The sequence below is a fragment of the Paraburkholderia sediminicola genome, from assembly GCF_046027355.1.
Classification (GTDB): domain Bacteria; phylum Pseudomonadota; class Gammaproteobacteria; order Burkholderiales; family Burkholderiaceae; genus Paraburkholderia; species Paraburkholderia sediminicola_B.
Genome location: NZ_JAQQEK010000029.1, coordinates 1 through 56,444, shown reverse-complemented (window position 1 = coordinate 56,444; position 56,444 = coordinate 1). Strand labels below are relative to the sequence as shown.

The following is a 56,444-nucleotide window of genomic DNA, read 5'->3' as shown; positions in this document are numbered from 1 at the left end:
CATCCGCGCCGCGGCAAAGACGGTGTGCCTGTCCCAGCCTGCATTGACGAAGGCGATCCGCGAACTCGAACAGGAATTGGGCGTGCCGCTCGTGACGCGCAGCGCGCGTGGCGCACAACTCACGCAGTACGGCCAGGCCGTTTGCGCTCGGGCGAAACTCATCCTCGCCGAGATGCAGCATGCGAAAGACGATGTGGTGCTGCTCTCGGGCCAGGAGGGCGGCACGGTCTCGTGCGCGGTCACGCCACTGGTGTCGTTGAAGTTCCTGTCGCGCGCGATCCATACCTTCCGGCAGCGCATGCCGAAGACCCGGCTCTCGGTTCAGGAAGGTTTTCTCACAGCCGCTCTCGCGCGTCTGCGCGACGGTTCGCTCGACTTCGTCATTGCAATCGTCGATGAAAAGAAGCTCGCGCCGGAGTTCGTGTTCCGCTCGTTGCTCGACGGTGAGTTGATTATCTCGGCGCGCAAGGGGCATCCGTTGGCGAATGCGCAGTCGATCGCGGAACTGGAAGGCGCGGACTGGATGCTGAACACGACACCCGAAAGCATCGGCCAGTCGCTGCAGGATTTTTTCGTGCGGCACGGGGCGAGTGCGCCGCACGTGGTGGTGGAGTGCAGCTCGTTCAGTGCGAGCTTTTCGCTGTCGGTCAACAGCAATCTGCTGTCGTGCTGCCCGAAGAGTTTTCTCGAGACCGACTGGATTCGCGAGCGCATCGTCTCGGTGCCGGTGCGCGAAGCGTTGCCGCGCGTGTCGGTGGGAATCATTTCGCGGCGCGACGCATTGAATACGTCAGCCTGCGATTATCTGATCGACTGTTTCGTCGAAGCCGTCGCGTCAGCGCCGCTTTTTCAATTCGACGCCGATCGCGCGGACGTGGCCTGAGCCACTTACGCGCCGTGGTCATGCATCAATGCGACGCCGCGCGTTTGATGCGATGGAAGTTGCGATCGAAGTAGATCAGCCCGTCACCATCGCTTCGCACGCTGATGCGTGTGGTCTTCACGAACATCACCGAGTGCGAGCCGACTTCCTTCAGGTCGACGATCTCGCCTTGCAGACTCGCCAGCGCGTCGCGCAAGACCGGCACGCCGTGCGTGCCTTCATCCCAGATCGGCCAGCCGAAGCGTTCTTCCATCGGCACCTGGGTCATGCCCGCGAAGTGGCGCGCGAGCAATTCGTGCTCGCCGGGGAGCACGTTGACGCAAACATGCCGGTTGCTCTGGAAGGTCGCGTGCATCGCGCTCGACCGGTTCAGACAGACGAGCAGCGTGGGCGGCGTATCGGTAGCGGAGCACACGGCGCTTGCGGTCACGCCGCAGCGTCCATGCGGGCCGGCTGTCGTGATGACGTTCACGGCGGCACTGAGGTGCGCCATGGCCTGACGGAATTGTTGTTTGACGTCGATGTGAGCTTCGGCGTCGGGAGTCGCGTGTGAGGTCGGCGTCATCGTTTGGGTTCCTCGGGCAGGTGTCGAGTGATTGGATTCAAGCGTACTCAATCGCCGTTCGGAAAAAAATCCGCGCGAGCGGCAGGCGGGCAGGCGTGTTTCCCAGTGCATCTAAAGCTTTCCCCAATGTGTGGTTGAGCGCTGGACGCATGGACCATGATTAACGAGTCCTTCAGGGTAACTATCGCTTTGCATCGCTTTTCCCGCTGGTTATGATGGACTGGGTTTCACGCTTCGAATCGCATCTAAGACGACCACCATGTCCCAGCCTTTGCAATCCACCACGCCCCTTGCACCGATCGTCTACATCGTCGACGACGACAGCGGCATGCGCACGTCGCTCGCGTGGCTGCTCGAATCGGTTGGCGTGAAGTCGGCGGGCTTCGCGAATGCCGGCGAGTTTCTCGGCGCGTTCGATCCGGACGTGCCTGCCTGTCTCGTGCTCGACGTGCGTATGCCGGAACACAGCGGCTTCGATGTGCAAGCGGAATTGAACCGTCGCGGCGCCACGTTGCCGATCATTTTCGTCAGCGGTCACGGCGACATTCCGATGTCGGTGCGTGCGTTGCAAAACGGCGCGATCGATTTCGTCGAGAAACCGTATAACTCGCAGCAGATGCTAGACCGCGTGCAAAGCGCGCTGAAGCTCGCAGCGCAGCGTCATGTGGCCGGCCAGAAGCAGCGTGAGCTGCGCAAGCGGATCGAGTCGCTGACCGCGCGTGAAAAGGAGGTGCTGCGCGGCGTGATCGACGGCAAGGGCAGCAAGCGCATTGCCAGCGATCTGTCGATCAGCGTGAAGACCGTCGACGTGCATCGCGCGAGCATCAAGGACAAGCTCGGCGCGGCCTCCATCGCGATGCTGGTGCGCGAGGTGATGGCGGTGTGGGATCAGGATGCGGCCACGGGCGGCATGCAGCGTTGATGCGTGCCGCTGTGGTGGACCCGCGCATCCGCATCAGCGCATGAACAGTCCGCCGTTCACATCCCAGCACGCGCCGTTCGCGAAGTAGGCGTTTTCCGCGGCGAGCATCACGGCTACATCGGCGACATAATCCGCTGAGCCTAGACGTCCCGCTGGAATGTTCGCGATCACTGCCTTCAGTTTGTCGGGCGCGACACTTTCATGCACGATCGGCAGATCCATCGGTCCAGGCGAAATGGCGTTGACGGTCACGCCCGCCGGGCCGAGATCGCGCGCGAAGACCTTGGTGAGCGTGATCACACCGCCTTTCGCGGCAGCATAGTGCGCGCCGGTTGCCGAGCCGCCGTTCTGTCCCGCGAGCGACGCGATGTTGACGATACGGCCCGCGCCCGCGTCGGCGAAATGCTGGCCGAACACCTGGCAGCCGAACAGCACGCTGCGCAAGTTCACGTTGATGACCTGATCGAATTGCTCGGCGGTAATGTCCATCACGCTTACGACTTTGGACGCGCCCGCGTTGTTGACCAACGCATCGATATGCCCCCAGCGCTGCAGGATGGCGTCGCGTGCCGCGGTGAAAGCGGCTTTCGCGGTGACATCGAGATTCAGCGCGAACGCGGTGGAACCGTCGGCGCTCAGATCGCGCGCGAGGGCTTGTGCGGCATCGAACGCGATATCGCCGATGGCGACCGCGTAACCCGCCGCATGAAAGCGCGTGGCGATCGCGGCGCCCAGACCGCGCGCGGCGCCGGTGACAAGAACGACTCTTTTCTGCATTGCATCCACTCCACTTCGCTCCACTTCAAAAAAACGGCCGCTATTCGTGCGGCCCGAGGCATGGCTCAAGCGAATCAAGCGGCGAGGGCAGCTTCGAAACGCGCCGCGATCGCGCACACCTGCTCATCCTGACCCTTGCGTCCGACGATCTGCAAGCCGGCCTTGAGCGGCGAGCCGTCGATCGGCAACGGCAAACTCAGCGCGGGATGGCCGCTCAGATTGAACGGCCGGATCAGCGACGACATCGCAATCACCGACGTGCCGCCGCGTGCTTCGTCGAGTGTGATCGGCAAGGCGGGCAGCGTGGGGAGAATCAGCACGTCGACGTTGTTGAGCGCGTGATCGACTGCCGCGGTGAAGCCGCGGCGCACCTGTTCGGCCGCGTCGAGTTGCGCGGCGGTCGCGTTGGCCGCGGCGCGCAGGCGCGCGTCGAGATCCGCGCCGAGTTTGCCGCTTGCCACCAGATGACCGAACGCACGCGATGTCTCGGCGTTGATGACGGCGAGGCCCGCGTCGAAGGCGGCGGCGAGGCCGGTGAGCGGCAACGTGTGCGCGGCGCAACCGGCTTGATCGGCCGCGCGTGTCACGGCTTCGAGGATCTCGGCCGTGGCCTCGGCCTGCACGATGCCGACTTTGCACGCGCCTTGCCATGCGTGCGCGGCGTTCGCATCGAAGTTAGCGGTGATGGCCTGCATCGCGGCAACGAGCATGCGCATGTCACGTGCAAACGGTCCGACACAATCGAGCGTGGACTCTCGCGGCGCCACGCCGAGCCGCGACACGCGCCCGAAGGTCGGCTTCAATCCAATCACGCCGCAACAGGCGGCCGGGCCGCGGATCGAGCCGCCGGTGTCGGTGCCGAGCGCGGCGTCGGCGAGTTTCAGTCCGACTGCCGCCGCCGATCCGCTCGACGATCCGCCCGGAATGCGCGCAGCGTCTTGCGGATTCTGCGGCGTGCCGGTGTAGTCGTTGATGCCGGTCATGCCGAACGCCAGTTCATGCATGTTCGCCTTGCCGACGATGTGCCAGCCGGCCGCGAGCAATCGTTCGACCACTTCCGCATGCTTTTGCGCGGGCGGAGCATCCGCCAGCGCGCGGCTGGCGGCGGTGGTGGCGTAACCGGCGATGTCGATCGTGTCCTTGATCGCGATGCTCGGACCGGTGCCGCCTAACGACAGCGTCTGGATAAACTCGTTCATGGGTGCGGTTTCCTTGCATTGACTTGCCACGGCGCGTCGAACAGGCGCTCCGTGCGAAAGTGCATGATGAGCCAGTCATGGCCGTTGCCGGCAGGCGCGAAATCCACTTCGAGGCGCGCCGAGATCAATTCGGCTGGCGCATCGACATAGCCCGAGGCCTGCAGCATGATCCAGCGGCCTTTCGCGCTCGCGCCCTGCACGTCGATGGATTCCGACGTGAGGAAGTGCACGTTCACCGAGAAATGCGGCGAGGGCGGCAGATAGCGCGTGAGCATCGCGAGAATTTCAGCGTGGCCCGTCAGGCGGCCGAACTTGCTCGTGTACTGTGGGCCGATGCCTTCCCAGATCGCGTCGGCGGCGAAGAGTGCCGCGAGCGTCTCGCCTTCGAGCGCGCCGGACGGCACGTCGCATAGCGCCATATAGCGGGCCATCGTGCGGCGCACGGCTGATTCGGCTTCGAGCGCGGCGAGGCGTTCGGTCAATATGGCAAGCGTATCCTGGTTCGCGTTCATTGCGGCACGCTCAAGCGGCGTTGGCATGTTGCGGCGGCACTTGCAGCGCACGCCCGACACGCGCTTCGATCTTGCCGTAGCGCCACAGGTTGTACTGGCCCACCGGCGTGGTGCGATACAGATTGCAAACCGCCACGGTGGTGTCGAAATCGCGCACGTCGGCCATGATGTAGAAGGTCCACGGCGAGTTGTCGGCATGGCCTACCGTGAGGCGGTCGTCGTCCATGATGCCGAGCACCTTGACGCCTTCCATCGACTCGATGGCAGCCAGCATCTTGCCGTACGCCTGCCAGACTTCGCCGATTTGTTCGCGCGGCAAGTCGAAGAAATTCTGTGTGACGCCGCAGCAGAACAGAACACGCAGCGGCGGCGTTGAAGTGTCGGACATGAGGTGTTGCTCCTTGCAATCGTAGCTACGTGGATGGTGATCGATCGGAAAGCGGCTTACAGGTAGCCCGGAATCGGCGGTACGCCTACGAACACCGCGCCGGCGCCGTCGTAGTTGCCTTCGCCAAGAAACGCGTGCTGGGTCACGACCATCGAGTCGCGCATCAACCGCTGCAATGGATGCGAGCGATAAATCGCCATCGTGCCGCCGAGCCGGTAGGCGCGCTGCACGACCTCGGCGCCTTCGCGGGCGATCTGCGTCGCTGAGAGACGCAGCAGGCTCACCTGATCCGCAGTGACCGGATTGCCGGCGAGAATCGATTGCCAGACTTCATTGGTCGTGTCGTAGAAAAATGCACGAGCCGAGCGCAGTTGCGCCTCCGCTTTCGCGAGTTCGATGCGGTAGTACGCGCGGTCGGCGAGTTGCGGGGCGCCCGTGGTTGTTTTGCGACCGCCGGCCATGTGGTTTGCGACGTCGAGCGCGGCGCGCGCGAGGCCGAGGTTGACCACGGCAAGCACTTGCGCGGCGTAGGCGATAGTTGGGTAGCGATACAGCGGTTCGTCCACGCACGGTTCGCCGCCGCGCACGAAGGTCCAGTCGTCGGCGACGAACTGGTCGCAGACGCGCAGATCGTGGCTGCCGGTGCCCTGCATGCCGACCACGTCCCAGTTCTCGACGATCTCCACCTGATGCGGACGGAACACGGCCGTGCGCGGTTTGCCTCCGGTGCCTGGGGCGCCCACGCCGATCCCCACGCCGAGCCAGTCCGCGCCTTTGCATCCGCTCGCGAATTTCCACGTGCCGTTCACGCGCCAGCCGCCTTCAGCGGGCTGTGCCGGTTGTACCGGGAAGAGGCCGCCCGCGAACACCTGATCGGGGCCGTCGGCGTAGATTTCCGCCTGGGTGTGCAACGGCAGCGCCGCGAGGTAGACATTGGCCGAGCCGAAGCTCGCGACCCACGCCGCCGAACCATCCGCCACCGCGATGCGCTCGATCATGTCGAGAAACGCGGCTGGCGCGAGCGCGTCGCCGCCGAAACGCCGCGGCGTGGCAGCGCGATAGACGCCCGCACGCTTGAGCTTGGCGATCACGTCGCGCGGCACATGCGAGAGACGGTCGAACTCGTCGCGGCGCGCGGCGATCTCGGCGATCACTTCATCGAGCGTCAGACGGGCGGCGCTCGACGTGCTCGATTGGTCGGCAGCAACGGCGGTGGCGGTGTCGGACATGATGGGATTTCTCCTTGATTCGTTATTGGCTGAAACTCGCGGCACGTTGGGCACGAAATGACGAGCCGTGCGGGTTCAGAGCAGTCTAGAAATGCAAAAAGAACGCTTCAATTGGGACGCGGGGTGCTTGTTTAGGTAACGCTCCGGGGTCATCTAAAGAAATCTTCAGGCGCGCAACACGCGCGCTGGTGTTATGTTTCTGCCCATACGTGATCGAACCTGTGTGCCGTACTGCCCGATGAATTTCCCCGCCGAAGAAGACTTCCACCGCCTGCTCGACGCGCTCACGCTGTGCGTGCTGCTGCACGACGCCGACACCAAGGCAATCGTATGGGCCAATCGCGCGGCCTGCGAGGCGCTCGGCTTTACGCTCGCCGAATTGCTGCCGCTCAAGGCGAAGGACATGACGCGTCCGGTGCCGAAGTACCGTCGCGAGATCGGCGTGGGCGCGATGGACCGTTCGATCACCGAAGGCCCGCAGGTGTACGAGTGGTGTTACCGCTCGCGCACCGGTGCCGACATGTTGTCCGAGGCGATCGCCACTTACGTGCCGCTGCGCGAACGCGCGGTGGTGATGGTGCAGTTCCGCGACATCAGCGCGGAAGACACGCTCAAGCAAACGCTGCGCCGTTACGAATCGCGGCTGCGCGAATTCATGCAGGATCTCGGCGAAGGCGTCGCGGTGCTGACGCCCACGGGCGAAGTGGAGTTCGTCAGCGAGTCCGGCCGGCGCGTGCTCGGTCTGGATGAGGGCGCGCCGATGGGGGACGTGCTCGACTATTGCAGCGAGCCGGACCGCAAGCGTCTGCTGGAACAGCTTGCCAACGCGCCGCGGATTCAACCGTCGGCGCCGCAGCGTTACCGCATCACGCGCCGCGACGGCACGCCAGGCTGGTTGCGCATCACGTGCCGGCGTATCGAGATCGAAAACGACCTGAATGGCCGGCTGCTGCACTTTCGTGACGTGACGGACGAGGTTGCCGTCGAAGAAGCGCGACGCAACGAAGCGCGTTTGCTCGAATATGCAGGGCGTTACAACGCGATGGGAGAAATGGCCACCGCCATTGCCCATGAACTGAGCCAGCCGCTTGCCGCCGTGCGCAACTTCATCGAAGGCGCGATCCGGCGGCTCGCGCAACCCGCTTCGATCGACGATGCCGTGTGGGGCCTGCGCAACGCCGATCGTCAGGCTGAACATGCGGCGTTGATCATCAAGAGCGTGCGCGATTACATCGTCAAGCGCGAGCCGAGCGAGACGCATGCGGATCTGCGCGAGGTGCTCGCGGACGTGGCGTACTTCATCGAATTGCGTGCGCGCGAGGCGGGCGTGATGCTTACGATCGAGCAGGCGACCGAGCCGCTGCCTGTTTATGTCGAGCGAGTTTTGATCGGGCAGGTGGTGTTGAATCTGGCCTTCAATGCGATAGAAGCGCTTGGAGAAGGGACAAACGAAGGCGCGACCTTGGAGCGCCGTGAGCTTCGCCTCGTCACGCATCTGCGTGGCAAACACGCTATCACGCAGGTGATCGACAACGGTCCAGGTGTTCCCGCCGATGCACACGGCCGTCTCTTCGACGGCTTCTCCTCGTCGAAAGCGGGCGGCAATGGCATCGGACTCTCGCTGTGCAAGAACATCGTCACGCGGCACGGCGGCGAGATCTGGGCAAAACCGACGCAGCACGGCGGGCTCGAGTGCAGCTTCTCGCTGCCGCTCGTCGCCGCGCCGGCCGGCTGATCGCAGTTCAATCATGCGTCGTGCTGGTGTTGCGGGGAATCGTCACGAGCGTGAGCGCGGTGATCACGCCGAAGCCGATCAGCATCAACGCGACCGGCCACGGTGCGCGCACTTTCGCGTACAGCGCGGTCGCGACAAGCGGTGCGAGTCCGCCGGAAAAGACTGAGGCGATTTCGTGACCCAGCGCCATGCCCGAGTAACGCACTTCCGTGGGGAACAGTTCGCCCATCAATGCGGGTTGCGTGCCGATCATCGCTGCGTGGCAGAACGGCAGGCCGAGCACGAGCGACAGGAACACGAGCATCGGCTGATGCGTGTCAATCAGCCAGAACGCGGGAAACGCGATCACCACCAAGCCGAGCGCGCCGATCATATACACCGGCCGCCGCCCGATCACGTCCGACAGACGCCCCCACAACACGATCGTCACGAGTTCGAGCAGCATGGCCGCCATCACGCCGCCGAGCATCACCGAAACGGGCACGCCGATCGTCTTGCCGTACACCAGCACGAACGAAAGAAAGATATACGTTCCGCCGTTTTCAGCGACGCGCAGCCCCATCGCCTGCAAGACCTGCTTCGGATGATTGCGCAGCACGGTCAGCACGGGCATGTGTTTCGGTTTGGCGGCCGTGAAGTCGCGGCTCTCCGGCAAGCGCCGGCGAATGTACACGCCGACGCCGAAGATCAGCACGCTGGCAAGAAACGGCACGCGCCAGCCCCACGACATGAAGCTTTCGACGGGCAAGCGCTGCACCAGATAGAACGCGGCCGCCGACAACACGAAGCCACCCGCCACGCCCAACTGACTGAACGCCGCATAGTAGCCGCGACGATTGGCCGGCGCGCTCTCGCTGATCAACAGCACGCCGCCGCCCCATTCGCCGCCTGACGCAATACCTTGCACGACCCGCAGGCACACGAGCGCGGCAGGCGCGAGAAAGCCGACTTGCGAGAACGTCGGCAACAGGCCGATGCCGAAGGTCGCCACGCCCATCATCATCAGCGTGATGACGAGCGCGCGTTTGCGGCCGTGCCGGTCGCCGATATGGCCGAACACGATGCCGCCCAGCGGCCGCGCCAGAAAACCGATTGCAAAGCCCGCGAAAGCGGCGAGCGTGCCCAGCAGCGGGTCGCCATGCAGCGGGAAGAACAACGGTCCGAAGATCAGTGCGGCGGCCGTGCCGTACAGAAAAAAGTCGTACCACTCGAGCGCATTGCCGAGGACCGAGGCGACGATGATCCGCCGCAATGTGCGCGAGGTGGCCGGCGCCGCGGATGCTGGAGGCGCTCCGGCCGTGGGAGAAAACGTGTCGTTTTGCATCGTCGTGCCCGCTGGTTCGCAATAATTGGTAAGGGGGAAGGCGCTAACGCCCGAGTGATTTCGCGGTCTGCCCGCCGATGCCGAAATCGGTGTTCGGAATGTCCTTGATCATCACGCGGGCGACGGCAAGTGGTGTTTCGAGTACGTCCGCGCCGGTTTTGCTGAGCGCGGCGACCAGGGCTTCCTTTTGCGCGGGCGTGCGGCCCGCGATCAGGATCGCCACGATGGTGAGAAGCGGCGCGCGGGCGCTTGCGGTGCTCACTCCGCCCAAACCGAAATCGTGCGGTGGCAATTCACTCAGCAGAATCCGCACCGATTCGGCAGGCGCGCCGATTGCCGCCACGGTGGCCTGCGTAAGGCCCGCGATCAATTGCGCCTTACGCGCTGGCGCATGGCCTTCCGGCAAATATACTTCTAGTGTGGGCATCGCTACGCTCGCGGTCTCAGGGATCGGAAGGATCAGAGCAGAAAGCCGATCGCGCTCAACGCTTCGGTCGAATCGATCAGGCGGATCACCTTCTGCACGATGCGCGGCTCGCCGCTCGCGAAACTGATGCGATGCGTGAGGTCCGCGGCGAACAGCGTCGACTTGCCGCGTTTGTAGGCGACGATGACTTGCGCCGAATTCACCGTGACTTCATCGCTGGCGTCGCTCGTGAGTGTGAAACGCGAAACCGTGCGCACCGTGCGGGCGGCGTCGCTCGCGGAGGCCGAATAGCCGGACGTCATGCGTTGCACGCGTTTTTCGCGCATGTCCTGATCGTCGTATGCGTAGTTCAGCGTGGCGGCAAAGTCGGTGGTGTCGTGATCGATCGGCACGACGTAGAAGCCCGTCGGGTCCCACAGCGTGAGCCACTCGCGATAGTCCTTGCGATCCAGCAGTTCGGCTTCGCGCCAGATGAGTTCGATCGCACCGGCAAATGTCTTCTGTGAAAACAGCGTGTTTCTGTCGTCCATCATGCTTGCTCCATCATCGTGCGCCATTGCGCGTACGCTTCGCGCATGCCGGTTTCGTCGGTGGCGTGGGCGGTCTTTTCGCCGTTCGGCGCGGTGCTCTCGCGATTCAATCCACGGTTCACGAGGATCGGCAGATCGGGGCCGGCCTGCGAGCCGCGCTGCACGCGCTCCCACGCTTCGGCGTCGTCCGGGCTGCCGAAACCGAACGGGCCCTGGAAGTGTTCGTGAATGCGCAGGCGCACGCGGTTCGCTTCCTCGGGTCCGCCGTCCATGGCGAGGGCGACGTGGCGGATCTCGGTCTCGTTTGCCGAAATGGGCCGCAGCACGCGGAAAAACGCCATCGACAGCGCGAGGTTCGGAAACAGATTCAGGTTGAAGCCGACGCCCATCAGCGAGCGCACGATGCGGCGCACTTCTTCCGGTGTGTGGTCCTTCGCGAGCGAGGCGGCGAGTTCTTCGAAGCGCTCCGGAATCGGCGCGCCGTCGTCCTTGTCGAGGTCGACGATTTCCGGCACCAGCACGGCGAGGCTATGGCCGTTGCCGAGCGAGCGGCAGAAGGCTTCGTCGCTCGTCATGAAACTCGTGATCGCGGCGGCGGTTTCGTCGTCGATCGATTTCATCCAGGACTTGTGGACCACGGGGAAGTGATACAGGTCGGTGGTGTTCTCGAGCTGGATCTTCCAGTTGCCGTTAAAGCGGAAGCGATGTTCGCCGTTAGCCTTGATCGGATAGCCCGCGCCTTGCTTCATGAACAGATCGATCCACGGCTTCGCGCCGCCGAGGAAATCTTCGAGCGGCTCGATTTCCTGATTGAAGCTCGCGAAGATCAGGCCTTGATAGATGCCCACACGCAAGCTGGCGAGCGGCAGTTCGGTTTTGTCGATCACGCCTTCATAGCCGTCGCCGTATGGCAGCGCGCGCAATGCGCCGTCGAGTCCGTAGGTCCAGCTGTGATACGGGCACGTGAAGCCTTTCGCGTTGCCCTTGTGCTGTTCGCACACGGTTGCGCCGCGGTGACGGCAGCGGTTCTGCAGGACGTTGACCGCGCCGCTCTTGTCGCGCACCACGATTACCGGCTGGCGGCCGATCGTGGTGGTGCGGAAGTCGCCCGGATTCGGCAGCTCGCTTTCGTGCGCGACCCAGATCCACGTCTTGTAGAAAATGCGTTCGAGTTCCGCTTCGAAGACAGCCGGGTCGTAGTACAGCGACGGGGCCACGCGATCGGACTGCGCGCGCTGATACAACGCGCTCGTGTCGACGGTCTGGTAGGAGGATTCGCTCATGGCTCGTATAGGTGGGGTGGTCGATGAAGCGAAGTTTCGTCGACTCGTTGATATGCGTCAAATTGATCTAAAATGAAATGTAAGATCAACCGCATGGATATCTCGATGAACTCGCTGGACCACGTCGACCTCAATTTGCTGCGCGTCTTTCAGGCGATCGTCGAAGAGCGCAGCCTCACTCGGGCTGGCGAGCGGCTCGCGCTATCGCAGCCCGCCATCAGCTATTCGCTGGGGCGCTTGCGCACGCTGTTCGACGACCCGCTGTTCATCCGCACGCGTGCCGGCATGCAGCCCACGCCGATCGCGCTGGAGTTGTCGACTATCGTGTCGCGCGCGCTGGATACGGTGCGCGAAGCGCTGCGTTACGCGGAGCATTTCGACCCGGCGGTGAGCACGCGCACGTTCCGGCTATCGCTCTCGGATGCGGGCGAGCTGGCCTATCTGCCGCCGATTTGCGAGGCTTTGCACCGGCAGGCGCCGCGTGTGAGATTGCGCATCGAGCCGTTGCCGGTCGAGGAAATGGAAGACGCATTGCGCGCGAGCCGGCTCGATTTCGCCATCGGCAATCTGCCCACGCTGACCGCGCGCACGCGGCATCAGGCGCTATTTGAAGAGACGTACGTGTGTATGACGAGGAAGCGGCGCGGCTTGCCGCGCACGAAGGACTTGAGTCTGAAGGCGTTTCTGGATGCGTCGCACGTGCAGATCAGCTCGGTCGAGCACAGCCACCATGCGCTCGACGACGAATTCCGCACGCAAGGCGTCGGGCGTCATATCGCGCTGGAACTACCGCATTTCGTGGCGTTGCCGAGCGTGCTGGCTGTCACTGATCTGTTTGCCACGCTGCCGCGGCGCCTCGCGCACATTTTCAATCGCGACGGCGGCTTCCAGATCTATGAGTTGCCCGTGACCTTGCCGATTGCTGCGGTCACGATGCACTGGCACGAGCATTTCGATCAGGACGAGGGCAACGTGTGGCTGCGCAACCTGATGGGGGATATCGTGCGGCGCTTCGACGAGAAGTGATTGCCGGGCCGCGTCAGGTCCGTTTGAACAGGTCCCGTGCGATCGAACAGAGCAGCGTGGTGGTCGGCGACTCATCCTGCAGACGCCGGCTCATGATGATCGGCGAAGCGACGTTGGCCGCCGGAATGGGCCGATACACCACGCCGTGCGCGCGCAGACCTTCCACGCTTTCCGGCACCAGACACACGCCCACTTGTGCCGCCACCAGACCCAACGCGGTCTGCAATTCCCGCACTTCGTGGATCGCCTTCGGCTCCAACGCGTGGTCGTGCATGGCCGACAACTGCTGGTCGGCATAGCTTGGGCGCGGTGTGCTCGGGTAGACGATCAGGGTTTCCTGCGCGAGGGCCGCCAAAGTTATCGGCTTCTTTTGTCGGGCGAGTGGATGGTCTTGCGGCAGCGCGGCAATCATCCTTTCCTCGACGAGGACCTCGCGCGCGAGTTGCACGTCGTCGAAACGCAGGCGGCCAAAGCCCACGTCGATCCGGCCGCCCTTGAGCGCCGCGAGCTGCTCGATCGTGAACATTTCGATCAGCGACAGTTCGATATGCGGCGCGGCCTCGCGAAACGCGCGGATCACGGCGGGCAGCGCGCCGTACAGCGTGGACGGCACGAAGCCGATCACGACGCGCTCGGCCAGTTGCGCGAGGCGCCGCGTGAGCGGGGCGAGTTCGTCCGCTTCGTCGACGAGGCGCTTGGCCTGCGTATAGAAAATCCGGCCGGCTTCGGTCAGACGCAGCGGCCGCGAGCCGCGCTCGAACAGCGCCAGGCCGACGCTTTCCTCGATCTGCTGGATCTGGCGACTGAGCGGCGGCTGCGTCATGTGCAGGCGATTAGCCGCCCGCGTGATGTTCATTTCTTCCGCGACCGCGATGAAGTAGCGGAGTTGGCGAAGTTCCATGCATACCCCTACGGTATGGAAGTAGTCGGAATCGGTGTTGGACTGCTTCGCGGGTTGTTTCTACTATTGGGGCTCCCGGTTCAGGCAGTTCAGGAGGGCAACGAATGATAGCAACACCCGTGAAGATCGAGAGCGTGGAGACGATTCTCGTCGACGTACCGACGATCCGTCCGCACCGTCTCTCGGTCGCAACGATGAATTGCCAGACGCTGGTGCTGGTGCGCATCCGTTGCGCCGACGGGCTGGTCGGCGTGGGCGAGGGCACCACGATCGGTGGCCTCGCTTATGGCGAGGAAAGCCCGGAAAGTATCAAGGTCAACATCGACACCTATTTCGCGCCGTTGCTCAAAGGGTTGGACGCAACGCGTCCGGGCGCCGCAATGGCGAAACTGCGTGGGCTGTTTCAGGGCAACCGCTTTGCGAAATCCGCGCTGGAAACGGCACTGTTCGATGCGCAGGCACAGCGCCTCGGCGTGCCGCTGTCGGAGTTGTTCGGCGGCCGCGTGCGCGATTCCGTGGACGTGGCGTGGACGCTCGCCAGCGGCGATACGCAGCGCGATATCGACGAAGCCGAGCAGGTGTATGAGACGAGGCGCCATCGCGTGTTCAAGCTGAAGATCGGCACGCGCGCTGTCGCCGAGGACGTGGCGCATGTCGTCGCGATCCAGAAAGCTGTGGAAGGACGCGGCGAAGTGCGCGTCGATGTGAACCAGGCTTGGAGCGAATCCGAGGCGATCTGGGCCGCCCGGCGTTTTGCCGATGCGGGCGTGACGCTGATCGAGCAGCCCATCGCGGCGGAGAATCGTGCGGGCCTCAAGCGTCTGACCGACCTCGCGCAGGTGCCGATCATGGCCGACGAAGCGCTGCATGGCCCGGCCGACGCATTCGCCGTCGCCAGCGCGCGCGCCGCCGATGTGTTCGCCGTGAAGATCGCGCAATCGGGCGGCCTCGTGGGCGCCGCGCAGGTGGCGGCCATCGCGTCGGCCGCGAATATCGACCTGTATGGCGGCACGATGCTCGAAGGCGCGGTCGGCACGATCGCCTCGGCGCAGCTCTTCAGCACCTTCGGCGAGTTGAAGTGGGGCACGGAACTGTTCGGCCCCTTGCTGCTGACCGAAGAGATTCTCACCGAACCGCTGCGCTACGAGAATTTCGCGCTGCATCTGCCTCAAGGTCCGGGTCTTGGCATCACGCTCGACTGGGACAAGATCGACCGTCTGCGGCGCGATACGCGCAAAGGCGCCAGCGTCACTACCAACTGAAGCACTGAAGGCTCATCCGTTAGCCATCCAGAACATCAAACGAAGGAGATACCCCATGAACAAGCAAGCTATCGACGCGCTGCTCAATAAAATCAACGACAGCGCCACCAGCGACGGCAATCCGCGCACCAAGCAGATCGTCAACCGGATCGTGCAGGATCTGTTCTATACGATCGAAGACCTCGACGTGCAGCCCGCCGAATTCTGGACCGCGCTGAACTACCTCGGCGACGCCGGCAAGAGCGGTGAACTCGGTCTGCTGGCCGCGGGTCTGGGTTTCGAACATTTTCTCGACCTGCGTCTGGATGAAGCGGAGGCGAAGGCCGGTATCGAAGGCGGCACGCCGCGCACGATCGAAGGCCCGTTGTATGTGGCCGGCGCGCCGCTCTCAGACGGGCATGCGCGTCTCGACGACGGCACCGATCCGGGCCAGACGCTGATCATGCGCGGCCGCGTGCTCGGCGAAGATGGCAAGCCGCTCGCTCATGCGCTCGTCGAAGTGTGGCACGCGAACCATCTCGGCAACTACTCGTACTTCGACAAATCGCAGCCGGCCTTCAATCTGCGCCGTTCGATCCGTACCGATGCCGAAGGCAAGTACAGCTTCCGCAGCGTCGTGCCGGTCGGCTATAGCGTGCCGCCGCAAGGCCAGACGCAACTGTTGCTCGATCAACTCGGCCGGCATGGACATCGTCCGGCGCATATTCACTTCTTCGTTTCCGCGCCGGGTTTCCGCAAGCTGACTACGCAGATCAACATCGACGGCGATCCGTATCTGTGGGACGACTTTGCCTTCGCCACGCGCGACGGCCTCGTGCCGGCGGTTAAACAGGCTGAAGGCGCCGAAGGCAAACCGTATGGCGTGGACGGCAATTTCGCGCTGATCGATTTCGACTTCACGCTGTTCAAGCACCGCGACAATCTGCCGGACGCCGAAGTGGAGCGTCTGCGCGCCGAAGCCTGATGCCGCTTGCGCAGGGCTGAAGCCGGGCGTCTGAAAGAAAACGCCCGGACGTATCGCACGAATCTGTCGGCCCTGGTTGCGCGGCGCGATTGGCCGGGCCGCCAGGGCTTTTTTGTTACCGATCAGAGAGGAGAGCAAGCATGCTGTTTCACGTTGAGATGACCGTCCGCCTGCCGGCCGATATGGATGCCGAACGCGCCGCGCGCCTGAAGGCCGATGAGAAGGCGATGTCGCAAAAGCTGCAACAGGAGGGCGTGTGGCGGCATCTGTGGCGCATTGCCGGCCGCTACGCGAATATCAGCGTGTTCGATGTGGAGAGCCCCGCGCATCTGCACGACGTGCTGAGCCAGTTGCCGCTGTTTCCGTATATGGATGTCGAAGTGCGCGCGCTGTGCCGGCATGCGTCGTCGATTCGCGACGACGACCGGTAAGACGAAGCGTTTGGGAAAGGTGCCGCGAATGCGACACCTTGTTCAGGCTTTAGAGATCCAACACCAAGACCGGCGACGCGGCGCGTGAAATGCAGCAGCAGATCACCTTGCCGCTCGCGCGTTCCGCTTTGCTCAGGCAATGGTCCCGATGCTCGGGCGTGCCGCTCACCACGTCGACCATGCACGTGCCGCATACACCTTCGCCGCACGACGTATCCACTTCGATGCCGATCGACGCCAGCGCCGCGACGATGGTCGTGTCCTTGTCCACGCGCACGGTCGCGCCGCTGCTCGCGATCCGCACGTCGAAGGTATCGAGCGTTGCCGATTCTGCGCCCGTGGTTGACGCCGGCTCAGCGGCGAAGCGTTCGAGATGAATCGCTTCAGGCGCGACACGCGTTTCGCCGATCGCCACCACACGTTCCATGAAAGGCGCCGGCCCGCAGGTATAGACGTGCGTGCCTTCGCGTGCATTCACAAAGCAATGGCCGAGCACCGCATCGAGTTGCTCGCGCGCGACGCCAAAGTGGAGCTTCACATAATCACTGAACGGCGCGCGTGACAGCAGCGGCAAAAACGCCGCGTGCTCCGCGCTACGCGCGAAATAGTGCAGCACGAAGCGCTGTTGCTGCTTGAGCAGACGGTACGCCATGCTCAGGAGCGGTGTCACACCGATACCCGCGGCAATCAGAATATGTTCATCGGCGCCCGGCGCGAGCTGGAACAGATTGCGCGGCGCGCCGATGGTCAATTCGCTGCCGACCGTGACGTCCTCATGCAGCGAACGCGAGCCGCCGCGTGACGTGTCTTCGCGCTTCACGGCGAACAGATGCGCGTTCCGCTGATCCGGGTCGCCGCACAACGAATATTGCCGCGTGACGCCGGATGGACCGGTGACGTCGATGTGCGCGCCGGGTTCGTAGTGGTCGAACGGTTGCCCGTCCAGACGCGAGACGCTGAACGAGCGCACGCCATGCGCTTCGTCGCGGACGCTATCGACGCGCACGTTGAAGGTGGTTCTTTCCATGATCCTGCCGGCAAAAAAGGAGCGGACGGCGCATGCAGCGAGGCGCATGCGGTTGTGCGTCAAGGATAAGAAACCGCGCTAAATCAGGCAAATCGATTAAAAATAGTTAGTTAGATAAATTGGACTGATAATAGTGCGGCGCAGGCATTCCAAACGGAACATTCAAATCCCCGCCAGATGCCGCACCAGCGCCTTTTCGGGTCGCGGCATCGCGTTCAGGTCGCGCATGCAGATCAGCAACTGGCGCGCGGCCCAGCTATCGGTCAGCTCGATCGTGCGGATGCCGGGCGTGCCGCGATAGCGCTTCGCCGCCGTGGCCGGCACGATACCGAGGCCGGCGCCTTGTTCGACCATGCAGCAGATGGCGTCGAACGTCCGCACGTGGGTGCGGAAGCTGAGCGGCTGGCCGGCTAGCAGCGCGCGCTCGCCGAGGTAGGCCTGCAACGCGCTATCCGCGCTCAGTCCGATGAATTCCCTGTCCGCCACTTCCGCCAGCGTGGTGCGGCGGCGGGTGGCGAGCGCGTCGTCGCGGCTCGTGATCAGCACCAGTTTGTCGATGGCGAAGGGGAAGGTCTGCAGCGTACCGTGTTCGACCGCATCGGAAATGATGCCGATTTCAGCCGCGCCGGTCAGTACCGCCTTGACCGTTTCACTGCTTTGGCGCTCCTTCAGGTCGATCTGCACGTTGGGGTGATCGCGCAGAAAGAGGCCGATCGCGGAGGGCAGGAACTCGGTGATGGCCGCCGTGTTGGTCCACAACCGTATGCAGGCTTTGCGGCCTTCCTGATGCTCGCCCAGTTCGCCCTGCATTCTTTCGATCTGCCCGAGGACGAGCCGCGCGTGATGCGCGAGCGTGTCGCCGGTGGGCGTGGATTCGACGCCGCGTCGGCCGCGTTCGAGCAGCGGCATGCCGAGCGCGTCTTCCATGCCGCGCAGCCGCGCGCTCGCCGACGGCAGCGACATGTTCGCGCGCGCGGCGCCGTGGGTGATGCTGCCGGTTTCGAGGATATGCAAAAACAGACGTAGATCGATGAGGTCGAAGCGCATGGAGGAAGAGTTGATGTGCGGTTGCCGGTGAGGTTCAGCCTGTGGTCACAGCCTTAGCCCCAGCCTAAGTCAGAGTAAGTATCTTACGCATTGTGGCCGGCCTTGCGGCGATTGAAAATTGCCGACATCACTTCAATAACAACATTCCGATGATCTCTTCGTTTGCAATGCGTGCGGGCGTGGTCGCCGCGACTTTCGTGGTCGCCGGCTTCGTCAAGGGAGTGACCGGCATGGGACTGCCGACCGTCGCCATGGGTGTGCTCGGCACGCTGATGCTGCCGGCGCAGGCTGCCGCGATGCTGCTGTTGCCGTCGTTCGTGACGAACGTCTGGCAATTGTTCGGGGGGCCGAGCGTGCGGGCGCTCCTCAGACGCTTGTGGCCGATGATGCTGGGCATCGTCGCCGGCACGGTCGCGGCCGCGTCGTTCATTGCGGGCGGGGGCGGCGAGTGGGCCGTGGTCGGACTCGGCGCCGCGTTGACGCTGTACGCCGTGGCCGGTTTGCTGGCGTGGCGCTTTTCAGTGCCGGCGCGCCACGAGCGCTGGCTGTCGCCGGCGATCGGCGCGGTGACGGGCGTCGTCACCGGCGGCACTGGCGTGTTTGTCGTGCCAGCAGTACCGTATCTGCAAGGGCTGGCGTTGAAGAAAGAGGATCTGGTGCAGGCGCTCGGTTTGTCGTTCACGGTGTCGACCATCGCGCTGGCGATCGGACTCACCAGAGAGCACGCGTTTGCCGCCGGCGATCTGGGCGAATCGCTCTTCGCCGTGGTCCCGGCGCTGCTCGGCATGTGGATCGGACAGCGCGTGCGTGGACGTATCAGCGCGCAGACTTTCAGGCGCTGGTTCTTTGTCTGTCTGCTCGGACTGGGTATTCAATTGATGGCGCGCGCATTCGTTTAATCAGGCAGTGGTGAAAGCGAATGTGCAAGGAGCAAATCGTGTGGCCCGTTATTCTGGATACGCTCGGCGCGCTGGCGGTACTGGCCAGCGTGGCCGCGCAGATCATGTTGCTGCGTAAGTGCTGAATTCATTGCGCCGTAAGCCGTGTCAGTGCCGTTGATGGAGCCGTTCTCACCAGAACGGCTCCGCTGTCGCGTCAGAACGGTTTGGTCGGCAAATACTTGCCGTCCAGCGTGATGACGGCGCGGTGACCGCCTTCCGGATCGTCGACCTTCTTGATGTCGAGCTTGAAGTTGATCGCGCTGATGATGCCGTCGCCGAACTGCTCGTGAACCAGCGCCTTCAGCGTCGAACCGTAGATCTGCACCATTTCGTAGAACCGGTAGATGGTCGGATCGGTCGGCACGCCGCCCGGAATGCTGCCGCGCAGCGGGATGGTTTGCAGCAGGCGCACCGCGTCTTCGCCAAGTTCGAGTTTATCGGCCACGACCTTGGCGGCGTTTGCCGGCAGCGGATGCTGGCCGAGCAACGCGGCGGTGACGAATGCAAGACTCAGACCCGTGCCTTCGTTGATCTGCTCGAACGTCAGATTCTTGCGAACCTTTGCGTCGATGATCGCGTCGGTCAGGGCTTCACGTGGGGCCTGGCTGTATTGGGATTGCGTCATGATGAATTTCCTCGGAGGTAAGTAAAGTCAGGCCGCGACGTCGAGTCGAGCCGGGGTGGCACATGCATGCGGATGTTCCGCGAGAGAAACGAAGCGGTTCGTCGAACCGTCGAGCGTATCGATCGAGCCGGTTTCGATGTCGTACACCCAGCCGTGCAGCGCCAGATGTCCCTGTTCGAGGGCGAGCCGCACGGAAGGATGGGTCTTGATGTTCGCGAGTTGTGCTATCACGTTTTCGCGGACCATCGAGTCGACCCGCTCGCGTTCGCTCTTGTGCTCGCGCGCCTCGTTGACGACTTTCGCGGAGTCCGCGTAATGCAGCCAGTTGCGCACGGCGGGCATATGGTCCATGCATTTGCAGGTCGCGATGGCCGTCATCGCGCCGCAGTCGGAATGACCGCAGATCACCACATCGGTGACGCCGAGCGCGGCGACTGCGTACTCGACCGTGGCGGTCACGCCGCCCGGCTCCGGACCGTACGACGGCACGATGTTGCCCGCGTTGCGGATCACGAACAGATCGCCGGGCTCGCGCTGCGTGACGAGTTCCGGCACCAGCCGGCTGTCCGAGCACGAAATGAACAGGGTACTCGGGTGCTGGCTCGTGGCCAACTTCCTGAACAGCTCGGAGCGCTGCGGGAAGGCGTCGCGCTGAAATTTCAGGAATCCGTCGATGATGTCTTGCATGGTTCGCTCCATCGGTGTGTTCGTTGGGAATCGATGGATGAAGAATGCGCCGATCAATCTATAGCGTCCAAGACCGGTTTATTATTCTCTCGATAGGCAACGCCAATAGTTCGAGAGGACATCATGCTGCTCAGGCACATCCGTTACTTCCTTGCAGTCGCTGAGCACCGCAATTTCACGCGCGCGGCCGAGGCTCTGCACGTGTCGCAGCCGACGCTGTCGCAACAGATCAAGCAGCTGGAAGATACCTTGCGAGTGCAATTGCTCGACCGGTCCGGCCGCACGATCCAGTTGACCGATGCCGGCACTGCCTATGTGCACTACGCGCAACGCGCGCTGCAGGACCTGGAGGCGGGCAAGCGGGCGATTCACGACGTACAGGAGTTGAGCCGCGGTTCGCTGCGTCTCGCGATGACGCCGACATTCACCGCCTACCTGATCGGCCCGCTTCTGGAAAAGTACAACCGCCGCTATCCGAACATCACGTTGAGCATCCTCGAAATGCCGCAGGACCGGATGGAAGCGTTGTTGAACGAAGATGCGCTCGACGTCGGCATCGCATTCGACGAGACGCATACACCGGACATCGAGACACAGACGCTATTCGTCGAAGCGCTGGCGATGGTGGTCGGCAAATCGCATCCGTATGCAAAGCGGCGTTCCGCGTTGAATCTGAGCCAGTTCGAAAACGAAGCGCTCGTTCTGCTCAACGAAGAGTTCGCGACGCGTCAGTACATCGATCGATATTGCAGACAGCACGGCATTTCGCCGCGCATCGCGATGGAGGTGAATTCGATTAGCGCGGTCATCGAGATCGTGCGCCGCAGTGCACTCGCCACGCTGCTGCCGGCCGCGATCGCGCGCGAGCATGACGAACTGTTTCTCGTGCAGTTGGAACCGGCTCTGCCGCAGCGTACGGCTGCGCTGCTATTGCGCAAAGGCGCGTATCGGAACGCGGCAACGCGGGCGTTCATCGAGCTCGCGCTCGAAGAGCGTGCGGCTAATACGGGCGGGCGGCGGACACAGACTGTTTTATAGAAACGCCGACGCTTTGAACCGCCTACACTGACAGGGGGAGAGCACTGTTCGGTCTTATGTGCGCGCTTACTCGTGATTCCCCCATTCGCGCTGGCGGATGACGCCGCCACTCGCATCAAGCCTTCGAGCTATCCGCGTCACCTGTCTTCCGATTGTTCGGCTCAACCGACGTATCTATTCGCCTTCAGCCGCTTTATCCAGACGGCCGAGGTGCCTACATTGTCACCAGTGTCAGCGCCAGTGGATTTCCACCGCAACCCGCGAATCTTCGCGACAGCGTCGGCGCGAATCCCATTTAAAGGAATCGATCATGAGCAAGCTCACAGGTAAAGTTGCAGTCGTAACCGGTGCATCGAAAGGTATCGGCGCGGCGATCGCCAAGGCATTGGCGGCGCAAGGCGCTTCAGTGGTGGTGAACTACTCGTCGAGCAAGGCGGGCGCGGACAGCGTGGTCGATGCGATCACCGCTGCCGGTGGCAAGGCCGTGGCCGTTGCAGGCGACGTGTCCAAAGCGGCGGACGCGAAAGGCATCATCGATACGGCTGTGGAAACGTATGGCCGTCTCGACATTCTCGTCAACAACTCGGGCGTGTATGAATTCTCGCCGATCGAAGAGATCACCGAAGAGCATTTCCATAAGCACTTCAACGTGAACGTGCTGGGTCTGCTATTGACCACGCAGGCCGCGGTCAAGCATCTCGGCGAAGGCGGCAGCATCGTCAATATCAGTTCGGTGGTGAGCCGCATCACGCCGCCGGGCAGCGCGGTCTATACCGCCACCAAGGGCGCCGTCGATGGTATTACGGGCGTGCTTGCACGCGAACTCGGCCCGCGCAAGATCCGCGTCAATTCCGTGAATCCGGGCATGGTCGCAACCGAAGGCACGCATAGCGGCGGCCTCGTCGGTTCAGACTTTGAAACGTGGGCCGTCAGCACGACGCCGCTCGGCCGTATCGGCCAGCCTGACGATATCGCCGATGTCGTCGCCTTCCTCGCCTCCGACGACGCGCGCTGGCTGACCGGTGAAAGCCTGATCGCGAGCGGTGGATCGCGTTAAGCGGTTTGGCGTGAAGGTGTGTGGCGTGGCCGGATAGTGTCACGCCACGTCATGTGAAAAAAGAAGGCCGCCCGCAGGCATCGCCTGCCGGGCGGTTTTTGGTTTCATCCAGCCGGCGTGGCAGGCGCCGGCTTCGTCAACTCCACCGCGAACAACGCGTCCAGCAGATTCGACCCCGGCCGCTCGGCGAGCCGCGTCAGCGATTCGATCATTCGCACCTGACAGTCCTGTAGCGGAATCATTCTGATCCGCCGCGATTCGTTGAATTCGGCGCGCGCGATCACACCCACGCCCATGCCTTGCGCGACCGCTTCTTCAAGCGCCTCGCGGCCGTCTACATACATCACCGGTTCCACCTGCAGCGATTCGCGCACCAATTCGATTTCCAGTAACTGCTGCGTGACGGATTGCGACTCGCGGAAAATCATCGGTTGCTGCACCAGTTCGGCGTAGCTCAGCTTGCGTTTCTTCGCCACCGGATAGCTCGCCGGCACCATCGCGACCAAGGGATCGCGTCGTAACACCCGCGCCTCCAGGCGGCTGTGCACTTGCGGCGCGGCGGTAATGGCGGCGTCGACGACGCTGGAGAGCACGCGCTGCATGCAGTCCGCGGCGTTGGCGATGGACAGTGTCACGACGATGCCCGGATGCAACTTGCGAAAGGCGCTGATCAGCGCGACCGCCAGATCGGGCGCGTCCGCGGCCAGCGACAGCGAGCCGGATTCGAGCCCGCCCGCCGATTCGAGCAGTTGCCGCGCGTCGCGCTCGCAACTGAGCATCTGCCGCGTTACGCTGAAAAGACGGAGACCGAGTTCGGTGGTCTCGACGCCGCGCGGCCCGCGTTCGAACAGTTTGACCCCGTAATCCTGCTCCAGCCGCCGCACGTGATCCGACACGGCCGGCTGCGTGAGCGAGAGCGCTTGCGCCGCTTTGGAGAACCCGCCATGTTCCGCGACCGCATGAAACGCCCGCAATTGCGCGTATTGCACGTGTGCCTCGCTGGGCTATAAGTTATTACGATACCTGCATCGATTATATCGATTTTACCGATGCCGCGCGTTTCTGTACTGTGTGAGTCACCGAAACAGCGATACCGGAGATTCCGAACATGGACAGCGTTATCGACCGTTCCCCAGCCGTGAGCGCCGCAGGACCCGCCGCAGTCACGTGCGCGCCGCCCGCGAAGGGTGAGCCGTACTTGTTGACGCCCGGGCCGCTCACCACCGCGTTCTCGACCAAGGAAGCGATGCTGCGCGACTGGGGCTCGTGGGACGGCGATTTCCGCGCGATGACCGCGCTGCTGCGCAGCAGCCTGCTGGAGATCGCCGGCGACACGGCGGGCGACTACGACTGCGTGCCGCTGCAAGGCAGCGGCAGCTATTGTGTCGAAGCGATGCTCGGCAGTCTGATTCCGCGCGACGGTCACGCGCTCGTGCTGGCCAACGGCGCGTACGGCAAGCGCATTGCGACCACGCTCGGCTATCTCGGCCGCGCTTGCACGATGCTCGACAAGGGCGATTACCTGCCGCCGCGCGGCGCCGAAGTGGAACGCATGCTGGACGCCGATCCGCGCATCACGCACGTGATCGCCGTGCATTGCGAAACCAGTTCGGGGATTCTCAACCCGATCGAGGAAATTGCCGCCGCCACCGCGAAGAAGGGCCGCAAGCTGCTGATCGATTCGATGAGCGCCTTCGGCGCGGTGCCGCTCGACGTGCGCGAGATTGCCTGCGAGGCCTTCGTGTCGTCGGCGAATAAATGTATCGAGGGCGTGCCTGGTTTCGGCTTCGTGATCGCCCGCAAGAGCGCGTTGCAGGAGGCGAAGGGCCGCAGCCACTCGCTCTCGCTCGACGTCTACGACCAGTGGGACGTGATGAACCGTACCGGCCAGTGGCGTTTCACGCCGCCCACGCACACCGTGGCCGCGTTTATCGAGGCGCTGCGTCTGCACAAGCTCGAAGGCGGACAGGCCGGACGTCTCGCGCGGTATGCGAACAATCGCGACATGCTGGTGGCCGGCATGCGCGAACTCGGCTTCGAGCCGCTGCTGAACGCACGCTGGCGCTCGCCGATCATCGTGACGTTTTTCGCGCCGGCGCATCCGTCGTTCAGGTTCGAGCGCTTCTATGAATTGATGAAGGAGCAGGGCTTCATCATCTATCCGGGCAAATTGACGGTGGTGGACAGCTTCCGTATCGGCTGCATCGGGCAGGTGGATGAGGACGTGATGCGCCGCGTCGTGGCGGCGTGCGCGAGTTCGCTGCGGACGATGGGCGTCGAGCACGCCGCCCCGCCGGCGGCTGCGATCGAAGAACGCAAGACATTGGCCGACGCGGCCTGAGGATCGAAGCAAATGAAACACGTAAAAGCAGTGATTTTCGATTGGGCCGGCACGGTGGTCGATTACGGTTCGCTGGCGCCGATGGGCGCCTTCGTCGAGACATTCGAGCAGTTCGGCGTGTCGATCACGATCGATGAAGCACGCGGCCCGATGGGCATGGCCAAGCGCCCGCATATTGCGGCGCTGATGGCGTTGCCACGCGTCGCGCAAGCATGGGCCGACAAGTACGGGCACGCGCCGGGCGAAGCGGATATCGACGCCATGTACGACGTATTCGTGCCGAAGAACATCGCGGTGGCCGCGAGCTACAGTTCGGTGATTCCGGGCGTGGCCGAGGTGGCGAGCGCATTGCGCGGCGACGACATCCGGATCGGCACGACCACCGGCTACACGCGCGAAATCATGGCCGAGATCGTGCCGGGCGCGGCGGCGCAAGGTTTCTCGCCGGACAGCATCGTGTGCACTGGCGATACGCCGGAAGGGCGGCCGTCGCCGTACATGATCTATAAGACGTTGCCGGAACTGGGCGTCTGGCGCGCGAAGGATGCGATCAAGGTCGACGACACCGAGGTCGGCATCGAAGAGGGCATCAACGGCGGCACATGGGCGGTCGGGGTCGCGGTGAGCGGCAATGCCTTCGGCATGGCCGAAGACGACGTCAAGGCGTTGGCGCCCGATGAATTTGCTTGGCGTCGCAAGGCGGCGATCCAGAAGCTGCAGGCGGCGGGCGCGCATTATGTGATCGACAGCGTCGCGGATCTGATGCCGGTGGTGTACGACATCGAGGCGCGCCTGGCGCGCGGCGAGCGGCCTTGATCAGGAGAGAGGCCTCAGACGCCTCTCTCTCTAGGGAACTACTCGAAAAACCCCACCGCCAGATCGATAAACTCCCGGATCTTGCGCGGCACGAACTCCCGGCTCGGATACACGAGCGAGACCGCCACGTCGCCATTGAGCACGGCGTGGTCGGCGAGAATCCGCACCAACGTGCCCGCGCGCAATTCGTCATCGACCATCTCCAGCGGCAGCAGCGCGATGCCCATCGCGCCGAGCGCTGCCTGTTTCTGCATGATCATGCTGTTGACGGTGAACGACGCATCGAGCGCGATGCTCTCTTCGCCGCCGTCGCCCTTGCTGAACACCCAGGTTTGCGGGCTCGTGTCGAGCGGCGCGGTGATCACCCGATGCCGCGCGAGGTCGGCGGGCGTTTTCGGATGACCGGCTTGGGCGAGGTAAGCGGCCGACGCGACCGGCACCGCGTGCGAGTTGATCAGGCGGCGCACCACCAGCGACTCCGAACGGATCATATGCTCGGTCACGATGCCCACATCGAAACCGCCTTCCAGCAGATCGACACGTTTTTCCGTGAGCGTGACGCGCAGATTTACATGCGGAAACTTGGCCTGGTACTCCGCGAACAGCGGCGTGAGACGAAATAACGAAAAACTCCCCAGCGCCACGATGCGCAGATCGCCCGCGACTTCTTTCGACGCGGTGGTCGCGCGCGATTCGACTTCTTCGAGTTCGGCCATCAGGAGGCGGCAACCGTCGGCATATTCGGCACCGGCTTCGGTCAGCACCACCTTGCGCGTGGTGCGCTGAAACAGGCGAATGCCGAGATGTTTTTCAAGGCTCGACACGTGGCGCGTGACCACCGAGGTCGAGACGCTGAGTTGCTCCGCGGCCTGCGCGAAGCTGCCCGCGTCGGCGACCTTGACGAACGCCTGCATGGCCTGGAAGAGATTGATCATGTGAGTGCGAAAAACGTTGTAGCGGGTGACGTGGCGCGGGCGCGCAGCCTCGCCACCGTCGTGTTCAATTCAGGGATTCGGGAGCCGCGCCGTGGCGTGCGACGATCCGGCCATTGGCCACCACGAGCTTGCGCGGCGGCCGTGCGACGAGTGCATGCGCGAGCGTGTCGGCGTCGACCAGCACGAGGTCGGCGCGCGCGCCGGCGTGCAGGCCGTAGTCCGTGAACCCGCAAGCGCGCGCGGCCGTGCTGCTCACGCAGTCGAAGGCGAGGGCGAGATCGTCGTCGCGGCGCAGGCCGTAGCGCATCGCGATCAGCATCGCGCGCTCGAGCATATCCGGCGAGCCGTAAGGGGTCCACGTATCGCGAATGCCGTCGTTGCCGCCGAACAGCGTGACGCCTTTTTCAAGGCAGGTTTTGAGCGGCGGAACGGGCGTCGAGGAGGGCGCGGTGGTCAACAGCGCGACGCGCAGATCGGCGAGGCGCTCGAGCAAGGCGTCACGTTCGCGCTCGGGCAGCGCGCCGAGACAGAACGCGTGACTGACCACCACCTGGCCTTGCATGCCGAGCGCGGCGACGCGGTCGAGCAGAAGACCGAGCGTGAAAGCGCCGATCTCGCCGGGCTCGTGTAGGTGAATATCGATCGGCTTGTGATGACGCTCCGCGAGTCCGAACGTCACGTCGAGCGAGGCAACCGGATCGCCGTCGATCAACGCCGGATCGAGCGCGCCGAGCACGTCGGCGCCCGCGCTCAATGCGGCATCAAGCAACCCATCTGTACCCGCGCGGCCGAGCAGCCCCGATTGCGGAAACGCGACGATCTGCATGTCGAGCACGTCGCGCAGCGCGTCGCGCGTGGCAAGCACGCCTTCCAGATGACGCAGCCCCGCGTCGGTGTCGATATCGACGTGCGTGCGCAGGCGCGTCGTGCCCGCCTGCAGAAACGCGCGTGCGAGGGCGAGCGACTGCGCGCCCGCGTCATGGCCGCTCCCGGCGCGAAAGCGCCGTTCGTTTTCGATGCGGTCGGTCAGCTTCGGCCCGACCTCGTTGCGATACCAGCGCATGCCCCAGTTAGTCTTGTCCAGATGCGTATGGCCTTCGACGAAACCCGGCAGCAGCAACGCGCCCGCGCCGTCCTCGAGCGTCACGCCGGGCTCGCGCGGCAGATCCGCGCCGATTGCCGCGATGCGGCCGTCGGCGATCGAGACGTCGACCTGGGTGCCCTCGGCGAGGCGGACGTCGGTGATGAGCAAAGCGCTCGTCGGGCGGTGATGGGCGGTTGTCGTCATGAGAACAGGTCGGCGGCGTCGCGTGCTTGAACAAAGTGCGGCGAAGGCACGGGCAATTGTCTGTTGAAAAGGATGTGCCGCCTGTTTTTTGAGCAAACGCAGGCGGCGCGTGACTGGCGGGTGAATTGTACTTCCTGGCGCCACGCGTCGATCCGCGCCGCCGTGCCCGGTTTGCGCGCGGACAAGCTTCACGGCCGCTCAAGTTTCGCGTGCTTGTGCCGTTGACACGAGCTAATTACATTCTGGAACCCAGCCGTGCAACTCGCCTTCAGTAACGACCGTCTGTCCAGCCGCATGCAGTTCGATTCGTCCGCCGCCGGCGAACCCGAGGTGGAATCGTCGGTGATCGAATGGCTGTTGCACGACGATCAGGTGATGCGCGAATGCTTCACCCACGCAGCGGAAATTCTCAAGAGCGTGACCGGCGCGGCGATCACCGCGATCACGCTGCTCGACGAGGAGTACCAGCATTACCGCGCCGAGGTCGGCATGGCGATGCCGCTCGTCACGCGCGCCCGCTCGCTCGCCGACTATGCCGTGCGCGACGAGGAGCTGTTCGTCATCGAAGATGCGCACAACGACGCGCGTTTCGGCGAATGCATGCTGGTGCAGCGACATCCCTTCGTGCGCTTTTATGCGGCGATCGCGCTGCGCGCGCCCAATGGCGAGATCGTCGGCGCGTTGTGCGCGATGGACCCGTCACCCGGCCGGCTCGACGCGGGGCAGCGCGGCGTGTTTTATCACCTGCGCGCGATGATCGAGAACGATCTGAAGATGCGCACGGCCACCGCGATCGATCCGCTGACGCAGTTGTACAACCGCCGTTTCCTGCTGGAGGGCATCACGCGCCGCTGGAAAGAAGCCCAGGACGGCGACGTCATGGGTTCGGTCGTGGTCGACGTGGACTGGTTCAAGCAGTACAACGACACCTACGGCCACCAGGCGGGCGACCAGTGCCTGCGCAAAGTGGCCTCGGTGATGCAGGCGGCGGCCGATGGCGAACGCATCATCGTCGGGCGCATGGGCGGCGAGGAGTTCGGCCTGCTGGTGTTGCAAGCGGAGCACGCAGCGCTCGAAGACACGCTCGACACGCTGCGCCAGGGCGTGGTGGATCTGGCGATCGAGCATCGCGCGTCGCCGCTCGGCAGGGTCACGGTGAGCGTGGGCGCATCGTTGACGCGCATCAGCGAAACGTCACGGCCGGCGCATCGCGAGGGTTTCGCAAGCGCGGACCGGGCGCTGTATCGATCGAAACATGGCGGTCGAAACCAGGTGACGATGGCGTAAGGCGCCTCTGCGTTCAGGAAGTCTCGTGCAGCGCGCAGAGCTGGCTCACCCAGTCGGCGAACACGCGAAGTTTGGTGCTGTAACGGCGGCTCGGTGGATAGGCGAGATAAACCTGCAGCGGCTCCGGCCGCCAGTCCGTCAGGATCGGCACGAGATCGCCGCGCTCCACGGCCGGCCGCACCATGAAATCTAGCGTATGAACGATGCCGAGACCCGCGAGCGCGGTGGCCAGATGCGCATTGCTCTCGCTCACCATGACTGTATTGCGGACGTTGTCGAGCACGAGAGGCTCGCCGTCCTTGAAGAAATGCAAGGGCTGCACGATTCCGCTGCTTGCCGAGAAGTAGCCGACCACCGCATGCCCCTCGTCGACGATCTGGCGCGGGTGCAAGGGCGTGCCATGTTCGGCCAGATACGCCGGGCTCGCGCACGTGGTCCAGCGTAGCGTGCCGATCGCGTGTGTCACCAAAGCGGGATCATCCGCCGAGCTGCGAATCGCGCAGTCGATGTTCTCGGCGATCAGATCGGCGGTACGGTCCGTCACGCTCAAGCGCACCTGAATGTCCGGGTAACGCGCGCAAAATTCGGGGAGCGCGGGAATCAGGATGCCGCTCGCGGTCGAGCCGCCGGTGTCGACCCGCAGCACGCCGCGCGGGCTCGCGCGATCGCGGCCCAAGGTCGCCTCGATATCGTCGAGTTCGCTCAGCAGGTGCCGCGTGCGCTCGTAGTACGCGGTGCCGTCCGTCGTGACGCTGACGCTGCGCGTGCTGCGTTCGAGGAGTTTCACGCCCAGGTGATCTTCGAGCGACTTGACCCACTTGCTGACCGTCGCGTTGGGCATCTGCAGCGACTGCGCCGCGCGGCCGAAGCCACCGGTTTCCACCACGCGCGCAAAGATGCGGATGGCCTGCAAGTGATCCATGTGGGTTCCGTTCGAGTGGATTATCCACAAATGTGAATAAAGAAACCACAGAATACATATTTATCTCCGTGTGTGCATGAAATAAGCTGGGTGTCATGGTCAACCGACCTCACACACAGGAGCAGTTCATGAGTCAATCCAAACTCGAAAACGTCAATCCCCGCAAACACGCCGGCAAGATCGTGCTGGTAACAGGCGGCAGCAGCGGCATCGGCCTCGCCGCCGCAACGCGTTTCGCCCAGGAAGGCGCGACCGTCTACATCACCGGCCGGCGTCAGGCCGAACTCGACGACGCGGTGGAGCACATCGGCCACGGCGCCATCGCGATTCGCGCGGACATCTCGTCGGCCGCCGACCTCGACCGGATGTTCAGCACGGTGCAGGCCGCCCACGACCGGCTCGACATCCTGTTCGCGAATGCGGGCGGCGGCGAGTTTTCGCCGCTCGGCGCGATCACCGAGGCGCAGTTCGACAAGTACTTCGGCATCAACGTCAAAGGCACGCTGTTCACGGTGCAGAAAGCCTTGCCGTTGATGCGGCCAGGCAGCGCGATCGTCGTCACGGGTTCGATCGCCGGAAGCAAGGGCATGCCGGCCTTCGGCGTGTATGCCGCGACCAAGGCCGCGCTGCGTTCGTTCGCCCGCACATGGGCGACGGATCTGAAGGGCCGCGGGATTCGCGTCAACGTGGTGGCGCCCGGCGTGGTGGTCACGCCGGCCTACAAGTCCGAACTGGGCATGAGCGACGAGCAGATCGACGCGTTCCGCCAGCAAGCCAGCGAGACCACGCCGCTTGGCCGCGTCGGCGAACCGGACGAGATCGCCAAGGCCGTCTCGTTCCTGGCTTCCGACGACGCGAGCTTCATCACGGGGATCGAATTGGCTGGCGACGGTGGCATGACGCAGGTGTAGTACTACCAAACAATCGTCGAGTCTTCATACGAAAAGGCCGGTTTTTCCGGCCTTTTTTGCATGTGAAGAGGCAACGAGCACACGCCCATTCAGCAAAACATACCGATAGTCATCAAGCGAATGGGTGGCTTCTATCAATCATCCGTCTGCGTAGCTTTTATCCGCCGCGCATAAGGTTCTCTTAAGGTTCAACTGTTCAGATAGAAGGAGATGGTTGCGTCAGGCCGAAGCATAAGAACGCTTGGCCTCGCCGGCAGATGAGAGCTGCTGGTTGTACATGCAACGAAAAAGACCACCGAGAAAAACAACGATGCGTAACGGACGAAAATCCGCTCGAGAGGCAGAGAAGGCGCTCTGCAGAACCACTTACATGATGGATCTGGCGCGCGGCAGTTCCTACATTGCCAGCACGTTGACGCCGGCGACGCAACAGGCCGCCATCGCCGAAGTCCTGGACGGATTTCGCGCACAGCACGGCGCCGACAGACTGCTCATATTCCGCGATCTGCTCGCGGAGAGTCTCAAGAATCGCAAGGACACGCTTGCGGCGCAAGCGGTGTTGAGTTTCGATCTGACATAACCCCGCGAGTTTCAATACGGGCGACCGCCCACCAGCTTTGATGATTTTCGGCGGCCTTTTTTCGGACGGTTCAGCACCGACCTGCCGAATTCGATCTTGCGCTCGACAGGAATCCGTTCGAAGGGCCGGACGTGTCACCATCAGAACCTGACCGAAGGCGGTCGCCGCACTGAGGAAGCGCTTGAGACATACGGCAAGCGCGTTCCCCAATTTCATGCAGGTTGCTCAGGGATTCGAGTTCAGGACCTTCTGAATGTCTTCCATCGGCACATTAAACCAACCGGCAATGAATGACGCGCTTAGACCGCTGCCCTGCGCGAGATCTCGAATTTCAGCTTTGTCCTCTTCGCTGAATACAGTCGCTCCCTGAGGAGGCAGTTCTGCTGGCGAAGCGTCGATAGGATCGTCTTCCTGCGCCACAACGGGCAATTCATCTTCATACAATCGCTGAACGGCCGCGTAAGGTTGCTTGAGTTGGCCGGCAACGTCCTTCAGGCTGCGGCCTTCATCCATTGCGCGAATCGCCTCAATTTCCTGGCTTGACGAAAGCGGTGGAACCCATTCGTAATGATCGGCAGGCGCCGGCGACATTGCCCAGGACGGGCCGGGTTGAGGAGACTGGGGGCGCGGTACCAGGAAACCGCCCGCATATTCCTGCTCGACGACCGCTATCGTACTCTCGGGCACATGGGTTGCCCGGGCCAGATCGCCAGTTGTAAAGCTGTAATCCCGGAGGTTAAGCGCCCGTACGATATCGTCAAGTTGTTGTGGCGTCACAGAGTCCATGGTTGCCGTACGGAATTCGTTAGCAAGACTATGGGCTTTCCACGGAGAGATGCCGAGTTTCGTGGCGACGTCCTGTCGGCTATAGCCCTTCTCGAACATATCCATTGCTGCATCCCGATCTTTTGAGGTGAAACGGATGTCGTGGGTGCCTTCAGGCATGCCCTCGGCCAGCCGCTTCACATAATCGTGAGACATGCCTAGCGACTTGGCGACCTCTTCGGGCGATTTGTGTTCTGCCAACAGTTCACTGGCCAACGAATCTCTTGCCACCCGATGCTGATTGGCAATCCCTCGCACGGTTTCCAGCGGCAGACCCAGATCCCTCGCAACGTCTTTGGGGGCTTTGCCCTCATCCAGTTGCCGAATGGCGGCGGTCCGATTTGCCGGCGTCGTATCCCACCATGACCTTTTGTAAGTATCGGAATTGATATTTGCCAGAATGTCCTTGACTCTCCTCTGTGAGAGCTTGACTGCGTCGGCGATTTCGCGAGTTGTTTTCCCCTGGTCCTTCAGGGCAAAGGCCTGATCTATCTGCTCAGGCGTGACGCCCCTGGTAGCCTTCGCGCCCCCGGAGGCACGTATCCTTTCTTGCGCGGCGATCCTATCTACTGTCCTTGCACTTACCCCTTCCCGGTCGGCGATCTTTTCTAGTGTCAGTCCTCCGTCCCGTAGCAGTCTGATGATTTCCTGCCGCGTTCCCGGTGTGATTCTCAGATTGCGCAGGGCGGCGGCAGTTCGCTGTATATGATTTTTCTTGGCGATGTTAAATACTGTCGTGCGATTTATGCCAAATCGCTTTGCTATTTGTCTGTAGCTTAACTCGCCCTTGCGTAACAGATCGATAACTTCCTGCTGGACTTCCGGTTTGATTGGAGTGCGCCCAACACGTCCGAGAGGGATGTGATTTTGCTTGGCAATCGTTCCTACAGTGCCAGGAGAGATGTCAAGATCTCTGGCTATCTGCCGGGCGCTCAACTGTCCCTCTCTTAACAGTTCGATAACTCGCTGCCGGGTCGCTGGCGTGAGTGCCACGCGACGCAGAGAGTCATTGGCAGATAGGTCGATGTTTTCCTTTGTGGCAATGTTGCTTACTGTGGCGGGGGATATGCCCAATTTTTCTGCAATTTTTTTTCGCGACAACTCTCCTTCTTTCAGAAGTCTGATGACTTCCTGTCGCACCGTGTCTTCAAGTTTTGCGCCTGATCGTCCTCCTCCCGGCATTCCCACGTCGCTATTGATCTCCCATTCGTGGGTTGATTCGTTCAGTCGAACCGGATATTGCGGTTTCAGATCGGCCCCTTTCTTGAACACCCGCCAGGTGTCGCTGTCGCTGTCAAAGCGGACGTGATAAGCCTTTCCACCCAGTCCAATATACCTGTCGCCTCTTGCATCGACGAGGATGCCCGGCTTTTGCCCAGGGCGTAAATCACTAAGGAAAACATCAGGTTCGGCATAGGTCACGAGCGACCCGTAAGGGGTGCTTCCTACGCTTTGATGTGCCAGCTGGTTGGTGGGGTCGATTGCTGGGCCTGCCTCTGCGAGTGTCTTCTCCTGGAGCACTCTTTCGGCGGCTTTCGCTTCCCGCTTCAGGGTAAGCTCTGCCTGTATCCCCTCTGTAAGGGCTTGACCCGCAGTCTGGACGAGGCTCTTGCCCGCAGTGCCGCCCTCTCTTCCCGCCATATTGGCAAGCTCTGCGTTTCTGGCTACCGCGGAAATGGCCTTACCCGCGAGACTGATTTCTTTGACAATGCCCCAGCCTTCTCCAGCAAGAATGCCCAGGAACGCCGAGCCATAATCGAGCCCCATCCGAACATTGTCCGGCAGTGTCGAAGGCTGAAGATCGGCCAACGGCGCTAAAGGCGTCAGGCCGAGTATCACGCGCTCAAAGCCTTCCATTATTTGCCCGGCCAGCTTTTCTGCCCGGACCGCTGGGGTGATGGAGTAGTCCTTGAAGCTGGCGTCCTTGAGAACGGCGGTGTATTGATCGCTGAGATCGCGCACGTAGTCCGCACTCACCGGGGGCAGGTTCCGGAGAATATCCGTGTATCTTTTGGCGGCGCCCACTGAGTGCGCATTGAGGGGGCCGCTGACCTGATCATGCCAGGTGTCGAGCTTGTCGCGCAGTTCGGGCGAGTCATGCATGCGCTGCGTGAAGGCCAGAATGACCTTGTCTTTCAACTCGTCCTGCCCCGGATTGATCTCAAAGAGCTGGCGGCCAATCAGTTCGTAGCGCTTTGCGGGGTCGGTCTGCGCCTGCGCTTCCTTGAGGATGCGGTCCACTTCTCCGTTGGCTTCTTTCCACTGGGCGTGTTTTACGCGCTGGCGTTTGCCGACTTCGACGGAGATCCGCTCCTGCAGTTTGGCTTTAAGCTCGCTGGCTTCCTGGAAGATATCTTCCCGTTCGTCGGCATCCACTGCGCCGAGGAAGTCATCGCGCAATTTATCGAGGTAGTCGACACTTTCCCGGTCTTCCTTGTTCAGATAGGCAGCTCCCATGGGCGGGCTGAACTGGCTCAGCACCCGGTCGACCGGATCGTTGCGAACGCGGGTCGCTTCTTCGCGAACGGCGTTTTCCAGATCGGTCATTTTCTGATCGATCGCGTAGCGTTTGTCGTTGCTGGTTTCGAGCTGGTAGACCGCGCCCAAGGTCGCGACCACGCCACCATAGAACTGGCGTTCGCTCTCAGGCAGCTCAGCCAGCATGCCTTGCAGACGGGTTTCTCTTTGCTGGAACTGGATCAGCTGAGGGGGGTATCCGGTCATTTCCTGCTGGAGGCCATCTTCAATTTGTTGTGCAATCTGGGAGTCGGCCTCGCTGTTGCGGGGGAGGTAGCCATCCTCGGTGTCGTATTCCTCGTTGAGCCGGCTGAACTCTTCGATGCTGGCGCCGGGCAGCGTATCTGAGGGTTGCGTGGTCTGCCCGTTCGGCTTGCCTTGTTGCGCTTTCGTGGCGCCTGTGGCCGGCGTGCCGCTGGGCCCGCTGGGGTGTTTTGCTGGCTGGGCGAGGGCGAGGGCGAGTGCGGATGCAATACCTGCAGAACGGGTTCCTCGCGATAGAACATCGAGGGTAGGGATGCTCCCGGCCGCCTCATACGGCAATGGGGCACGTGCCGGGATGGTTTCGCCGGAGGTCTGACGGGAGAATACGGCGGCCACCGCCCTGTGAGCGGATAGGGACGGCGTTCCCGGATGGCGGGGCGCATCATGATTTGCCGGCGCCCTATGTGACTGTGGCGAGGAGAGGGGGGGCGTACTTCGCGAAGCATGTCCCGCAGGTTGGGGTTTATCGTTGTCTTTGTTGAGTGTATGAAGTTCGTCCGGAACCGCGGACATCGAGCTACCCACTGATGATGTGGTCATTTTCCTGAACTCCTGTTGGAGAAAACGGGCGCAGCGAAATGATGGGAAGCACGACGCTGCTGGATACATTGCAGCATGAGGAATGTCCACCGATGTAGCATTTATCTGTATGCAGGCGGTGCAACTGACGAACACGTGGATCGACCGGGCGGCCAAGGGAATCACACACAAAAATGCGGAACACCATGGCGAAACCCACCACTTGCCGGCGACACACTCGTCAAGGTCGACGACACCGGGCGCGGCATCGAAGAGGGCATTGACGGCGGCATGTGGGCGGTGGGCGTCGAGGTGATCGATCGCGACAGTTCACGGCGTGCCCGTTTTCGGCGTTTACGCCGCAGCGAAAACCGCGCTGCGATCGTTCGCCCGCACGTGGGCATGCGATCTGAAAGGCTGCGGCATTCGCGTCAACTTGGTGGTGCCCGGCGTGGTGGTCATGCCGGCGTACAAATCGGAACTCTGAAGATGAGCGACGAACAGATCGACCCGTGCCGCCAGCAGGTCAGCGAGACCACGCCGCCTGGCTGCGTCGGCGAACCCGACGAAATCGCCACGGCCGTGTTGTTCCTCGCATCGGCTGACGCGAGCTACATCACGGGGCCGAGTTGTTCGTCGATGGTGGCACGGCGCCCGGTATAAAGCGGCGGGTGAGGCGAAGCTATCGTGCTCCACATACGTTCAGCTGGCGATCAACGTGCGATCAATTTGCGCTCAGCTCGCGATCAGCTTCAGTCCCGCCGGCAGCGATTCGCCGAACACACGGCCTTCGTCGGCGTTATCGAGCTCGACGCTCTCGCTCACCATGGTGATCCACGCGCGCGGCGCGTTGGACGCTTCGAGCCGGCGCACTACCGCAAGACGCAAGTCTTCGGGCAAGTCGCGCGAGCGGTCGCCGGTCATGCGAGCGATCTGCACGGCGGCAAACGCGGCGGGATCGACCTTCTTCCAGTCGAGCGCGAGGATTGCGTTAAGCCATGCTCCAGCAATATCAGGCGGCACGACGCTATGCGCGCTGCCGTAAAACGGCCGCCGTGCACCGATACGGCCGACCGCCCACCAGCTTTGATGATTCTCAGCGGGTTTCTTCAAACGCGTCAGCACCGATTCGCCGAGTTCGATCTTGCGCTCGACGGGAATCCGTTCGAGCGATGCGCTCAGCCTCACCATGTCGGTGAAGCCGGTCTTCGCCACGTCGAACGGCAGCTTGTGACGCGATTGCGCGGCGCCTTGCAGATACGCCATCGCGTCGAGCACACGCAGTTGCGCGCTCTCGACGAGGCCGCCGGCGGCGCGGCGCCACAGTGTCCACCATTCCGACCAGACCTGGCCTTCGTTGACGTACTGGATGCCGTCGTCGAAGAGCGACCAGAGTTGTTCGACGCGCCATTCGTCGAGTGGATAGCCGAAGCCGGGCCGCACGCAATAGCCGGCCAGATTCAGCCAGAGGCGCTCGTGATCCGCCGAGCGGCGCCGGCGGCGCGCGCGTTCCCACAGTGCGCCGAACAGTTCGCGCAGCAACGCGCTATTCCAGGTTTCGCGCGGGCCCAGCAGTTGTTCGAGTTGCGAGCGCAGGCGTTTGACTTCTTTCGGATCGACCTTCTGCGCGCGCGAGCCGAAGCTGCGGTCGATATGTTCGACCGCCTGGTCGAGCGCCGGATGGCGAGCCGGTGCTGCATCGCCCGCCAGATTCACTTGTGCGTCTTCACGGCGCAACTGGAATTCGAGCAGCCAGCGCTGCGTGGGATTGTCGAGTTCGATGCAGTGGACTTCGAGCGTGCCCACTTCGGTCAGTGACGTCGCGATCTGCACCGCGGTTTCGCGCGCGCTGCTCGCGCCGCGCGGCTGCACGATGGTCGCGATCGGCGGCAAGCGGACGAAGTCGCCGCCGGCGAGATCGATCAATTCGCCGGGTCGATACACCGTATCCGCGCTCGATGACACGAGGTGAAACCGCACCGGATGTCCGAGACGCAGCGCGAAGGTGCGATCCGCGATCAGGATCTCGTGGCCTTCTTCCGTGCCGCGTGGCAGCAGGCAGATGCCGCGTTGCACGGGCTCGGCATCGTGCTTGCCGTCGCCGGCTTCGTCGAGGACGAGGAAGTAGCTGCGCGGCGAGCCGCCGCCGATTTTCGGCGCGTTGCCCGCGCGCGCGAGCGAATAGGCGACCGCGCCGCGTGCCACGGCGACGTCGGGGTTGTCGTTGTGCAGCACGTTGAGCGGCTCGCCGCGCCACGTGCCTAAGGTGCTGGCCAGACGTTGGGTGAGCGCTTCGGCGCGGAACACGCCGCCGTTTAGCAGAAGTGTGTCGGGCACCGGCAACGCGTCTTCGTCTGGTGAACCAGACGACTCGACGCCCAGCGCTTTACGCGACTGCGCCGCGAAGCGGCTCAGGAACGCCGCGATATGACGCGTGACGGCGGCATCGGTTGCATAGGGCAGGCCGAATTCGACGATCGCGCCACGCGGTCTGCCCGGCCGCTCATTCGACATCGCCGCCGGAAAAAAGCCGTCGACGATGATCTGCTCGACCTCTTCGCGCGTGACCTGCACCGTGCGTGCGCCGCCGATCAACTTCGAGCCCGCGCCGAGCAGCGTGATAGACGTGGAGTCGGGCGCCTGCGGGCCGAGCAGTTGTTCCTTCGCATTGCGACAGCGCTCGACCAGTTGTGACAGACTCGCGGCCGACAGCCGCGTGCGCTCGCCGGCTTGGTGCGAGCTGCCCGGCAGCCGCGCTTCCACCAGATGCGCGAGCGCCAGATCCATGTTGTCGCCGCCGAGCATCAGATGATTGCCCACGCCGATCCGCGTGAGCTGTGGCTCGCCGTCACGCAGGCTGACTTCGATCAGCGTGAGGTCGGTGGTGCCGCCGCCCACGTCGCAGATCAGCACGAGACGGGTATCCGCAAGTTCGCTTGCCAGCCGCTCGCGGTGATGAAACAGCCAGTCATAAAACGCCGCTTGTGGCTCCTCCAGCAGCCTCAACGCAGGCAAGCCGGCCATGCGGGCGGCTTCCACGGTCAGCGCTCGCGCGCCTTCGTCGAACGACGCCGGCACCGTGAGCACCACATCCTGGCGTTCGAGCGGCGCATCCGGAAAACGCTGGTTCCAGGCCGCGCGCACGTGCGCCAGATAGCTCGCGCTGGCTTCGACCGGCGAGACTTTGCGGACGTCGTCGGCGGCGCCCCACGGCAGGATCGGCGCGGTGCGATCCACTGACGCATGCGAGAGCCAGCTCTTCGCGCTCGATACCAGCCGGCCGGGCACCTGAGCGCCCAACACACGCGCGAGCCGGCCGATCACGACCGGCTGTGCGTCGGTCTGATTTGCAATGGACCACGGCAATTGCAGATCGCCGGGGTTCAGTTCCCCTTGCGCCGCGTGATAGCGCACCGAGGGCAGAAGCGGCCGCGCGGCCACTTCACCAGGGCTCACCAGTTGCTCGATCTCGAAGACCTGGATCGACTGTGACCCAGCCTCCGCATAGGCGAGCACCGTGTTGCTGGTGCCGAGATCGATACCGACGCTATACCGCTTCATCACATTCATGCATTCGCGTTGCCGCGCACGTCGAACTCGACTTTCCAGCGCTCGTCGGTGCCACGCGGCACGGCTTCGAGTTCGAGCGTGCCCGCCTCGGTGACGCGCGCATGCAGCTTCACCGGCACGACTTCACCGGCGGTGCGGCCGGCGGCGGGCAGCGTCGCCTGAATCTCCTCGAGCTCCTGCAATTCCTCCGGACCCCAGAAGTCGAGCAACGTGCCGACCTGATCCTGACGGCGCACCGATGACCCGAAGAAACGGAAGTGCACCGGCTCGCCGACCACCAGCCCGAATTCCTGCGCGGGCAGTTCGGCATCGGTGCCTTCCTCCATGCCGAACGGCGCGACGCACAGCGCCTGGATCGGTGGCTCGAGACCGGGCACGGCGGGCATCGCCGATTCGATCGCGATGTAGTACGCGCGCGCCGTGCCGCCGCGAATCCGCACGCCGCGGCCGCGTCGTACGTAGCCGTAGTAGGCTGCGCCGCGCGCGACGGCGAGATCGAGATCGGCGCCTTCGAGCAGCCGCGCCGACGGCGCGCCTTCCGCGACGAGCCAGTTGTTGAGCGTGCCCATGATGCGCTCGACCAGCAGCGGCGACTTGAACACGCCGCCGTTGAACAGCACCGCCGTGGGATGCAGGAAGCTCGCATTCTCCGCAGCCGCGATGCCGCTCACGCCTGCGAGTTCAGCCAGCGCGCCCACTTGACGGCCGAGGAACGCAGCCAGATGCCGCGTGATGCCCGCGTCCTGCGCATACGGTAAGCCGAGCTGCGTCAGACCGGCACGCGCGCGGCTCACTGGACGCGCGGCGCTCTCCACCTGCGGGAAGAAGCCTTCGAGGATCGTCTGGGTCAATTCGGCGCGCGTGAGTTCGGTGCGGATCGAGCCGCCGATCAGCTTCGAGCCGCGGCTCGGCACGACGAGCGGCACGGTATCGGTGGCCGGGTCGCTGAGCAGCATTTCCTTGGCCGAGCGGCACGCATAGGTGAGAGCGCGCAGTTGCCACGCGTCGGCCTGGGTACCTTGTGCCGCCAGCTTGCGCGCGACCACGTGCGCGAGCGCGAGGTCCATGTTGTCGCCGCCGAGCAGAATGTGTTCGCCGACCGCCACGCGATGCAGTTCGAGATTGCCTTCGCGCTCGATCACGGCGATCAGCGAGAGGTCGGTCGTGCCGCCGCCCACATCCACCACCAGGATGATGTCGCCGACCTTGACCTGTTTGCGCCAGTCGCCGCCGCTCTTCTGGATCCAGCTATACAACGCAGCCTGCGGTTCTTCCAGCAACGTCATGCGGCCGAAGCCGGCGGCCTCGGCGGCTTCGGCGGTCAGCTCGCGCGCGGCCGGATCGAACGATGCCGGGATCGTCACCGTGATGTCCTGCTCGCTGAACGGCGCGTCGGGATGCGCGTGATCCCAGGCTTCACGCAAGTGCGTCAGATAACGCACCGAGCTTTCGAGCGGCGAGACGCGCGCGACTTCGGGCGGCGCGTCGTTGGGCAGAATCGCCGCGCGCCGGTCGACGCCCGGATGGCACAGCCAGCTCTTCGCGCTCGACACGAGCCGGATCGGCGTGGCCGCGCCGCGGCTGCGGGCGAACTCGCCGACGGCGAATTCGCGCTGGCCGGTCCACGGCAGATAGAGGTCGCCCGACGCGAGTTCGTCGGGATGCGGCAGATAGAGGAACGAGGGCAGCAGATCGAGGTTGTCGATCGCGCCGGGGCCCGTGAGCTGCGCGATCGGCAGCACGCCTTGCGCGGTCTTTTCGCCGTCGCTCGCGCTGGTGTCCACGTAGGACAGCGCGCAGTGCGTGGTGCCGAGGTCGATGCCGATGGCGTAGCGTGATTGGCGTGCGTCGCTCATAGCTCCACCTCGGCCGGTGCGATCACTTTTGCGTTGTGGCTGTCCGCGAGTTTCGGCAGACGCACTTCGTCGACCCGCCAGCCACGATGGCTGATGCTGCCGTTAAACGGCGCCCGGCCGACGACATTGCCGGTCAGGCGAATCGAGGCCGCGTCGAAACCTTCGGCCAGCGTGACGCGGCTGCCCTCGGCTTCGTCGCGCACCGGGCGGATCGTGAAATGCTCGCGCAGCGTCGCGCGGCAACCGTCGTGCACGAGGCGCGCGGCCGCGCCGATGTCGGCGTCGCTATAGCTCTTGATGTCTTCCTCGACGAAATCGATGAAGCGCGCGTCGCGTTGCAGCAGGCCGAGCAGTTGCAACGCGGCGTCGGGACTGGCTTCCTTCAGCACGGGCGCCGGCTGCGGCGCGGGTGCCGGTGCGGGCGTGGGTGCCGGGGCGGGCGCGGCACTGGCGGCAACGCCGTCACGCAGGCGCAAGACACCGGCGGCGAATTCGCCATCGCCGAGGATGCGGAAAAACGTGCCCACGGCCAGGGAAATCCTGCCGAGGAAGGATGGGTTCGAATCGGTCATAAATGCTCCTGAGGTGCTCTGTTAAAGGACGAGCTGTCCTGGCTGCGTCGCCCGCGATTGGCCGCCAAGCCGCGCCGGGCTTGAGCGGGCCGCCGTCGTGCGAGTTTGCGAAGGCCGGCGGCGTGCGTGCCGCCAGCGTCTGATTCATCCGGATGCGCGGCGCGGGTTACGCGCGCAAAACCCGTATTTTGCCTTGTGACGCGCCCGAAGCGGGCAAAGCCGGCCATTCTAGCGGGCAATGCGGCGAGATTGGCGGCTTGTCACGGGCGTGTGGTGAGGATTTCCGTGCGGTTCTTGCGCGCGTTGTTCACGCTTGGTTCACGCGTTGTGCGGGCCGAATTCGGCGACGACCTGGTCGATGAACGCGCGCAATTTCGGCGTGACGCGGCTGGCGGGGAATACCAGATGCATCGGCCGCGCGGTTGCCTCATAGCCGGACAGCAGGCGCACGAGGCGGCCCGCCGCGAGTTCGTCCTTGACCGCCACTTCGGGGGCGAGCATCACGCCGCCGCCGTTGAGCGCGGCGGCCAGCAGCGCCTTGACGTCATTGGCCTCGAAACGGCCGGCGATCGACACCACGTGCTCGCCCTGGGCGTCGGCGAAACGCCATTCGGTGTCGGCCGGCATGCTCGTATAGGCGAAGCTCAGACACTCGTGCGCCGTCAGCTCGTGAGGCGTGCGCGGTTCGCCGCGTTCCGCCAGATAGCCGGGCGACGCGCACGCGACCAGCCGGTAAGGCATCAACGGCCGCGCGATCAGCGACGAATCCGACAGCGCGCCGAGGCGGATCGCAGCCTCGTAACCCTCGTCGATCAGATCCACGAAGCGGTCGGTCAGCGTCAACTCGACCCGCACCTCGGGATGCGCTTTCAGATAGCGCGTGATCATCGGCGCGAGGCAGCAGGCGCCGAACGTGACGGGCGCGGTAATACGCAGGCGTCCGCGCGGCGACGCCGACAGTTCCTGGGCGACCGACTCGGCCGCCGCGGCGTCGGCCAGCAGCGCCTTGCAGCGCTCATAGAAGATCTGGCCGATTTCGGTGAGGCTCTGGCGGCGCGTGGTGCGGTTCAGCAACCGGGCGCCGACGCGCTCTTCAAGCGCGCTCACGTGCTTGCCGGCCATCTGCGACGAGATGCCGAACGCGAGCGCCGCCGCGGCGAACGAGCCGCTGTCGGCGGTTTTGACGAAGATCGCCATGCTGGTCAGTCGATCCATGATTCCCCACTCCTGCTTTCGACAGTCGTCGAATGACGCGCATTTATTCCGTTGAAGTTTTGAATCATAGTGGTTCTGACCGGCGAGCGGGTGCTCGGCGGAGCGATCCTCGGACATGCATGGAGTGTGAAAGATGAAGATAGGCATTCTCGGTGCGGGCTTTATCGGCCGCGCGATGGCGACTTTGGCGAAGCAGAACGGACACGAAGTCATGATCAGCAATTCCCGCGATCCGCGGACCCTGATCAGCACGGCTGCGGCGCTCGGCTGCGTGCTCGGCACGGCGCAAGAGGCGGCGAAGTTCGGCGAGGTGGTGGTGGTCGCCGTGCCGTTCGGCAGCATCGACGCGCTGCCGGCGGCGGCGCTCGACGGCAAGATCGTGATCGACACCTGCAACCACTATCCCGAGCGCGACGGCCGGATCGAGGCGCTCGACAGTCACGCCACGACCACCAGCCAGATGCTTGCCGCCGCGTTGCCGGGCGCCCGCGTGGTGAAAGCCTTCAACGCGATTCTGGCGAGGGACCTCGAAACCGATGGCTCAGCGCGGGATACGCCGAAGCGCCGTGCGCTGCCATTTGCCAGTGACGACGAGCACGCCAAACGCGTCGTGAGCGGGCTGCTGGATCAGTTCGGCTTCGATCCCGTCGATGCCGGCGCGCTGGCGGACAGTTGGCGCTTCGAGCGCGCCAAGCCGGTGTATTGCATTCCGCTCGATCGGGCGGGCATGCTGGAAGGATTGGCCGCGGCACAGCGGGATGTGGAATTGCCGCATGGGTCGTGGCGGCATTGATTGTTGTTGTCGTTGATTGCTTTGGAAATTGAAGCATCGGTGCTGATTGCGGCGCTTCAGGGCGGAACTGAACAAGCCACCAGGCACGCCGTTCTATCCGCTCCACTGCGAATCCCGTAGACGGGCGGATCAGTACGCACGATCCGCCCTGAGTTTCACTGCTTCAGCACACCATTGCGCTTGGCGATATGCGTGGACATCGCGTCCATCAACGGCGGGTTGAGCGCGTCGTACGGTGGGAGTCCGAGCTCGGTGAGCCGCGCACGCACATCGTCCATCTGTTCCGGTTTCGCGCCGCCAGATTCGATCACCGATGAAACGAAAGCCGCAAAGCGCGGCTCTTCCCAGCCGCTATCATCGGAGAGTTCGACGTGAATGAAGTCAAGACCGTAGAACGGATGGTCACGGTTTTCTATCCGGCCATACATGTGCGTTCCGCACGCCTTGCAGGCATGGCGCTGGATGGCCGCTTTCTCGTCGACGATCTGGAGCTTCTCGGCATGAGCGGTGACGGTGACCTTGTCGCGCGGGACCACGCCTATCAGTGCGAAAGCCGCGCCAGCCGGTTTCCAGCACTTCGTACAGCCACAAATATGGTTGTGTGCGACGTTACTCTCTACCCGGACTTCGACTCTGTCGCTCTGGCATTGGCAGTGGAGCGTACCGCCGGTGAAACCCGGTGCGCCCTTCCTGACGCCGGCGTCCACTGACGGGTGTATTGTCAAGGTACTCATTCTGTCACCTCCAATGTTTCTGAATGAAAATCGGCGCGATGACGCCGCACCGAAGACGGCGCACCGTCGTGTCCTAGTAGTTGATCACGGTGCGAATCGACTTGCCGTCGTGCATCAGATCGAATGCTTCGTTAATCTGATCGAGCGGCAATCTGTGCGTGACGAACGGGGCAAGCTGGATGTCGCCTCGCATGGCGTCTTCCACCATCCCCGGCAGTTGTGAGCGGCCCTTCACGCCACCAAATGCGGTGCCTTTCCATGTGCGGCCCGTCACCAGTTGGAACGGGCGTGTCGAGATTTCCTGACCGGCCCCCGCAACACCGATGACGACGGACTGTCCCCAGCCGCGGTGTGCGCACTCGAGCGCCGCACGCATGACATTGACGTTGCCGATGCATTCGAACGAATGGTCGACGCCCCAACCGGTCATCTCGACGATGACCTGCTGGATCGGTTTTTCATGGTCTTTCGGGTTCACGCAATCGGTGGCGCCGAAAACTTTTGCCAGCTCGAACTTCGAAGGGTTTGTGTCGATCGCGATGATGCGGCCGGCCTTGGCCTGGCGAGCCCCCTGAATGACAGCGAGCCCGATGCCGCCGAGCCCGAACACGGCGACGCTGTCGCCTGGCTGCACCTTCGCGGTATTGTGCACGGCACCGATACCCGTCGTGACCCCGCAACCCAGCAGGCAGACCTGTTCGTGATTGGCAGCCGGATTGATCTTTGCAACGGAGACTTCGGCGACCACGGTGTACTCGCTAAACGTCGAGCAACCCATGTAGTGGTAGACCGGCTGGCCGTTGTAGGAGAAGCGGGTCGTACCGTCCGGCATCACGCCTTTGCCCTGGGTGGCACGTACGGCCACGCACAGGTTCGTCTTGCCCGACTTGCAGAACAGGCATTCGCCACACTCCGCCGTGTAGAGCGGGATCACGTGGTCGCCGGGCTGGACCGACGTGACGCCTTCACCGATTTCCACCACGACGCCTGCGCCTTCATGCCCGAGCACGCAGGGGAACAGGCCTTCCGGGTCGTCGCCCGAGAGCGTGAAGGCGTCCGTGTGGCATACGCCCGTATGGGAGATCTTTACCAGCACTTCGCCTTTCTTTGGCGGTGCAACATCGATCTCGACGATTTCCAGAGGCTTTCCTGGCCCGAATGCAACTGCAGCACGTGATTTCATGACAGATCCCTCAATGACTTGCGCGACAAAATTTGTATAGACAAGTCTGCACAATTAAAAAATGTGTCGCAAGCGGTTTTGATCCGGAAGTCGTCAATCCTCGGGAAACTCCTTACATATTAAGAGTACTTAGCATCATGCAGGCAAGCGTTACACGAACCGAATCGAAGTGCTCGCGCGTGAGCCTTTAGAAAAACTAAGCCTCGCCTGTAGTTCAAATCGTTTGATGATCCGCGGCTGTTGTTCCTATTCTTTGCCCACTGGACGATTGATTGAACACGAAAGGGGGCAGGGAATGTATTTGCGGAACGCGTGGTATGTCGCTGCCTGGAGCGACGAGATCGAAGACAAGCCAGTGAGGCGAATCATTCTGGAAGAGCCGGTCGTACTCTATCGCGGTCTGGGGCGTGCGGTGATCGCGCTTGAAGATGCGTGCCCGCATCGCAAGCTGCCCCTGTCGATGGGCGAGGTGACGGGCGACAACCTGCGCTGTGGTTATCACGGACTGGAGTTCAGTCCCGACGGCGTTTGCGTGCATGCGCCAGGGCTTGCCAGGATTCCGCCGAAGGCCTGCGTGAGACGCTATCCGGTAGCCGAGCGCTACGGATTGGTCTGGATCTGGACGGGCAACCCTGATCTGGCTGATCCGGACGACATACTGACCGTTGCGCACTATGACGATCCGGCGTGGGGCGTCAATCTCGGTCCTGCGATGGACGTCAACTGCGGCTATCTGTACATGACGGATAACCTGCTCGATCCGTCTCACGTCACGTATGTCCACAAGACTTCGCTGGGTAACGTCGCCACCGCCGATGTGCCGGTCAGGATGACTGTCCTCGATAACGGCGTGCTCGCCTCGCGATGGATGCTGGATTGCGAACTCGCGCCGTTCTTCCTCCCGTATGTGAGCTTCGCCGGTCATGCCGACCGGTTGCAGCATTATGAGGTGCGCTATCCGTCGCACGCGATTATTCGCGACATCATTGCGCCGGCGAATTCAGGCGCGCCGCAGGGGCAATTGCATCCGGACGTGTTCCTCCTCGACTCATATAACTTCGTGACACCGGTGACCGAGCATACCTGTCGCTACTTCTGGTTTCAGGTGCGCAACTTCCGGCCCGATTGCGCGGCGACAGATCGCGCGCTCACCGACGATTTCATCAGCGCATTCAATGAGGATCTGGTCGTGCTGTCCGCGGTCGACTACGGCATGACGAACAAGCGAACGCCTAATACGGACATCGAAACCGACGCAGCGCCGCTGCGTTTTCGCCGCATGCTGCAAAAGATGATCGAAGCCGAACATGCGCCACAACCTGTCGTTTCGTGACTTCCCCGGAGATACCGCGATGAACGCCGCTACAGATACGATTGAAGTGCGCATCACGGACGTCGACGCGGCGGCCGACGACACCCGCGTGTTCTGGCTGGCCCGTACAGACGGTGCGGCGTTGCCGGCGTATGCGCCCGGCTCGCATATCGACGTTTATCTTCCGAGTGGACTGGTGCGCCAGTACTCGTTGTGTGGCGCCGATGCCAGCGCACCGGAGTACCGGATCGCCGTCAAACGCGAACCCGCGTCCCGGGGCGGATCCGCATGGCTGCATAGCGCCGCGCAGGTCGGCACGCAAATGCGGATAGGGCCGCCGCGCAACGCATTTGCCTTGAGCGATACCGCAGACCAGCACCTTTTGATTGCTGGCGGAATCGGCGTCACGCCGATTCTCTCAATGGCTTGCGCGCTCGCGGCATCGCGAGGGCATTACACGCTCGCCTATTTTGCGCGCAGCGACGCGTCTGTCGTATTCCGCACGGAGCTCGGACGATCACCGCTTGCGGATCAGGCGCGTATCCACGTCGGCCTGTCGCCAGCCGCGACTCGCGAGTGCATTACCGGTCTGCTGTCCGCTGCGTTGCCCAACACGCATCTCTATGTTTGCGGACCACCCGCCTTCATGGAGATGACGGCAGGCCTTGCTCGCGACATGCTGGGCGAACAGTTCGTGCATCAGGAGTCGTTCGGTCCCGCGGTGCCGGTTGCGGGCGATGAACGCGAGTTCTCGGTACGGCTCGAAGGCAGGCGCGACGCAATACCTGTCCCGGCAGGCAAGACCGTCCTGGCGGCTCTGCGCGAGGCGGGATTCGACCTGCCATCGTCGTGCGAAGTGGGCGTGTGCGGGACTTGCATGATGCGCGTTCTCGCGGGCGAGCCCGATCATCGCGACACCTATCTGACCGATGACGAGCGCGCGGCCGGGACGTGCTTCCTGCCGTGCGTATCGAGGTCGAATTCAGCGGTGTTGGTGCTTGACGAGTTGGCATGAGCGGCACCTGGTTTTTCATTCAAATCCATAGGCAGGGAGACTTCAAATGAACCTCAGTCGTCGGGACGTTGTAAAGGCAGTGGCTTGCGCGGCGTCCGTCATGGCCGTCGCGTTTTCTTCAACCAGCTACGCGAAGGAGTGGAAAACCGTCACCATTGCTCTCGAGGGCAGCTATGAACCGTGGAATCTCACGCGTCCGGACGGCACGCTGGATGGCTTCGAACCGGAGCTTGCGAAAAATCTCTGCACGCGTATGCACGTCCAGTGCAGACTGATCGCGCAAGATTGGGACGGGTTGATTCCCGGGCTGAACTCCGGCAAATTCGACGTGATCATGGATGCCCTGTCGATCAGTGACGAGCGCAAGAAGGCGATCACCTTCTCGAAGCCGTATGCGAATACGCCGGCCGCTTTTGTCTCGGTCGGGTCGGGCGTGCTGCCGAAGCTGCCGCCGGGCGCCGTACCCATCAAGCTGACCGGCAATCCGGCAGTTGACAAGCCGGCCGTCGACCTGTTGCGCGTCAGCCTGAAGGGCAAATCGATCGGGATCGTCACGGGGACGGTCTATAGCAAGTTCATCAACGAGAACTTCAAGGATATTGCGAGCATTCGCGAATACAAGAACGCTCCGGAACACGACATCGACCTGATCGCAGGACGTATCGACGTGGCGTTCGACGACGCGTCCTACTACGCGTCCGCCTTGTCAAAACCCGCCAACGCGACGCTGGGATTCGCCGGTCCGAAGATTGGCGGTCCAATCTGGGGGGACGGTGAAGCGCTCGGTTTGCGCAAAGCCGACACGGATCTGAAAGCCATGTTCGATCAGGCCATTGCCGCGGCGCTTGCCGACGGGACGGTGCACACGCTCAGTCAGAAGTGGTTCAAAACGGACGTCACGCCCTGAAGCTGAATTTGAGGCTGAATTTCCGGTCGATACGTAGCTTAGTGTTACTGATTGAATGAGCCGTCGATATCCATGCAATCGACGGCTCATTTGCCATTTGTGGGGCGGTTATTCGTGCAGCGCGCCGGTGATGTTTTCGACGACGCTCAACAGGTCGCCCTGCGTGACCAGTTCGTGAATGTGCACCATGTCGGGGTGGAAGAAGCGATCGTCCTCCACCTTAGGCACCTTCTGCCTGATCCGGGCGTAGACCGCTGCCGTCGCAGGCGAGGCATCTGCCGGGTCGAAGAAATCCAGAGCCTGGGTCGCCACCATCAGTTCGATCGCGAGGACATGCTGGAGTTTCTGCGACGTCTCGTAAGCCTTGCGCGCGGCAAGATACGCAAAGCTCACGGGGTCCTCCTGATTGCCACTCGTCGAGACGCTATCCACGCTCGCGGGATGCGACAGGATACGCATTTCTCCGAGCAGGCCCGCGGCGGTGTACTGAACGATCATGTAGCCGCTATTCAGACCGGGGCGCGGCGCGAGGAACGCCGGCAGTTCGCTGAAGTGCGGATTCACCAGCCGATCGGTCCGGCGTTCGGAGATTTTGGCAAGGTTGGTCATCGCGATACAGAGGAGGTCGCTCGCGATGCCAACGAACGTGCCATCGAAATTCGCACCTGAAATGGCGAGGCCGTCGCCCTCGTGCGGATAGATGACGGGGTTGTCACCGCAAGAACCGACCTCGTCGAGAATGGCCTCGCGCGCGTCATTGATGGCCCGCTTCGAGGCGCCATGGACTTGTGCCATCGCTCGCAGACTGTAGGTATCCTGCAAGCGGTAATCAGCAAAGCGTTCGGTCAATGCGCTGCCAGCGAGAATTCGTCGCAGATTGTCTGCCGCGTTGGACTGGTCCTGGTGTTTTTTGACCGAGTGGTAGCGAGCGTCGAGCGCGCGTGTGGTGCCTTTGAGCGGCTGCAGGGACATGGCAGCGGCAATGTCGGCGACCTTGGACGCTTCCAGCGCGTTATGCAGCGCGAGCATTCCGATTTCGGTCACCGAGGTCGTGCCGTTGACCAGTGCGAGCCCTTCCTTGCAGCGCAGGGTATGAGGTTTCAGGCCGGCTTTCTCCAGCGCCTCCAGACCGCTCATCCGTTCATCGCGATAGGTCGCCTCGCCCTCGCCAATCAGGACGAGGGCCATGTGCGCTTCGGGTCCGAGGTAGCCGACCGAGCCGTCACCTGGCGCAACCGGCGTGATGCCGTTATTGAGCAGTTCCGCAATCTGCTGCAGCAAATCGAGCGTGACACCGGAATAGCCTTTTCCAAGGCTGTTCAGGATCATGAGCTGGGTGGCCCGGACTACCTCGCGCGCCAGCGGGGCGCCCACCGAGACCGCGTGCGACCGCACGATATTGCGTTGCAGGTCCTCGGCCTCTTCCGGCTGGATCACGCGGGTGGAGTTGTCGCCGAATCCGGTAGTGACGCCGTACACGAGGCGATTTTCCTCGAGAAACCGTTCGACCAGCAGGCGGGAGCGCGACACGCGTTCACAATATTTTTGCGAGAAGCGGACCTTCGCGCCATGTTTTGCTACCGCGATAAATTCCTCGATCGATATGTCGTCATCGCCGAGCAACACTTCGTTAATGTGCTTTGGACGAGCCCGCAGGCTATCGTGCCTTGTATTGATGTTCATGCGTGATCCCTATGATTTGGCTGGTTAGCATGAAACCATGCGGCCAGGCATGCACCGGCAATCAGCTTTGGCTGATGCGCATGGATTCGCTTTCGAGCATAGGGTGGCGCATAGACGCCGACAAACCATTTAATCTGCTTAGTCTCTATAGTTTTTCTAAAACACGAGCGGCGCTGTCGGGACCTGCAAAGATGAACGGATCAACCAAATATCGTGTTGATGTCGCGTTGCGTCTGTACGGCTTCCTCGGTCAGCCAGTCAAGAAATTGCCGTGCGTCCGGCCTATCGAACGCGCCGGGTTGCCACACCAGGTAGTACGGGTATGGCATGGGCAGCGAGATCCTGAAGGGTGCGATCAGCAGTCCCTGCTTCAGGCTATCGGCGGTGAAGAGTCCCTGACCGAGCGATACGCCTCTGCCGCGTAGTGTCGCATCGACGGCCATTCCTGAAAGCGAGTAAGTCAACGGAGCAAGTGTGTCCGGCACAAGGACGCCGGCTGCGCGCAACCAGTCGCCCCAGGTCGGCGGCGACCTGTCGTTCCAGCCCCACTCGACATGCACAAGCGGGTAGTGCAGCAAATCCGCGGGCTGCTCGATCGGGCGGTCCGCCCGCAGCAGTGACGGCGAGCACACCGGTGTCACCCGGTCGGTGAACAGGAGGCGGTAGTGGGCTCCATCCGCGGGCGGCGCTCCGTACGTCATACGGATATCCCAATTGCTTTCCCCGCGCTTCGGCTCGCGATCCGTCGCCTCGACGTGGACGCGCACGCCGGGTGATAGCGTGTGCCACTTATCCAGCCGGGACGCAAACCAATGCGTTGCAACCGAAGGGAACGTGCTGAGTGTCAAGTGGGGACCATGCTGTGCCGCTTCCAGGGCCGTGTGCGCGGCACGAAAGCATTCGAAGCCGCGGGCCACGTGCTCGTGGTAGAGCTGACCGAGCGCGGTGGGACGCAGGCCGGTGCTTTCGCGGTCGAACAGCGCGACGCCGAGGAATTCCTCGAGCTGGCGGATCTGTTGACTGACTGCTCCGGGCGTCACGTGCAGTGATTCGGCGGCGGCGACTACATTCTTGTTGCGAACCACGGCATCGAATGCCTGGAGGGCGCGCAGCGGCGGCAAACGGTTCATCTTCAGGGTTCCGGAACTGACGGCACGCTGGCCATTTCGGAGCGGACGCCAGCGCCCCGATATTAGTGTAAAAGGACGGTCCGAAGCTGCTCGCCAAAATAATCAGGATGCAGTTCGTGGATAGCCTTATCGTCGTGCGGGATCGTTCATCCCGAGCGCCGTTCGCCGTGTTGCCGCGAGAGGTCGAAGGTCGATCGACGGCGGCGGTTAGGCCATGTCGCGCTTCACGCGAATGTGCGCGGAAGAATTCGTGGAGCATCAGGCCGCGAGCTTTGTCCGGCCGTGAGACCGGACAAAGCAGCCTGTTCACATTCGGCGAACCGGGGCCTCGATTCGCCAGGCCCCGCCTCCTGCAAGCCGCTTCAAACCTTGACGACGGAGGCCTGATAGATCTCGTCGACGGACTTCTCGAGTGTCGCGTTGAACTCGCTGTCGCTCATCGATTCCTTGAGCTCGTTGATCAAAGCCCTTGAGAAGCTGGCGATCATGCCGTGATTCGAAGCGAGCCGTTCGCACGCGTCGGCTCGCGTGTAGCCTCCGGAAAGCGCGACTACCCGTGCGACACGCGGGTGCTCGATCAGTGGACGATAGAAGTCCGCTACGTCCGGTATGGTCAGCTTGAGCATCACTTGACGGCTATCCGGCAGCGCATCGAGACCTTTGGTCAGTTCCGCGAGGAGGGTGGCTTCCGCTCCGGGCTTGTCCGGACTCTTGATCGAAATCTCGGGCTCGAGGATCGGCATGAGACCGTGCGCGTCGATCTGTGCTGCCAGTGCGAACTGTTGCTTGGCGATCGCAGCGATCCCGCCTGGCGAATTCAGGCTGATGACCGAGCGCATCTTGGTGCCGCAGATGCCGAGCTTCACGGCGCGGGCGAGCAGATCGTCCAGGCCGGGAATCGGCTTCATCAACTGGACACCGTCGGCTTCGGCTTCCAGGCCCTTATCGACCTTCAGGAACGGCACGACGCCGCGGTCCTCCCACAGGAAGGCCGGAACGGGTTTCCCCTGCGCCTGTCCGTCCATGGTCGCTTCGAACAGGATGGCCCCGACGATCTTGTCCCCCGTGAAGGCGGGCGCCGTGATGATGCGCACGCGCATCTCGTGTATCAGCTTGAACATCTCGGCGTCATTGCTGTAGGCGCTCTCGGCAATGCCATAAAGCCGCAGTGCGCCTGGGGTCGATCCGCCGCTCTGGTCCAGGGCGGCAAAAAATCCCTGTTTTTCACAAACTTGCGCCAGCATCTTCTCATCAGCCACGATCGTCTCCCTCTTTCACAGTGGAATATCAAACCAGCACGTCTGGTCGCGACACGGTGCGTTCACTACGTTCAGTGTGATGATGTTAATGCAAATGTGAGGCTCGATGAAAAAACGGTCGCCGGCGTCACCTGTCAAGGCGTGTGTCGTTTTCATTATGCGTGACGCGCAAACATTATTTAACATACACTTACATCGCATTTTGCTAGGCTTGCCGTCGTACGCGGTGCGTGGCGGGACGCAAGCTCACGGCCGCTCAACGGCCAGTCGGTCAGAGGCACCCTTGCGCTAAACCGCGCGTTTAATCGATCTCGCGCCATGCTGCCCGCCACCGGCGGCCGCGGTCCTGCTTATGTCGCATGTTTTGGTTTGTTTGCTGTCTTGAGTGTCTGAGTGCGGCCGTTGCGGTTGAAATGACTTCTTGCTCATCTCAGGGAGCCCGCCATGCGTGAAGCAAAAGCAACCGCCGAGCGTCTAGCTGCTTTTTCAGACGGCGTCTTCGCAGTGATCGTGACGATCATGGTGCTCGAACTCAAGGCACCGGAAGAGCATTCGTTCTCGGCCCTGTTGCCTCTATGGCCGATCGCCCTCAGCTATGCGGTGAGCTATCTCTTCGTCGCGATCATCTGGATCAATCACCATCACCTGATGCGGTTCGTCGGCCCGCCGACGCTGGGAATGATATGGATCAACTTCGTTCATCTGTTCCTCGTCTCGCTGCTGCCTTTTGCGACCGCGTGGGTAGCCACGACCGAGCTCGCGTCGTCGTCCGTCATGTTTTACGCGGGCCTGTTTATATGTATCGACGCGGCGTACAACGTTTTCGAACACCAGGTACTGGCCCAGGCGGACACCGGCATGGTGTCCGCGCGTATGCGGCGTACAGCAAGATACCGATCGCTAATCGTCCTTGCGGGTTTCACGGCCGCCATGCTGGTTGCGATCGTCGCCCCGCGCGTCGGCTTCGGTCTGATATGCGTGGCGCTGACGCTCCACTTGCGGCCTGATCTCTCCGAGTTCAGGGTGTGACCTGATCTTCACGGGCAGCGCTTGTGAAAGCGCCGTTCGCCTCGAAAGAGGCGGGCAGGTTCGTACTCACAGATCAATGACGACGTCACCAGCCGGCTGCGCGCAGCAGACAAGCACGTTCCCTTGCGCGGGCATGTCGAGCGGCTCGGGACTATAGTTCACCGTTCCCGAAACGAGTCCGCTTTCGCAGTTGTGACAAACGCCGGTTCGACACGACCATCGAACCGGTACGTCACACGCTTCGGCCAGTTCCAGAATGTTCGGATACAGCGCCGCATTCCAGTGCGCCGCGACGCCACTGCGGGCAAATGAAACGAGTGGCCCGGTGCTGGCATCCTTTTCCGGCTGGTGCGGCGCGCGCGCCGAAGTGCCGACGATGCCGGGTGTAAAAGTCTCGCCGCCGTTGAAGATCTCAGTGTGAATCCGCTCTGGCGCGACGCTCAGCGCGGCGAGCGCCGTTTTCATGTCCGCCATGAAGCGCGTTGGGCCGCAGAGGTAGAAATCCGCTGATCGCGGCAAGCCAGCCTCGTCGAGCGCCGTTCGCGACAGGTGGCCGATCGCATCAAAATTTTCGCCGATGCGCTCGCTCGCATCCGGCCGGCTGTAGCAGACATAGCTGCGCCCGTGCATCAGTGTGTGGACAAGAGCGCGGGCTTCGTCCGCGAATGCATGGTGCTGCCGATCGCGAGCGCCGTGGAGCCACCACACCTGGCGCGTGGAGCCCGCCGCGGCCAGCGTGTGCAGCATGGCAAGAACCGGCGTCACGCCGATTCCCGCGCTGAGAAGAACAAGCGGACCGTCTCCCGGCTGCAGCACAAAGCTGCCGCGCGGCGCGCTGACGTCGAGCGCATCGCCCACGCGGACCTGCTCTTGCAGGTAGGTTCCCGCTGCGCCATGCGGCTCGACTTTGACGCTGATTCGATAGCGTTCTGTCGACGCGGCGCCGGAAAGCGAGTAGCTGCGAAAGAGTGGCGGGCCGCCGGCGGCCCGTGGCAGACGCAACACCACATACTGACCCGGCAGCGCTGTTTGCAGCGGCTGACCGTTCGTGCTCTGCAAAGTCAGCGAAAGCACATCGGCGCACGCCGGTTCAATCGACGTCACCATGAGCGGCCGAAATCCGGGTGCTACCGGATACGCGGCAGCAGCGGGTGCCAGTCCTGCGTTCCCGCTCGCCGCACCCGTCGTCTGGTCCCGCAGCAACGCCTCGAACGACCAGCGCCACCCGGGCGAAAGTGCCTCGATGCGCAAGGCCTGCTCCAGCCGATCGCGCGGGTGATGAGGTGAATACAGGAGCGCGTTGATCTCGGCGACGCTCATGCGCTCTTTTGCCTCGCCGACTTTCACGATGTCGTCGCCGGCGCCGACGGCACCCTCCTGCAAGACGCGGAAATAGAAACCGGGCCGTCCGCTGGATGTGAGCAAGGCCGGCATGCGGGGCTCGTTCGTCCGAATGCCGACGCGATAGCAGGTCACCCGAGGTTGCGTGACCTCGAACAAGGCCGTGCCGATCCGATAGCGGTCGCCGATGCACACGGCGGAGTCCGGCATGCCTTCAATCGTGAAGTTTTCGCCGAACTGTCCGTAGACGAAGTCGCTCCGCTTCAGTTGCGCCTGCCAATGGCGATAGGACTCGATCTGGTAGACGAACACGGCTCGCTGCTCGCCCCCGTGCCCAGCCAGATCGCCCTGACCGTCGCCGGTCAGATTCAACCGGCCCGCCCAACAGCGTGCATGCGCCGGCTCCTTCCAGATTCCGGTGTGGACGGTGCGACCTTTCCAGTCAATGTCGCGCGGCAGTCCGACATTCACGGAGAGCAATCGAGCCATGTTTCCTCCTGAATCACGAGAGCGCACCCACAAGGTCAGCTCATGGCCGGCTCACAGTCGCACGCAGGAGCATGCTACGTCAATGCACACTGTCCTGTCTGGCATACGTTGACTCCCACCCGCCGCCGAGCACCTTGCACAGTGTGATGAGGTTCGCGTCGGCGTCGGCCTTGCTTTGCTCGAGGTTGCTCTGTGCATCGAGCAACTGTTTCTGCACGTTCAGCACATCGAGGAAATCGACCGCACCTGCCTTGTACCGCTGCCGCGCAATCGACAGCGCACGCTGGTTCAGGCTCACGACCGTTTTCAGCCGATCACGCCGCCGCTGTTCAGCGTCATAAACGACGAGCGCATCGTCCACCTCGCGCCAT

52 protein-coding genes (1 of these 52 running past the window's edge) are annotated in these 56,444 nt (G+C 63.0%); 21 read left to right on the top strand and 31 right to left on the bottom strand.

From position 1 onward, the window contains the following. Positions 1-883 carry the 3' portion of a LysR substrate-binding domain-containing protein gene (locus PQR42_RS35060; protein WP_408215902.1) on the top strand. Its footprint begins 50 nt before the window's first position, so only the last 883 of its 933 coding nucleotides appear in the window; its start codon lies beyond the left edge, outside the window; it ends in the stop codon at positions 881-883. Between the two features lie 25 nt (positions 884-908). Here the strand turns inward: PQR42_RS35060 and hpaC are convergent, their stop codons facing one another. Beyond that, positions 909-1,448, bottom strand: a complete 540-nt coding sequence (gene hpaC / locus PQR42_RS35055) for a 4-hydroxyphenylacetate 3-monooxygenase, reductase component (protein WP_408389978.1) — start codon at positions 1,446-1,448, stop codon at positions 909-911. Between the two features lie 259 nt (positions 1,449-1,707). Here hpaC and PQR42_RS35050 point away from each other — a divergent pair, with 259 nt between their 5' ends. Then, a complete protein-coding gene (locus tag PQR42_RS35050) occupies positions 1,708-2,370 on the top strand; it encodes a response regulator transcription factor (RefSeq protein ID WP_408389980.1) in 663 nt (220 codons plus the stop codon). A gap of 33 nt (positions 2,371-2,403) precedes the next feature. Here PQR42_RS35050 and PQR42_RS35045 read toward each other — a convergent pair whose 3' ends face one another. The 5 genes from PQR42_RS35045 to PQR42_RS35025 form a co-directional block, all read right to left on the bottom strand. After that, positions 2,404-3,147 (bottom strand): SDR family NAD(P)-dependent oxidoreductase, encoded by a 744-nt coding sequence (locus PQR42_RS35045; protein ID WP_408389982.1) that lies wholly within the window; start codon positions 3,145-3,147, stop codon positions 2,404-2,406. A 74-nt stretch (positions 3,148-3,221) separates the two neighbouring features. Further along, positions 3,222-4,346: an amidase gene (locus PQR42_RS35040; RefSeq protein ID WP_408389984.1), complete on the bottom strand. Its 1,125-nt coding sequence runs from the start codon at positions 4,344-4,346 to the stop codon at positions 3,222-3,224. Further along, on the bottom strand, positions 4,343-4,858 hold the full coding sequence (locus tag PQR42_RS35035) for a nuclear transport factor 2 family protein (RefSeq protein WP_408389986.1): 516 nt from the start codon (positions 4,856-4,858) through the stop codon (positions 4,343-4,345). The genes PQR42_RS35040 and PQR42_RS35035 overlap by 4 nt, the downstream gene beginning before the upstream one ends. 10 nt (positions 4,859-4,868) lie before the next feature. Continuing rightward, positions 4,869-5,246, bottom strand: a complete 378-nt coding sequence (locus PQR42_RS35030; RefSeq protein WP_408389988.1) for a hypothetical protein — start codon at positions 5,244-5,246, stop codon at positions 4,869-4,871. Between the two features lie 56 nt (positions 5,247-5,302). After that, positions 5,303-6,475: an acyl-CoA dehydrogenase family protein gene (locus PQR42_RS35025; protein ID WP_408389990.1), complete on the bottom strand. Its 1,173-nt coding sequence runs from the start codon at positions 6,473-6,475 to the stop codon at positions 5,303-5,305. Between the two features lie 238 nt (positions 6,476-6,713). On the opposite strand from PQR42_RS35025, the gene PQR42_RS35020 reads away from it, so the two are divergent. Next, positions 6,714-8,210 carry a PAS domain-containing sensor histidine kinase gene (locus tag PQR42_RS35020; RefSeq protein WP_408389992.1) on the top strand — a complete coding sequence of 499 codons (1,497 nt, stop codon included), beginning with the start codon at positions 6,714-6,716 and terminating at the stop codon, positions 8,208-8,210. A gap of 7 nt (positions 8,211-8,217) precedes the next feature. Here the strand turns inward: PQR42_RS35020 and PQR42_RS35015 are convergent, their stop codons facing one another. The 4 genes from PQR42_RS35015 to PQR42_RS35000 are packed head-to-tail and all read right to left on the bottom strand — an operon-like array spanning position 8,218 to position 11,774. Beyond that, entirely contained in the window at positions 8,218-9,534 is a 1,317-nt protein-coding gene (locus PQR42_RS35015; protein ID WP_408215879.1) for an MFS transporter, read from the bottom strand. 43 nt (positions 9,535-9,577) lie between these two features. Continuing rightward, positions 9,578-9,961, bottom strand: coding sequence for a tautomerase family protein (locus tag PQR42_RS35010; protein WP_408215876.1), 384 nt, complete (start codon positions 9,959-9,961; stop codon positions 9,578-9,580). Between the two features lie 32 nt (positions 9,962-9,993). Further along, positions 9,994-10,494 carry an aromatic-ring-hydroxylating dioxygenase subunit beta gene (locus PQR42_RS35005; protein ID WP_168794126.1) on the bottom strand — a complete coding sequence of 167 codons (501 nt, stop codon included), beginning with the start codon at positions 10,492-10,494 and terminating at the stop codon, positions 9,994-9,996. Beyond that, on the bottom strand, positions 10,491-11,774 hold the full coding sequence (locus PQR42_RS35000; RefSeq protein WP_408389994.1) for an aromatic ring-hydroxylating oxygenase subunit alpha: 1,284 nt from the start codon (positions 11,772-11,774) through the stop codon (positions 10,491-10,493). The genes PQR42_RS35005 and PQR42_RS35000 overlap by 4 nt, the downstream gene beginning before the upstream one ends. 105 nt (positions 11,775-11,879) lie before the next feature. On the opposite strand from PQR42_RS35000, the gene PQR42_RS34995 reads away from it, so the two are divergent. Continuing rightward, positions 11,880-12,800, top strand: coding sequence for a LysR family transcriptional regulator (locus tag PQR42_RS34995; RefSeq protein ID WP_408389996.1), 921 nt, complete (start codon positions 11,880-11,882; stop codon positions 12,798-12,800). Between the two features lie 13 nt (positions 12,801-12,813). Here the strand turns inward: PQR42_RS34995 and PQR42_RS34990 are convergent, their stop codons facing one another. After that, a complete protein-coding gene (locus PQR42_RS34990; protein ID WP_408215867.1) occupies positions 12,814-13,701 on the bottom strand; it encodes a LysR family transcriptional regulator in 888 nt (295 codons plus the stop codon). A 104-nt stretch (positions 13,702-13,805) separates the two neighbouring features. Between PQR42_RS34990 and PQR42_RS34985 the strand changes: the two genes are divergently transcribed. From PQR42_RS34985 to catC, 3 genes are all read left to right on the top strand, one after another. Beyond that, positions 13,806-14,963, top strand: coding sequence for a muconate/chloromuconate family cycloisomerase (locus PQR42_RS34985; RefSeq protein WP_408389998.1), 1,158 nt, complete (start codon positions 13,806-13,808; stop codon positions 14,961-14,963). A gap of 55 nt (positions 14,964-15,018) precedes the next feature. Beyond that, complete coding sequence (gene catA, locus PQR42_RS34980; RefSeq protein WP_408390000.1) at positions 15,019-15,927, top strand: catechol 1,2-dioxygenase; 909 nt, start codon at positions 15,019-15,021, stop codon at positions 15,925-15,927. Between the two features lie 140 nt (positions 15,928-16,067). Beyond that, entirely contained in the window at positions 16,068-16,358 is a 291-nt protein-coding gene (gene catC, locus PQR42_RS34975) for a muconolactone Delta-isomerase (RefSeq protein ID WP_408494917.1), read from the top strand. 49 nt (positions 16,359-16,407) lie between these two features. On the opposite strand, the gene PQR42_RS34970 is transcribed toward catC, so the two are convergent. Further along, positions 16,408-17,385 carry a PDR/VanB family oxidoreductase gene (locus PQR42_RS34970; protein ID WP_408390004.1) on the bottom strand — a complete coding sequence of 326 codons (978 nt, stop codon included), beginning with the start codon at positions 17,383-17,385 and terminating at the stop codon, positions 16,408-16,410. Between the two features lie 162 nt (positions 17,386-17,547). Beyond that, positions 17,548-18,432 carry a LysR family transcriptional regulator gene (locus tag PQR42_RS34965; protein ID WP_408390006.1) on the bottom strand — a complete coding sequence of 295 codons (885 nt, stop codon included), beginning with the start codon at positions 18,430-18,432 and terminating at the stop codon, positions 17,548-17,550. Between the two features lie 149 nt (positions 18,433-18,581). Here PQR42_RS34965 and PQR42_RS34960 point away from each other — a divergent pair, with 149 nt between their 5' ends. Then, positions 18,582-19,331, top strand: a complete 750-nt coding sequence (locus PQR42_RS34960) for a sulfite exporter TauE/SafE family protein (RefSeq protein ID WP_408215853.1) — start codon at positions 18,582-18,584, stop codon at positions 19,329-19,331. A 196-nt stretch (positions 19,332-19,527) separates the two neighbouring features. Here the strand turns inward: PQR42_RS34960 and cynS are convergent, their stop codons facing one another. Together cynS and PQR42_RS34950 are read right to left on the bottom strand one after the other, a co-directional pair. Further along, positions 19,528-19,998 carry a cyanase gene (cynS, locus tag PQR42_RS34955; RefSeq protein WP_132374363.1) on the bottom strand — a complete coding sequence of 157 codons (471 nt, stop codon included), beginning with the start codon at positions 19,996-19,998 and terminating at the stop codon, positions 19,528-19,530. A gap of 27 nt (positions 19,999-20,025) precedes the next feature. Then, positions 20,026-20,685 carry a carbonic anhydrase gene (locus PQR42_RS34950; protein WP_408215850.1) on the bottom strand — a complete coding sequence of 220 codons (660 nt, stop codon included), beginning with the start codon at positions 20,683-20,685 and terminating at the stop codon, positions 20,026-20,028. 123 nt (positions 20,686-20,808) lie between these two features. Between PQR42_RS34950 and cynR the strand changes: the two genes are divergently transcribed. Continuing rightward, positions 20,809-21,723, top strand: coding sequence for a transcriptional regulator CynR (gene cynR / locus PQR42_RS34945; RefSeq protein ID WP_408390008.1), 915 nt, complete (start codon positions 20,809-20,811; stop codon positions 21,721-21,723). Positions 21,724-22,033: 310 nt separating this feature from the next. Then, positions 22,034-22,780, top strand: coding sequence for a glucose 1-dehydrogenase (locus tag PQR42_RS34940; RefSeq protein WP_408215844.1), 747 nt, complete (start codon positions 22,034-22,036; stop codon positions 22,778-22,780). 104 nt (positions 22,781-22,884) lie between these two features. On the opposite strand, the gene PQR42_RS34935 is transcribed toward PQR42_RS34940, so the two are convergent. After that, on the bottom strand, positions 22,885-23,769 hold the full coding sequence (locus tag PQR42_RS34935; protein WP_408390010.1) for a LysR substrate-binding domain-containing protein: 885 nt from the start codon (positions 23,767-23,769) through the stop codon (positions 22,885-22,887). 119 nt (positions 23,770-23,888) lie between these two features. Between PQR42_RS34935 and PQR42_RS34930 the strand changes: the two genes are divergently transcribed. Next, the gene (locus PQR42_RS34930; RefSeq protein ID WP_408390012.1) at positions 23,889-25,121 is read left to right on the top strand and encodes a 2-aminoethylphosphonate--pyruvate transaminase; all 1,233 of its coding nucleotides are present in this window, start codon (positions 23,889-23,891) and stop codon (positions 25,119-25,121) included. Positions 25,122-25,133: 12 nt separating this feature from the next. Continuing rightward, on the top strand, positions 25,134-25,937 hold the full coding sequence (gene phnX / locus PQR42_RS34925) for a phosphonoacetaldehyde hydrolase (protein ID WP_408215835.1): 804 nt from the start codon (positions 25,134-25,136) through the stop codon (positions 25,935-25,937). 38 nt (positions 25,938-25,975) lie between these two features. On the opposite strand, the gene PQR42_RS34920 is transcribed toward phnX, so the two are convergent. Together PQR42_RS34920 and PQR42_RS34915 are read right to left on the bottom strand one after the other, a co-directional pair. Next, a complete protein-coding gene (locus tag PQR42_RS34920; RefSeq protein ID WP_408215832.1) occupies positions 25,976-26,872 on the bottom strand; it encodes a LysR family transcriptional regulator in 897 nt (298 codons plus the stop codon). Between the two features lie 64 nt (positions 26,873-26,936). After that, positions 26,937-28,160 carry an amidohydrolase family protein gene (locus tag PQR42_RS34915; protein ID WP_408215829.1) on the bottom strand — a complete coding sequence of 408 codons (1,224 nt, stop codon included), beginning with the start codon at positions 28,158-28,160 and terminating at the stop codon, positions 26,937-26,939. A 255-nt stretch (positions 28,161-28,415) separates the two neighbouring features. Between PQR42_RS34915 and PQR42_RS34910 the strand changes: the two genes are divergently transcribed. Further along, complete coding sequence (locus PQR42_RS34910; RefSeq protein ID WP_408494913.1) at positions 28,416-29,447, top strand: GGDEF domain-containing protein; 1,032 nt, start codon at positions 28,416-28,418, stop codon at positions 29,445-29,447. Positions 29,448-29,460: 13 nt separating this feature from the next. On the opposite strand, the gene PQR42_RS34905 is transcribed toward PQR42_RS34910, so the two are convergent. Beyond that, positions 29,461-30,369 (bottom strand): LysR family transcriptional regulator, encoded by a 909-nt coding sequence (locus tag PQR42_RS34905; protein ID WP_408390016.1) that lies wholly within the window; start codon positions 30,367-30,369, stop codon positions 29,461-29,463. Between the two features lie 128 nt (positions 30,370-30,497). On the opposite strand from PQR42_RS34905, the gene PQR42_RS34900 reads away from it, so the two are divergent. Continuing rightward, positions 30,498-31,280, top strand: a complete 783-nt coding sequence (locus PQR42_RS34900; protein WP_408390019.1) for a glucose 1-dehydrogenase — start codon at positions 30,498-30,500, stop codon at positions 31,278-31,280. Positions 31,281-31,650: 370 nt separating this feature from the next. Next, complete coding sequence (locus PQR42_RS34895) at positions 31,651-31,860, top strand: hypothetical protein (protein ID WP_408390021.1); 210 nt, start codon at positions 31,651-31,653, stop codon at positions 31,858-31,860. Between the two features lie 225 nt (positions 31,861-32,085). Here the strand turns inward: PQR42_RS34895 and PQR42_RS34890 are convergent, their stop codons facing one another. After that, positions 32,086-36,006: an ArsR family transcriptional regulator gene (locus tag PQR42_RS34890; RefSeq protein ID WP_408390023.1), complete on the bottom strand. Its 3,921-nt coding sequence runs from the start codon at positions 36,004-36,006 to the stop codon at positions 32,086-32,088. 135 nt (positions 36,007-36,141) lie between these two features. Between PQR42_RS34890 and PQR42_RS45810 the strand changes: the two genes are divergently transcribed. Beyond that, positions 36,142-36,648: an SDR family oxidoreductase gene (locus tag PQR42_RS45810; protein WP_459252331.1), complete on the top strand. Its 507-nt coding sequence runs from the start codon at positions 36,142-36,144 to the stop codon at positions 36,646-36,648. A gap of 72 nt (positions 36,649-36,720) precedes the next feature. Here PQR42_RS45810 and PQR42_RS34875 read toward each other — a convergent pair whose 3' ends face one another. The 4 genes from PQR42_RS34875 to PQR42_RS34860 form a co-directional block, all read right to left on the bottom strand. Then, positions 36,721-39,555, bottom strand: coding sequence for an Hsp70 family protein (locus PQR42_RS34875; protein WP_408390029.1), 2,835 nt, complete (start codon positions 39,553-39,555; stop codon positions 36,721-36,723). Beyond that, positions 39,552-41,411, bottom strand: coding sequence for an Hsp70 family protein (locus PQR42_RS34870; protein WP_408390031.1), 1,860 nt, complete (start codon positions 41,409-41,411; stop codon positions 39,552-39,554). Before PQR42_RS34870 ends, PQR42_RS34875 begins: the two co-directional genes overlap by 4 nt. Then, complete coding sequence (locus PQR42_RS34865) at positions 41,408-41,983, bottom strand: DUF2760 domain-containing protein (protein ID WP_408390034.1); 576 nt, start codon at positions 41,981-41,983, stop codon at positions 41,408-41,410. The genes PQR42_RS34870 and PQR42_RS34865 overlap by 4 nt, the downstream gene beginning before the upstream one ends. Positions 41,984-42,301: 318 nt before the next feature. Continuing rightward, positions 42,302-43,198 (bottom strand): LysR family transcriptional regulator, encoded by an 897-nt coding sequence (locus PQR42_RS34860; protein WP_408390036.1) that lies wholly within the window; start codon positions 43,196-43,198, stop codon positions 42,302-42,304. 133 nt (positions 43,199-43,331) lie between these two features. Here PQR42_RS34860 and PQR42_RS34855 point away from each other — a divergent pair, with 133 nt between their 5' ends. Further along, positions 43,332-43,991 (top strand): NADPH-dependent F420 reductase, encoded by a 660-nt coding sequence (locus tag PQR42_RS34855; protein ID WP_408390038.1) that lies wholly within the window; start codon positions 43,332-43,334, stop codon positions 43,989-43,991. A 155-nt stretch (positions 43,992-44,146) separates the two neighbouring features. Here PQR42_RS34855 and gfa read toward each other — a convergent pair whose 3' ends face one another. Together gfa and PQR42_RS34845 are read right to left on the bottom strand one after the other, a co-directional pair. Beyond that, a complete protein-coding gene (gene gfa / locus PQR42_RS34850) occupies positions 44,147-44,725 on the bottom strand; it encodes an S-(hydroxymethyl)glutathione synthase (RefSeq protein WP_408215794.1) in 579 nt (192 codons plus the stop codon). Between the two features lie 73 nt (positions 44,726-44,798). Next, a complete protein-coding gene (locus tag PQR42_RS34845) occupies positions 44,799-45,908 on the bottom strand; it encodes an S-(hydroxymethyl)glutathione dehydrogenase/class III alcohol dehydrogenase (RefSeq protein ID WP_408215791.1) in 1,110 nt (369 codons plus the stop codon). A 295-nt stretch (positions 45,909-46,203) separates the two neighbouring features. Here PQR42_RS34845 and PQR42_RS34840 point away from each other — a divergent pair, with 295 nt between their 5' ends. From PQR42_RS34840 to PQR42_RS34830, 3 genes are all read left to right on the top strand, one after another. Further along, a complete protein-coding gene (locus PQR42_RS34840; RefSeq protein WP_408215788.1) occupies positions 46,204-47,241 on the top strand; it encodes an aromatic ring-hydroxylating dioxygenase subunit alpha in 1,038 nt (345 codons plus the stop codon). A 19-nt stretch (positions 47,242-47,260) separates the two neighbouring features. Further along, positions 47,261-48,235: a PDR/VanB family oxidoreductase gene (locus PQR42_RS34835; protein ID WP_408390040.1), complete on the top strand. Its 975-nt coding sequence runs from the start codon at positions 47,261-47,263 to the stop codon at positions 48,233-48,235. Between the two features lie 100 nt (positions 48,236-48,335). After that, the gene (locus tag PQR42_RS34830) at positions 48,336-49,142 is read left to right on the top strand and encodes a transporter substrate-binding domain-containing protein (protein ID WP_408390062.1); all 807 of its coding nucleotides are present in this window, start codon (positions 48,336-48,338) and stop codon (positions 49,140-49,142) included. Positions 49,143-49,250: 108 nt separating this feature from the next. Here PQR42_RS34830 and hutH read toward each other — a convergent pair whose 3' ends face one another. The 3 genes from hutH to PQR42_RS34815 form a co-directional block, all read right to left on the bottom strand. After that, the gene (hutH, locus tag PQR42_RS34825; protein WP_408494907.1) at positions 49,251-50,825 is read right to left on the bottom strand and encodes a histidine ammonia-lyase; all 1,575 of its coding nucleotides are present in this window, start codon (positions 50,823-50,825) and stop codon (positions 49,251-49,253) included. Between the two features lie 200 nt (positions 50,826-51,025). Next, positions 51,026-51,955, bottom strand: a complete 930-nt coding sequence (locus PQR42_RS34820; RefSeq protein WP_408215781.1) for a LysR substrate-binding domain-containing protein — start codon at positions 51,953-51,955, stop codon at positions 51,026-51,028. Positions 51,956-52,317: 362 nt separating this feature from the next. Beyond that, entirely contained in the window at positions 52,318-53,214 is an 897-nt protein-coding gene (locus tag PQR42_RS34815) for a fructose bisphosphate aldolase (protein WP_408390043.1), read from the bottom strand. Between the two features lie 444 nt (positions 53,215-53,658). Between PQR42_RS34815 and PQR42_RS34810 the strand changes: the two genes are divergently transcribed. After that, a complete protein-coding gene (locus PQR42_RS34810; RefSeq protein WP_408215776.1) occupies positions 53,659-54,243 on the top strand; it encodes a TMEM175 family protein in 585 nt (194 codons plus the stop codon). 66 nt (positions 54,244-54,309) lie between these two features. Here PQR42_RS34810 and PQR42_RS34805 read toward each other — a convergent pair whose 3' ends face one another. Continuing rightward, on the bottom strand, positions 54,310-56,073 hold the full coding sequence (locus PQR42_RS34805) for an MOSC domain-containing protein (RefSeq protein ID WP_408390045.1): 1,764 nt from the start codon (positions 56,071-56,073) through the stop codon (positions 54,310-54,312). 79 nt (positions 56,074-56,152) lie between these two features. After that, positions 56,153-56,444 (bottom strand): TolC family protein (locus tag PQR42_RS34800; RefSeq protein ID WP_408494904.1); only part of this gene is annotated, 292 nt, incomplete at its 5' end.

What these genes read in the sequence shown, in the direction of transcription:
- hpaC (WP_408389978.1), bottom strand. Translation starts at nt 1,448, where the DNA reads ATGACGCCGACCTCACACGCGACTCCCGACGCCGAAGCTCACATCGAC.
- PQR42_RS35050 (WP_408389980.1), top strand. Translation starts at nt 1,708, where the DNA reads ATGTCCCAGCCTTTGCAATCCACCACGCCCCTTGCACCGATCGTCTAC.
- PQR42_RS35045 (WP_408389982.1), bottom strand. Translation starts at nt 3,147, where the DNA reads ATGCAGAAAAGAGTCGTTCTTGTCACCGGCGCCGCGCGCGGTCTGGGC.
- PQR42_RS35040 (WP_408389984.1), bottom strand. Translation starts at nt 4,346, where the DNA reads ATGAACGAGTTTATCCAGACGCTGTCGTTAGGCGGCACCGGTCCGAGC.
- PQR42_RS35035 (WP_408389986.1), bottom strand. Translation starts at nt 4,858, where the DNA reads ATGAACGCGAACCAGGATACGCTTGCCATATTGACCGAACGCCTCGCC.
- PQR42_RS35030 (WP_408389988.1), bottom strand. Translation starts at nt 5,246, where the DNA reads ATGTCCGACACTTCAACGCCGCCGCTGCGTGTTCTGTTCTGCTGCGGC.
- PQR42_RS35025 (WP_408389990.1), bottom strand. Translation starts at nt 6,475, where the DNA reads ATGTCCGACACCGCCACCGCCGTTGCTGCCGACCAATCGAGCACGTCG.
- PQR42_RS35020 (WP_408389992.1), top strand. Translation starts at nt 6,714, where the DNA reads ATGAATTTCCCCGCCGAAGAAGACTTCCACCGCCTGCTCGACGCGCTC.
- PQR42_RS35015 (WP_408215879.1), bottom strand. Translation starts at nt 9,534, where the DNA reads ATGCAAAACGACACGTTTTCTCCCACGGCCGGAGCGCCTCCAGCATCC.
- PQR42_RS35010 (WP_408215876.1), bottom strand. Translation starts at nt 9,961, where the DNA reads ATGCCCACACTAGAAGTATATTTGCCGGAAGGCCATGCGCCAGCGCGT.
- PQR42_RS35005 (WP_168794126.1), bottom strand. Translation starts at nt 10,494, where the DNA reads ATGATGGACGACAGAAACACGCTGTTTTCACAGAAGACATTTGCCGGT.
- PQR42_RS35000 (WP_408389994.1), bottom strand. Translation starts at nt 11,774, where the DNA reads ATGAGCGAATCCTCCTACCAGACCGTCGACACGAGCGCGTTGTATCAG.
- PQR42_RS34995 (WP_408389996.1), top strand. Translation starts at nt 11,880, where the DNA reads ATGAACTCGCTGGACCACGTCGACCTCAATTTGCTGCGCGTCTTTCAG.
- PQR42_RS34990 (WP_408215867.1), bottom strand. Translation starts at nt 13,701, where the DNA reads ATGGAACTTCGCCAACTCCGCTACTTCATCGCGGTCGCGGAAGAAATG.
- PQR42_RS34985 (WP_408389998.1), top strand. Translation starts at nt 13,806, where the DNA reads ATGATAGCAACACCCGTGAAGATCGAGAGCGTGGAGACGATTCTCGTC.
- catA (WP_408390000.1), top strand. Translation starts at nt 15,019, where the DNA reads ATGAACAAGCAAGCTATCGACGCGCTGCTCAATAAAATCAACGACAGC.
- catC (WP_408494917.1), top strand. Translation starts at nt 16,068, where the DNA reads ATGCTGTTTCACGTTGAGATGACCGTCCGCCTGCCGGCCGATATGGAT.
- PQR42_RS34970 (WP_408390004.1), bottom strand. Translation starts at nt 17,385, where the DNA reads ATGGAAAGAACCACCTTCAACGTGCGCGTCGATAGCGTCCGCGACGAA.
- PQR42_RS34965 (WP_408390006.1), bottom strand. Translation starts at nt 18,432, where the DNA reads ATGCGCTTCGACCTCATCGATCTACGTCTGTTTTTGCATATCCTCGAA.
- PQR42_RS34960 (WP_408215853.1), top strand. Translation starts at nt 18,582, where the DNA reads ATGATCTCTTCGTTTGCAATGCGTGCGGGCGTGGTCGCCGCGACTTTC.
- cynS (WP_132374363.1), bottom strand. Translation starts at nt 19,998, where the DNA reads ATGACGCAATCCCAATACAGCCAGGCCCCACGTGAAGCCCTGACCGAC.
- PQR42_RS34950 (WP_408215850.1), bottom strand. Translation starts at nt 20,685, where the DNA reads ATGCAAGACATCATCGACGGATTCCTGAAATTTCAGCGCGACGCCTTC.
- cynR (WP_408390008.1), top strand. Translation starts at nt 20,809, where the DNA reads ATGCTGCTCAGGCACATCCGTTACTTCCTTGCAGTCGCTGAGCACCGC.
- PQR42_RS34940 (WP_408215844.1), top strand. Translation starts at nt 22,034, where the DNA reads ATGAGCAAGCTCACAGGTAAAGTTGCAGTCGTAACCGGTGCATCGAAA.
- PQR42_RS34930 (WP_408390012.1), top strand. Translation starts at nt 23,889, where the DNA reads ATGGACAGCGTTATCGACCGTTCCCCAGCCGTGAGCGCCGCAGGACCC.
- phnX (WP_408215835.1), top strand. Translation starts at nt 25,134, where the DNA reads ATGAAACACGTAAAAGCAGTGATTTTCGATTGGGCCGGCACGGTGGTC.
- PQR42_RS34920 (WP_408215832.1), bottom strand. Translation starts at nt 26,872, where the DNA reads ATGATCAATCTCTTCCAGGCCATGCAGGCGTTCGTCAAGGTCGCCGAC.
- PQR42_RS34915 (WP_408215829.1), bottom strand. Translation starts at nt 28,160, where the DNA reads ATGACGACAACCGCCCATCACCGCCCGACGAGCGCTTTGCTCATCACC.
- PQR42_RS34905 (WP_408390016.1), bottom strand. Translation starts at nt 30,369, where the DNA reads ATGGATCACTTGCAGGCCATCCGCATCTTTGCGCGCGTGGTGGAAACC.
- PQR42_RS34900 (WP_408390019.1), top strand. Translation starts at nt 30,498, where the DNA reads ATGAGTCAATCCAAACTCGAAAACGTCAATCCCCGCAAACACGCCGGC.
- PQR42_RS34895 (WP_408390021.1), top strand. Translation starts at nt 31,651, where the DNA reads ATGATGGATCTGGCGCGCGGCAGTTCCTACATTGCCAGCACGTTGACG.
- PQR42_RS34890 (WP_408390023.1), bottom strand. Translation starts at nt 36,006, where the DNA reads ATGACCACATCATCAGTGGGTAGCTCGATGTCCGCGGTTCCGGACGAA.
- PQR42_RS34875 (WP_408390029.1), bottom strand. Translation starts at nt 39,555, where the DNA reads ATGAATGTGATGAAGCGGTATAGCGTCGGTATCGATCTCGGCACCAGC.
- PQR42_RS34870 (WP_408390031.1), bottom strand. Translation starts at nt 41,411, where the DNA reads ATGAGCGACGCACGCCAATCACGCTACGCCATCGGCATCGACCTCGGC.
- PQR42_RS34865 (WP_408390034.1), bottom strand. Translation starts at nt 41,983, where the DNA reads ATGACCGATTCGAACCCATCCTTCCTCGGCAGGATTTCCCTGGCCGTG.
- PQR42_RS34860 (WP_408390036.1), bottom strand. Translation starts at nt 43,198, where the DNA reads ATGGATCGACTGACCAGCATGGCGATCTTCGTCAAAACCGCCGACAGC.
- PQR42_RS34855 (WP_408390038.1), top strand. Translation starts at nt 43,332, where the DNA reads ATGAAGATAGGCATTCTCGGTGCGGGCTTTATCGGCCGCGCGATGGCG.
- gfa (WP_408215794.1), bottom strand. Translation starts at nt 44,725, where the DNA reads ATGAGTACCTTGACAATACACCCGTCAGTGGACGCCGGCGTCAGGAAG.
- PQR42_RS34845 (WP_408215791.1), bottom strand. Translation starts at nt 45,908, where the DNA reads ATGAAATCACGTGCTGCAGTTGCATTCGGGCCAGGAAAGCCTCTGGAA.
- PQR42_RS34840 (WP_408215788.1), top strand. Translation starts at nt 46,204, where the DNA reads ATGTATTTGCGGAACGCGTGGTATGTCGCTGCCTGGAGCGACGAGATC.
- PQR42_RS34835 (WP_408390040.1), top strand. Translation starts at nt 47,261, where the DNA reads ATGAACGCCGCTACAGATACGATTGAAGTGCGCATCACGGACGTCGAC.
- PQR42_RS34830 (WP_408390062.1), top strand. Translation starts at nt 48,336, where the DNA reads ATGGCCGTCGCGTTTTCTTCAACCAGCTACGCGAAGGAGTGGAAAACC.
- hutH (WP_408494907.1), bottom strand. Translation starts at nt 50,825, where the DNA reads ATGAACATCAATACAAGGCACGATAGCCTGCGGGCTCGTCCAAAGCAC.
- PQR42_RS34820 (WP_408215781.1), bottom strand. Translation starts at nt 51,955, where the DNA reads ATGAACCGTTTGCCGCCGCTGCGCGCCCTCCAGGCATTCGATGCCGTG.
- PQR42_RS34810 (WP_408215776.1), top strand. Translation starts at nt 53,659, where the DNA reads ATGCGTGAAGCAAAAGCAACCGCCGAGCGTCTAGCTGCTTTTTCAGAC.
- PQR42_RS34805 (WP_408390045.1), bottom strand. Translation starts at nt 56,073, where the DNA reads ATGGCTCGATTGCTCTCCGTGAATGTCGGACTGCCGCGCGACATTGAC.